Annotated in this window: 59 protein-coding genes (2 of these 59 cut by a window edge); 25 read left to right on the forward strand and 34 right to left on the reverse strand. The window is 54.4% G+C overall.

What is annotated here, in order from left to right:
- The 8 genes from glpD to glpK all read left to right on the forward strand — a co-directional run.
- Positions 1–1,482, forward strand: the 3' portion of a protein-coding gene (gene glpD, locus DS901_RS01520; protein WP_258546621.1) for a glycerol-3-phosphate dehydrogenase. Its footprint begins 108 nt before the window's first position; 1,482 of the gene's 1,590 nt are visible here — the last part of the coding sequence; its start codon lies off the left edge, out of view; the stop codon is at positions 1,480–1,482.
- A gap of 42 nt (positions 1,483–1,524) precedes the next feature.
- Positions 1,525–2,613 (forward strand): ABC transporter ATP-binding protein, encoded by a 1,089-nt coding sequence (locus DS901_RS01525; protein ID WP_113775157.1) that lies wholly within the window; start codon positions 1,525–1,527, stop codon positions 2,611–2,613.
- Between the two features lies 1 nt (position 2,614).
- Complete coding sequence (locus DS901_RS01530; protein ID WP_113775158.1) at positions 2,615–3,697, forward strand: ABC transporter ATP-binding protein; 1,083 nt, start codon at positions 2,615–2,617, stop codon at positions 3,695–3,697.
- Positions 3,697–4,569: a carbohydrate ABC transporter permease gene (locus DS901_RS01535; protein ID WP_113775159.1), complete on the forward strand. Its 873-nt coding sequence runs from the start codon at positions 3,697–3,699 to the stop codon at positions 4,567–4,569. Before DS901_RS01530 ends, DS901_RS01535 begins: the two co-directional genes overlap by 1 nt.
- Positions 4,569–5,396, forward strand: a complete 828-nt coding sequence (locus DS901_RS01540; RefSeq protein WP_113775160.1) for a carbohydrate ABC transporter permease — start codon at positions 4,569–4,571, stop codon at positions 5,394–5,396. Before DS901_RS01535 ends, DS901_RS01540 begins: the two co-directional genes overlap by 1 nt.
- Positions 5,397–5,411: 15 nt before the next feature.
- A complete protein-coding gene (locus DS901_RS01545) occupies positions 5,412–5,684 on the forward strand; it encodes a DUF2160 domain-containing protein (protein WP_113775161.1) in 273 nt (90 codons plus the stop codon).
- 78 nt (positions 5,685–5,762) lie between these two features.
- Positions 5,763–7,484, forward strand: a complete 1,722-nt coding sequence (locus DS901_RS01550; RefSeq protein WP_113775162.1) for an ABC transporter substrate-binding protein — start codon at positions 5,763–5,765, stop codon at positions 7,482–7,484.
- Positions 7,485–7,595: 111 nt separating this feature from the next.
- Positions 7,596–9,089, forward strand: a complete 1,494-nt coding sequence (gene glpK, locus DS901_RS01555; protein WP_113775163.1) for a glycerol kinase GlpK — start codon at positions 7,596–7,598, stop codon at positions 9,087–9,089.
- Here the strand turns inward: glpK and DS901_RS18630 are convergent.
- From DS901_RS18630 to DS901_RS01570, 4 genes are all read right to left on the reverse strand, one after another.
- Positions 9,079–9,228 carry a hypothetical protein gene (locus tag DS901_RS18630; protein ID WP_181820710.1) on the reverse strand — a complete coding sequence of 50 codons (150 nt, stop codon included), beginning with the start codon at positions 9,226–9,228 and terminating at the stop codon, positions 9,079–9,081. The two genes, glpK and DS901_RS18630, sit on opposite strands and share 11 nt — an antisense overlap.
- A 48-nt stretch (positions 9,229–9,276) precedes the next feature.
- Positions 9,277–10,014, reverse strand: coding sequence for a hypothetical protein (locus DS901_RS01560; protein ID WP_147249823.1), 738 nt, complete (start codon positions 10,012–10,014; stop codon positions 9,277–9,279).
- A gap of 12 nt (positions 10,015–10,026) precedes the next feature.
- Positions 10,027–10,113, reverse strand: a complete 87-nt coding sequence (locus DS901_RS19105; protein ID WP_113775165.1) for a dodecin domain-containing protein — start codon at positions 10,111–10,113, stop codon at positions 10,027–10,029.
- A 78-nt stretch (positions 10,114–10,191) separates the two neighbouring features.
- Positions 10,192–10,806, reverse strand: a complete 615-nt coding sequence (locus DS901_RS01570) for an exonuclease domain-containing protein (RefSeq protein WP_113775166.1) — start codon at positions 10,804–10,806, stop codon at positions 10,192–10,194.
- Positions 10,807–11,002: 196 nt separating this feature from the next.
- Between DS901_RS01570 and DS901_RS01575 the strand changes: the two genes are divergently transcribed.
- The gene (locus tag DS901_RS01575; RefSeq protein ID WP_113775338.1) at positions 11,003–12,214 is read left to right on the forward strand and encodes a GTP-binding protein; all 1,212 of its coding nucleotides are present in this window, start codon (positions 11,003–11,005) and stop codon (positions 12,212–12,214) included.
- The gene (locus DS901_RS01580; RefSeq protein ID WP_113775167.1) at positions 12,211–12,462 is read left to right on the forward strand and encodes a DUF6525 family protein; all 252 of its coding nucleotides are present in this window, start codon (positions 12,211–12,213) and stop codon (positions 12,460–12,462) included. The genes DS901_RS01575 and DS901_RS01580 overlap by 4 nt, the downstream gene beginning before the upstream one ends.
- A gap of 21 nt (positions 12,463–12,483) precedes the next feature.
- On the opposite strand, the gene DS901_RS01585 is transcribed toward DS901_RS01580, so the two are convergent.
- The 7 genes from DS901_RS01585 to DS901_RS01615 form a co-directional block, all read right to left on the reverse strand.
- On the reverse strand, positions 12,484–13,563 hold the full coding sequence (locus DS901_RS01585; RefSeq protein ID WP_113775168.1) for a Gfo/Idh/MocA family protein: 1,080 nt from the start codon (positions 13,561–13,563) through the stop codon (positions 12,484–12,486).
- Positions 13,564–13,636: 73 nt separating this feature from the next.
- Positions 13,637–14,599, reverse strand: a complete 963-nt coding sequence (locus DS901_RS01590; RefSeq protein ID WP_113775169.1) for a Bug family tripartite tricarboxylate transporter substrate binding protein — start codon at positions 14,597–14,599, stop codon at positions 13,637–13,639.
- Positions 14,600–14,659: 60 nt separating this feature from the next.
- On the reverse strand, positions 14,660–16,144 hold the full coding sequence (locus DS901_RS01595) for a tripartite tricarboxylate transporter permease (RefSeq protein ID WP_113775170.1): 1,485 nt from the start codon (positions 16,142–16,144) through the stop codon (positions 14,660–14,662).
- An 11-nt stretch (positions 16,145–16,155) separates the two neighbouring features.
- Positions 16,156–16,656 carry a tripartite tricarboxylate transporter TctB family protein gene (locus DS901_RS01600; protein ID WP_113775171.1) on the reverse strand — a complete coding sequence of 167 codons (501 nt, stop codon included), beginning with the start codon at positions 16,654–16,656 and terminating at the stop codon, positions 16,156–16,158.
- A 249-nt stretch (positions 16,657–16,905) separates the two neighbouring features.
- Positions 16,906–17,838 (reverse strand): LysR family transcriptional regulator, encoded by a 933-nt coding sequence (locus tag DS901_RS01605; protein WP_113775172.1) that lies wholly within the window; start codon positions 17,836–17,838, stop codon positions 16,906–16,908.
- Between the two features lie 111 nt (positions 17,839–17,949).
- Complete coding sequence (locus tag DS901_RS01610; RefSeq protein WP_113775173.1) at positions 17,950–18,756, reverse strand: alpha/beta fold hydrolase; 807 nt, start codon at positions 18,754–18,756, stop codon at positions 17,950–17,952.
- Positions 18,756–19,862 (reverse strand): LLM class flavin-dependent oxidoreductase, encoded by a 1,107-nt coding sequence (locus DS901_RS01615; RefSeq protein WP_113775174.1) that lies wholly within the window; start codon positions 19,860–19,862, stop codon positions 18,756–18,758. Before DS901_RS01615 ends, DS901_RS01610 begins: the two co-directional genes overlap by 1 nt.
- Before the next feature lie 252 nt (positions 19,863–20,114).
- Between DS901_RS01615 and DS901_RS01620 the strand changes: the two genes are divergently transcribed.
- The 4 genes from DS901_RS01620 to DS901_RS01635 all read left to right on the forward strand — a co-directional run bounded on the left by DS901_RS01620 (position 20,115) and on the right by DS901_RS01635 (position 23,432).
- Positions 20,115–21,122, forward strand: a complete 1,008-nt coding sequence (locus DS901_RS01620) for a Gfo/Idh/MocA family protein (protein ID WP_113775175.1) — start codon at positions 20,115–20,117, stop codon at positions 21,120–21,122.
- The gene (locus tag DS901_RS01625; RefSeq protein ID WP_220150199.1) at positions 21,123–21,902 is read left to right on the forward strand and encodes a 3-keto-5-aminohexanoate cleavage protein; all 780 of its coding nucleotides are present in this window, start codon (positions 21,123–21,125) and stop codon (positions 21,900–21,902) included.
- A gap of 10 nt (positions 21,903–21,912) precedes the next feature.
- Positions 21,913–22,812: an AEC family transporter gene (locus DS901_RS01630; RefSeq protein WP_113775176.1), complete on the forward strand. Its 900-nt coding sequence runs from the start codon at positions 21,913–21,915 to the stop codon at positions 22,810–22,812.
- A 113-nt stretch (positions 22,813–22,925) separates the two neighbouring features.
- Complete coding sequence (locus DS901_RS01635; RefSeq protein ID WP_113775177.1) at positions 22,926–23,432, forward strand: flavin reductase family protein; 507 nt, start codon at positions 22,926–22,928, stop codon at positions 23,430–23,432.
- A gap of 65 nt (positions 23,433–23,497) precedes the next feature.
- On the opposite strand, the gene DS901_RS01640 is transcribed toward DS901_RS01635, so the two are convergent.
- From DS901_RS01640 to DS901_RS01685, 10 genes are all read right to left on the reverse strand, one after another.
- Complete coding sequence (locus DS901_RS01640) at positions 23,498–24,076, reverse strand: cupin domain-containing protein (protein ID WP_113775178.1); 579 nt, start codon at positions 24,074–24,076, stop codon at positions 23,498–23,500.
- The gene (locus DS901_RS01645) at positions 24,073–25,914 is read right to left on the reverse strand and encodes a TRAP transporter permease (RefSeq protein ID WP_258546622.1); all 1,842 of its coding nucleotides are present in this window, start codon (positions 25,912–25,914) and stop codon (positions 24,073–24,075) included. The genes DS901_RS01640 and DS901_RS01645 overlap by 4 nt, the downstream gene beginning before the upstream one ends.
- A gap of 123 nt (positions 25,915–26,037) precedes the next feature.
- Complete coding sequence (locus DS901_RS01650) at positions 26,038–26,970, reverse strand: TAXI family TRAP transporter solute-binding subunit (RefSeq protein ID WP_113775180.1); 933 nt, start codon at positions 26,968–26,970, stop codon at positions 26,038–26,040.
- Between the two features lie 407 nt (positions 26,971–27,377).
- Complete coding sequence (locus tag DS901_RS01655) at positions 27,378–27,890, reverse strand: DUF3299 domain-containing protein (protein WP_113775181.1); 513 nt, start codon at positions 27,888–27,890, stop codon at positions 27,378–27,380.
- Positions 27,884–28,387 (reverse strand): DUF3299 domain-containing protein, encoded by a 504-nt coding sequence (locus tag DS901_RS01660; RefSeq protein ID WP_113775182.1) that lies wholly within the window; start codon positions 28,385–28,387, stop codon positions 27,884–27,886. Before DS901_RS01660 ends, DS901_RS01655 begins: the two co-directional genes overlap by 7 nt.
- 18 nt (positions 28,388–28,405) lie before the next feature.
- Entirely contained in the window at positions 28,406–29,656 is a 1,251-nt protein-coding gene (locus DS901_RS01665; RefSeq protein WP_113775183.1) for an ABC transporter permease, read from the reverse strand.
- On the reverse strand, positions 29,653–30,327 hold the full coding sequence (locus tag DS901_RS01670; protein WP_113775184.1) for an ABC transporter ATP-binding protein: 675 nt from the start codon (positions 30,325–30,327) through the stop codon (positions 29,653–29,655). The genes DS901_RS01665 and DS901_RS01670 overlap by 4 nt, the downstream gene beginning before the upstream one ends.
- Positions 30,328–30,366: 39 nt before the next feature.
- Positions 30,367–31,110 carry a zinc uptake protein ZrgA gene (gene zrgA, locus DS901_RS01675; protein WP_309472519.1) on the reverse strand — a complete coding sequence of 248 codons (744 nt, stop codon included), beginning with the start codon at positions 31,108–31,110 and terminating at the stop codon, positions 30,367–30,369.
- A 170-nt stretch (positions 31,111–31,280) separates the two neighbouring features.
- Positions 31,281–31,676 carry a VOC family protein gene (locus DS901_RS01680; protein ID WP_113775185.1) on the reverse strand — a complete coding sequence of 132 codons (396 nt, stop codon included), beginning with the start codon at positions 31,674–31,676 and terminating at the stop codon, positions 31,281–31,283.
- Between the two features lie 120 nt (positions 31,677–31,796).
- A complete protein-coding gene (locus DS901_RS01685) occupies positions 31,797–32,696 on the reverse strand; it encodes a LysR family transcriptional regulator (protein WP_113775186.1) in 900 nt (299 codons plus the stop codon).
- Between the two features lie 78 nt (positions 32,697–32,774).
- On the opposite strand from DS901_RS01685, the gene DS901_RS01690 reads away from it, so the two are divergent.
- Entirely contained in the window at positions 32,775–33,473 is a 699-nt protein-coding gene (locus tag DS901_RS01690; protein WP_181820712.1) for a DUF4386 domain-containing protein, read from the forward strand.
- Between the two features lie 12 nt (positions 33,474–33,485).
- Positions 33,486–34,460 (forward strand): NAD(P)-dependent alcohol dehydrogenase, encoded by a 975-nt coding sequence (locus tag DS901_RS01695; RefSeq protein WP_113775188.1) that lies wholly within the window; start codon positions 33,486–33,488, stop codon positions 34,458–34,460.
- Positions 34,461–34,469: 9 nt separating this feature from the next.
- On the opposite strand, the gene DS901_RS01700 is transcribed toward DS901_RS01695, so the two are convergent.
- On the reverse strand, positions 34,470–35,318 hold the full coding sequence (locus DS901_RS01700; protein WP_113775189.1) for a LysR family transcriptional regulator: 849 nt from the start codon (positions 35,316–35,318) through the stop codon (positions 34,470–34,472).
- Positions 35,319–35,502: 184 nt separating this feature from the next.
- On the opposite strand from DS901_RS01700, the gene DS901_RS01705 reads away from it, so the two are divergent.
- The 6 genes from DS901_RS01705 to DS901_RS01730 all read left to right on the forward strand — a co-directional run bounded on the left by DS901_RS01705 (position 35,503) and on the right by DS901_RS01730 (position 42,988).
- Positions 35,503–37,083, forward strand: a complete 1,581-nt coding sequence (locus DS901_RS01705) for a trimethylamine methyltransferase family protein (RefSeq protein WP_113775190.1) — start codon at positions 35,503–35,505, stop codon at positions 37,081–37,083.
- Between the two features lie 26 nt (positions 37,084–37,109).
- Positions 37,110–39,155, forward strand: a complete 2,046-nt coding sequence (locus DS901_RS01710) for an NADH:flavin oxidoreductase (protein WP_113775191.1) — start codon at positions 37,110–37,112, stop codon at positions 39,153–39,155.
- A 249-nt stretch (positions 39,156–39,404) separates the two neighbouring features.
- A complete protein-coding gene (locus tag DS901_RS01715) occupies positions 39,405–40,433 on the forward strand; it encodes a C4-dicarboxylate ABC transporter substrate-binding protein (protein ID WP_113775192.1) in 1,029 nt (342 codons plus the stop codon).
- 63 nt (positions 40,434–40,496) lie between these two features.
- Positions 40,497–41,132, forward strand: a complete 636-nt coding sequence (locus DS901_RS01720) for a TRAP transporter small permease subunit (protein ID WP_113775193.1) — start codon at positions 40,497–40,499, stop codon at positions 41,130–41,132.
- Complete coding sequence (locus tag DS901_RS01725; RefSeq protein ID WP_113775194.1) at positions 41,129–42,484, forward strand: TRAP transporter large permease; 1,356 nt, start codon at positions 41,129–41,131, stop codon at positions 42,482–42,484. Before DS901_RS01720 ends, DS901_RS01725 begins: the two co-directional genes overlap by 4 nt.
- A gap of 9 nt (positions 42,485–42,493) precedes the next feature.
- On the forward strand, positions 42,494–42,988 hold the full coding sequence (locus DS901_RS01730; RefSeq protein WP_113775195.1) for a GlcG/HbpS family heme-binding protein: 495 nt from the start codon (positions 42,494–42,496) through the stop codon (positions 42,986–42,988).
- Here the strand turns inward: DS901_RS01730 and DS901_RS01735 are convergent.
- Positions 42,985–43,536, reverse strand: coding sequence for a cupin domain-containing protein (locus DS901_RS01735; RefSeq protein ID WP_181820714.1), 552 nt, complete (start codon positions 43,534–43,536; stop codon positions 42,985–42,987). The genes DS901_RS01730 and DS901_RS01735 overlap by 4 nt on opposite strands.
- Positions 43,537–43,574: 38 nt before the next feature.
- Between DS901_RS01735 and DS901_RS01740 the strand changes: the two genes are divergently transcribed.
- Entirely contained in the window at positions 43,575–44,945 is a 1,371-nt protein-coding gene (locus DS901_RS01740; protein ID WP_113775197.1) for a hypothetical protein, read from the forward strand.
- A gap of 6 nt (positions 44,946–44,951) precedes the next feature.
- Here the strand turns inward: DS901_RS01740 and nagA are convergent, their stop codons facing one another.
- The 6 genes from nagA to DS901_RS01770 all read right to left on the reverse strand — a co-directional run bounded on the left by nagA (position 44,952) and on the right by DS901_RS01770 (position 50,152).
- On the reverse strand, positions 44,952–46,100 hold the full coding sequence (gene nagA, locus DS901_RS01745) for an N-acetylglucosamine-6-phosphate deacetylase (RefSeq protein WP_113775198.1): 1,149 nt from the start codon (positions 46,098–46,100) through the stop codon (positions 44,952–44,954).
- Positions 46,097–46,399 (reverse strand): hypothetical protein, encoded by a 303-nt coding sequence (locus tag DS901_RS01750; RefSeq protein WP_147249825.1) that lies wholly within the window; start codon positions 46,397–46,399, stop codon positions 46,097–46,099. Before DS901_RS01750 ends, nagA begins: the two co-directional genes overlap by 4 nt.
- A complete protein-coding gene (locus DS901_RS01755) occupies positions 46,332–46,985 on the reverse strand; it encodes a BadF/BadG/BcrA/BcrD ATPase family protein (protein ID WP_113775200.1) in 654 nt (217 codons plus the stop codon). Before DS901_RS01755 ends, DS901_RS01750 begins: the two co-directional genes overlap by 68 nt.
- Positions 46,986–47,070: 85 nt before the next feature.
- Positions 47,071–48,027: a hypothetical protein gene (locus tag DS901_RS01760; protein ID WP_113775201.1), complete on the reverse strand. Its 957-nt coding sequence runs from the start codon at positions 48,025–48,027 to the stop codon at positions 47,071–47,073.
- 3 nt (positions 48,028–48,030) lie between these two features.
- Positions 48,031–49,065 carry a glycosyltransferase family 2 protein gene (locus tag DS901_RS01765; protein ID WP_113775202.1) on the reverse strand — a complete coding sequence of 345 codons (1,035 nt, stop codon included), beginning with the start codon at positions 49,063–49,065 and terminating at the stop codon, positions 48,031–48,033.
- A 70-nt stretch (positions 49,066–49,135) separates the two neighbouring features.
- Complete coding sequence (locus DS901_RS01770) at positions 49,136–50,152, reverse strand: glycosyltransferase family 2 protein (RefSeq protein ID WP_113775203.1); 1,017 nt, start codon at positions 50,150–50,152, stop codon at positions 49,136–49,138.
- Between the two features lie 132 nt (positions 50,153–50,284).
- Here DS901_RS01770 and DS901_RS01775 point away from each other — a divergent pair, with 132 nt between their 5' ends.
- Both DS901_RS01775 and DS901_RS01780 read left to right on the forward strand, forming a co-directional pair.
- Entirely contained in the window at positions 50,285–51,148 is an 864-nt protein-coding gene (locus tag DS901_RS01775) for a hypothetical protein (protein ID WP_147249826.1), read from the forward strand.
- Position 51,149: 1 nt separating this feature from the next.
- The gene (locus DS901_RS01780) at positions 51,150–51,863 is read left to right on the forward strand and encodes a hypothetical protein (protein WP_113775205.1); all 714 of its coding nucleotides are present in this window, start codon (positions 51,150–51,152) and stop codon (positions 51,861–51,863) included.
- A 4-nt stretch (positions 51,864–51,867) separates the two neighbouring features.
- Here the strand turns inward: DS901_RS01780 and DS901_RS01785 are convergent, their stop codons facing one another.
- The 5 genes in view from DS901_RS01785 to DS901_RS01805 are tightly spaced (at most 53 nt apart) and all read right to left on the reverse strand, a layout consistent with a single transcriptional unit that may run on beyond the window.
- On the reverse strand, positions 51,868–52,884 hold the full coding sequence (locus DS901_RS01785; protein WP_113775206.1) for an ABC transporter ATP-binding protein: 1,017 nt from the start codon (positions 52,882–52,884) through the stop codon (positions 51,868–51,870).
- Positions 52,885–54,144 (reverse strand): MGH1-like glycoside hydrolase domain-containing protein, encoded by a 1,260-nt coding sequence (locus tag DS901_RS01790; RefSeq protein ID WP_181820716.1) that lies wholly within the window; start codon positions 54,142–54,144, stop codon positions 52,885–52,887.
- Positions 54,145–55,353, reverse strand: a complete 1,209-nt coding sequence (locus tag DS901_RS01795) for a carbohydrate ABC transporter permease (protein WP_113775207.1) — start codon at positions 55,351–55,353, stop codon at positions 54,145–54,147.
- Entirely contained in the window at positions 55,350–56,594 is a 1,245-nt protein-coding gene (locus DS901_RS01800; RefSeq protein ID WP_113775208.1) for a carbohydrate ABC transporter permease, read from the reverse strand. Before DS901_RS01800 ends, DS901_RS01795 begins: the two co-directional genes overlap by 4 nt.
- Positions 56,595–56,647: 53 nt before the next feature.
- Positions 56,648–56,986: the 3' end of an ABC transporter substrate-binding protein gene (locus tag DS901_RS01805; RefSeq protein WP_113775209.1), read on the reverse strand. The gene runs 1,014 nt beyond the window's last position; the window shows 339 of its 1,353 coding nt (coding positions 1,015–1,353); the start codon falls outside the window, past its right edge; it ends in the stop codon at positions 56,648–56,650.

The following is a 56,986-nucleotide window of genomic DNA, read 5'->3' on the forward strand; positions in this document are numbered from 1 at the left end:
ACGCTCGCAGAGATGTCCGATTTGGCCTCTGCAACATCGTCGGCTTCAACAAAATTATTTCATGGCGGGTTACGCTATCTCGAATATTTTGAAGTGCGATTGGTGCGCGAAGCCCTCATTGAACGCGAAACGCTGCTGCGTGCGATGCCGCATATTTCGTGGCCCATGCGGTTTGTTCTGCCCTACCACAAGGATATGCGGTTCGAAGGTAGCACCCCAACATCAAAGATCCTGAATGTGGTGATGCCTTGGTTACGCGGGCGGCGCCCCGCATGGCTAATCCGTCTTGGGCTTTTCTTGTACGACCACCTTGGCGGCCGTAAAATCCTGCCCGCGACATCAACAGTCGATTTACGCAGCGGACCTGAGGGCGCGCCGCTGAACGACAAATTCAGCAAGGCCTATGAATACTCGGACTGCTGGATCGAAGATTCCCGGCTTGTCGTGCTGAACGCGCGCGATGCTGTTGCACGCGGCGCAAAATTCATGACACGCACCAAGGTCACGCAGGCTGTCCGCGTTGATGACATTTGGGAAATCACCCTGCAAGAAAGCGAAAGCGATACGACCAAAACGGTGCGGGCACGTATGTTGATTAACGCTGCGGGCCCTTGGGTGGGCGATGTGATCCACCAAAAAATCGGCGTCAACAGCACCGAAAATGTGCGGCTTGTGCGTGGCAGCCATATCGTGACCCGCAAGCTTTATGATCACGACAAATGCTATTTTTTCCAAGGCACCGACGGGCGCATCATCTTTGCGATTCCCTATGAAAACGACTTTACGCTGATTGGGACCACCGACGCCGACCACAGCGATCCATCGGTGCAACCCGTATGCACTGACGACGAACGCGACTATCTGATCAGCTTTGCGAACGGCTATTTCAAATCCGCGATCTCAAGCGATGATGTGGTTTGGTCCTATTCTGGTGTGCGTCCGCTTTACGACGATGGTGCAACCTCTGCCACGGCGGCAACACGCGACTATACGTTGAAGGTCAACGATACCGGCGGTGCGCCCGTTTTGAATGTGTTCGGTGGAAAAATCACAACATATCGCCGATTGGCAGAAAGTGCTATGGACAAGGTGCAGGACTATTTTCCGAACCTTCCCGAAAAGTGGACGGCCGGGGTCGCATTACCGGGCGGCGATTTCGAAGTTAGTGATTTTGATAATTTGATATCAAAAATTATTAATAAATATGCTTTTTTGACAAAAAAGCATGCGCACCGTTTGGTACGCGCCTATGGAACCGATGCAACCGCCATTTTAGGTGGGGCCATCACGCTTGATGATTTGGGTCGTGATTTTGGCGCGCATTTGTACGAAGCCGAAGTGAATTGGCTTATAAAAAATGAATTTGCCTGCACCGCCGAGGACATTGTTTGGCGGCGCAGCAAACTGGGGCTGCGCCTGTCATCGGCGCAGATTTCGGAACTTGATACATGGATGCAGGATCGGAGATCCGCGACCGACTAATACGACGCGGCGAAATCGCCGCACCGGGGGGAGACATACGAGATGACGCTTAAGATGGAGGGAGTGTCAAAATCTGTAGATGGGAAAACTCATATTTTCCCAACGGATTTGACGCTGCAAAAAGGGACGATGAACGTGCTGCTGGGGCCGACTTCAGCGGGGAAAACCTCGCTTATGCGGTTGATGGCTGGGCTGGATGTGCCCGACACTGGCAAGATTTTCTGGGAGGGCACGGATGTCACCGGCATGCGGGTTCAAGACCGTAAGGTCGCGATGGTGTACCAGCAGTTCATCAACTACCCGTCGATGACGGTCTACGACAATATCGCCTCACCGATGCGCCTGCTTAAGCAATCCGCAAAACAGGTGGACGCCGCCGTGCGCGAAGCCGCTGATCTGATGCAATTAACCCCGATGCTGGATCGCAAACCCCTTGAATTGTCAGGCGGGCAACAGCAGCGCTGCGCCTTGGCACGTGCGTTGGTCAAGAAAGCCGGGTTGGTCTTACTCGACGAACCGCTTGCGAACCTTGATTACAAACTCCGCGAAGAACTCCGCGCGGAAATCCCACGTATCTTTGAAGAATCTGGCGCGATTTTCGTCTATGCGACGACCGAACCCGAAGAAGCGCTTTTGCTTGGCGGGAATACCGCAACACTTTGGGAAGGGCGGATCACACAGTTTGATCGCACCCCAGCTGTCTATCGTCGTCCGGTCAATGCCACAACCGCCCGCGTTTTTTCTGATCCGCCCATGAATTTTCTGATGGTCACTAAATCCGGCAACCAGATTTCGTTTGGGAACGGTCAACGGGCCGCTGCACCCGCGCATTTCACGGCACTTGCCGATGGAGCTTACATGGCGGGCTTTCGGCCAAATCACCTTGGGCTTACGCCCCAAGGCCCTCAGGCCATCGAGTTTGCGACAGACCTGACAGTGACCGAAATCACCGGGTCAGAAACATTTGTCCATCTTGATCACCACGGTGAACGCTGGGTCGGGCTGATCCACGGGGTGCGGGACCTGCCGATTGGCAAACCGCTCAAAACCTATCTTGATCCGGCCCATGCCTATATCTTTGCCCCTGACGGCGCATTGCTGTCAGCGGCCCCCTATGCGGAGGCTGCGTAAAATGGCTAAAATTACTCTTGATAACCTTGCGCATTCTTACCTGCCCAACCCGAGCGGCGAAGCAGATTATGCCCTGAAAGAATTGAACCATGATTGGGCGGACGGCGAAGCTTATGCGCTGCTTGGATCATCGGGGTGTGGGAAATCCACGCTGCTCAATATCATTTCGGGCCTGCTGCATCCCAGCCAAGGACGCATTCTATTTGACGACAAAGATGTGACCCAAGCGCCGACAGCCGCGCGCAACATCGCGCAGGTGTTTCAGTTCCCAGTGGTCTACGACACGATGACAGTGCGCGATAACCTTGCGTTTCCGCTGCGTAACCGCGGTGCGGACCCGGCATATATCGCACAACGTGTGAACCAAATCGCGGCAATGATCGGGATGGAAGACACATTGAACCAAAAGGCGCGTGGATTGACGGCGGATGCAAAACAAAAAATCTCGCTTGGCCGCGGCATGGTCCGCGAAGATGTGAATGCATTGCTGTTTGATGAGCCGTTGACCGTGATTGACCCCCATATGAAATGGGAATTGCGCACGCAGCTGAAGGCGTTGCACCATCAATTTGGGCACACGATGATCTATGTGACCCACGACCAAACAGAGGCGCTGACTTTCGCAGATAAAGTGGTGGTCATGTATGATGGGCGCGTTGTGCAGATCGGCACGCCGCAAGAATTGTTTGAACGCCCAGCCCATACATTTGTCGGCTATTTCATCGGATCACCGGGGATGAATCTGTTTGATGCGACGATCAATGGCGCGACGGCGACAATCGCGAATACGCCCGTCGATCTTGGCACCGGTTACGCGTCTGCGGGTCGTTTGCAAATTGGCGTGCGCCCTGAATTCATCCAGCTTTCGACAGATGGCACGGGCATCCCTGCGCAGATCAAACGGGTCGAAGACGTAGGCCGCCATAAAATAGTGCGGCTAGACGTGAACGGTCAAAAAATCGCGGCCATCGCGAATGAAGGCGCAAGCATTCCTGCCAACGCAAACCACATCACCTTTGATCCCAAAGGGATCAACGTCTACGCCAATGATTGGCGCGTCGCACCAGCCGGGGAGGCCGCGTAATGAACAAAACCGTCAATCAAAAAGCATGGTTTCTGGTCTTGCCAGTTCTGGTACTTGTCGCGTTTTCTGCGGTGATCCCACTGATGACCGTCGTGAACTATTCGGTGCAAGACACCTTTGGCAACAACCAGTTCTTCTGGGCGGGCCTCGAATGGTTCCGCGAAATGCTCGCATCTGAACGGATGTGGAACGCGCTGTCACGGCAGTTGGCCTTTTCGGTGATTATTCTTGCTATTGAAATTCCGCTGGGTATCTACATCGCGCTGAACATGCCGAAAAAGGGGTTCTGGGCGAGTTTGTGTTTGGTGTTGATGTCCCTGCCCTTGTTGATCCCTTGGAACGTCGTGGGCACGATCTGGCAAATCTTCGGGCGGGTGGATATCGGGCTTTTGGGCTATACGCTTGATAAAATCGGGGTGTCATACAACTACACACAAAATTTCTATGCAGCTTGGACCACATTGATTGTGATGGATGTTTGGCATTGGACGTCGCTGGTCGCGCTTCTTGCCTATGCCGGGCTGCAGTCGATCCCCGACGCCTATTATCAGGCCGCCAAAATCGATCAGGCCTCACGCTGGAAGGTATTTCGCTATATCGAGCTGCCCAAAATGACGGGCGTTTTGATGATCGCGATTTTGCTCCGGTTCATGGATAGTTTTATGATCTATACAGAACCGTTTGTTGTCACCGGCGGTGGCCCCGGCAACGCCACGACATTCTTGTCAATTGATCTTGTAAAAATGGCAATGGGTCAGTTTGACCTTGGACCTGCAGCGGCATTCTCGATCATGTATTTCCTTGTGATCCTTTTGATTTCATGGGCGTTTTACACCGTGATGACCAACCTCGACAAACGGGACGGTGTGTGATGACCATGACAACAACCAAAACCAGCCGGATCAATGGATCAGCCATTGTCATGGGCCTTTATCTGTTGTTCTTGCTGCTGCCGATCTATTGGCTGCTGAACATGAGCCTGAAAACCAACACCGAGATTTTAGGTGGGTTTTCGCTCTGGCCGCGTGAACTGACCTTTGCCAACTACGCAAAAATCCTGACCGACCCAAGCTGGTACATGGGCTACGTTAATTCGATGATCTATGTGGTCTTGAACATGGTGATCAGCCTGACAGTGGCGCTGCCCGCAGCTTACGCATTTTCGCGCTATTCATTTATGGGCGACAAACATTTGTTCTTTTGGCTGCTGACTAACCGGATGGCGCCACCTGCGGTTTTCGCACTGCCGTTCTTTCAGCTTTATAGCTCGGTCGGCCTGTTCGACACACATATCGCAGTCGCCTTGGCGCATTGCCTGTTTAACGTCCCGCTTGCGGTGTGGATCCTCGAAGGGTTCATGCGCGGCGTCCCCAAGGAAATTGACGAAACAGCCTATATCGACGGCTATAGCTTTGGCCGCTTTTTCACCCGTATCTTTATGCCGCTGATCGCCAGTGGGATCGGGGTCGCCGCGTTCTTTTGCTTTATGTTTTCGTGGGTGGAACTGTTGCTAAGCCGGACGTTGACATCTGTTGACGCCAAACCGATTGCCGCCACCATGACCAGGACAGTTTCCGCCTCAGGTATGGATTGGGGTGTCTTGGCCGCCGCAGGGGTTCTGACAATCCTGCCCGGTGCACTGGTGATCTATTTTGTTCGCAACTACATCGCCAAGGGCTTTGCCCTGGGCCGTGTATAAAGAAAGGGTCTGCACATGGCTTGGATGGCTTGGACAACACCGACGGCTATATTCTTTATCGTGATCGCGTCACTGCTTGTGACCTTTACACTGCTTGCAATTAAATTTCCCGAAACGCCGCGCACCGGTGTTTTGGGGTTCGAGACAACGCGCGGTGACCGTCTGTTCATCACGCTGTTGGGATCGGCCTTTATCAATTTGATTTGGCTTGGTCTTGAAACAGGCCCTCAGCCCTATGCGCTGTTGGTCTGCCTGATCTACGCCGGCGGGGTTTTTCGCTGGGTATGATCCACACGACATGCCGTGCGGCAACTTCAACTGCCGCATGGTCTTCACCAAAGTTCAATTCTCGGGAGGAGATACGATATGAACTTACCACTTAAATCAACGACAGCGATGGCGCTGACATTCGCAGTTCTGGGCAATATGGCCCATGCCGATATGGCTGCCGCCATCGATTTTCTAGACAGTACGATTGAACGGTCATCCATTGATCGCGCATCGCAAGAAGCCGAAATGCAATGGTTTGTTGATGCGGCTGAACCCTATGCAGGCATGGATATTCGCGTGGTCTCTGAAACCATCGCAACCCATGAATACGAAGCCAACGTATTGGCCCCAGCCTTTACCGCGATCACTGGCATCCAGATCACCCACGATCTGATCGGCGAAGGCGATGTTGTCGAAAAACTGCAAACCCAAATGCAATCAGGCCAGAATATCTATGACGCCTATGTCAACGACAGTGATCTGATCGGCACCCATTGGCGCTATCAGCAAGCACGTAACCTGACCGACTGGATGTCTGGTGACGGTGCTGCGGTGACAAGCCCCACTTTGAACCTTGCCGACTTTATTGGTCTCGACTTCACAACAGGCCCGGATGGCAAGCTGTACCAACTGCCGACACAACAGTTCGCGAACCTCTATTGGTTCCGCTACGACATGTTCACCGACGCAACGAACATGACCGATTTTGCCGCTGAATACGGCTATGATCTGGGTGTGCCTGTGAACTGGTCTGCTTACGCGGATATCGCGGCCTTCTTTACCAACCGTGACCTCAGCCACATGGGCATCGACACCGAAGTTTACGGCCATATGGATTACGGCAAGAAAGACCCGTCACTTGGCTGGCGCTTTACCGACGCGTGGATGTCCATGGCTGGTATGGGCGACAAGGGCGAACCAAACGGGTTGCCCGTCGATGAATGGGGCGTGCGTGTGAATGAAAACAGCCAACCCGTCGGGTCTTGCGTCGCACGTGGCGGTGCAACCAATTCACCTGCAGCGGTCTATGCGATCGAAAGCTACGTGGATTGGCTAACAAACTATGCCCCGCCTGCGGCCGCTGGGATGACGTTTTCTGAATCTGGTCCTGTGCCGTCTCAAGGTGGGATCGCGCAGCAGATGTTCTGGTACACCGCATTCACCGCCGACATGGTTGGCGAAGGCGCAGCAGCTGTGCTTGATGAAGACGGCATGCCGCTTTGGCGCATGGCCCCAAGCCCACACGGCGCATATTGGGAAGACGGCATGAAAGTCGGCTACCAAGATGCCGGATCGTGGACATTGATGGAATCGACACCGCTGGATCGCGCACAGGCCGCGTGGCTTTATGCGCAATTCGTCACGTCGATGACCGTGGATGTTGAAAAATCCCACGCGGGTCTGACATTTATCCGCGAATCCACAATCGATCATGAAAGCTTTACTGAGCGCGCCCCGCGTTTGGGTGGGCTGATCGAATTCTACCGCTCACCTGCGCGGGTCCAATGGTCGCCAACAGGCACCAACATCCCCGATTATCCAAAGCTGGCACAGCTTTGGTGGCAAAACATCGGCGATGCATCTTCGGGTGCAAAATCCGCGCAAGACGCGTTGGATAGTCTTTGTTCAGAGCAAGAACGCGTGTTGGAACGGCTCGAGCGCGCAGGCGTCCAAGGCGATCTGGGGCCTGTCATGAACGAGGAAATGGACGCGGATTACTGGCTCAGCCAGCCCGGTTCGCCCAAGGCCGCATTGGACACCACAGATGAAGAGCCGATCACGGTGTCTTATGATGAGCTGATCCAATCTTGGCAGTAAACGACACCCTTTGTCATGGGCGGCCTCCCTGCCCATGACCTCCACGGCGCGGCGGCGGTTTTACGGCCGTCGCGCTTTTCTATTTCACACGAATCCGGATAAGATCGTGACATGACACATATCCTTGCAATTGATCAGGGCACCACATCATCGCGCACGATCGTTTTCGATCGCAACATGAATATTGTGGCCTCAGCCCAAGAAGAATTCGAACAACATTTCCCGCAATCAGGGTGGGTCGAACACGCCGTCGATGATCTTTGGTCGACCGTCGCTGGCACAGCGCGATCCGCGATTGAACGTGCGGGTTTGCGTCCCGACGATATCGCCGCGATTGGGATTACCAATCAGCGTGAAACCACCGTCGTTTGGAACAAACACACAGGCCAAGCGATCCACAACGCAATCGTCTGGCAAGACCGCCGCACCGCTGCATATTGCCGTGAACTTGGCGATGCCGGCCACGCCAATATGATCACGGCCCGTACCGGTCTTTTACTGGACCCGTATTTTTCGGCGACCAAGCTCAAATGGATATTAGACAACACCCCCGGCGCGCGTGAAAGCGCGGCAAAGGGTGATCTGCTGTTTGGCACCGTCGACAGTTACCTGATTTGGAAAATGACCGATGGCGCGTCGCATGTCACCGACGCAACCAACGCTGCCCGGACCATGCTATATGACATCCACAAAGGCCGTTGGAGCACCACAATCTGCGCGCTGCTCGACATTGCGATGAACATGCTTCCCGAGGTCAAGGACTGCGCGGCAGATTTCGGAACTACACGCCCCGACCTATTTGGGCGCGCTGTCCCGATCACCGGGGTGGCGGGCGATCAGCAGGCCGCGACCGTTGGGCAGGCGTGTTTCGACCCGGGTATGCTAAAATCCACGTATGGCACGGGCTGCTTTGCGCTGCTCAATACCGGCGACACACCCGTGACCTCGCAGAACCGTCTCCTGACAACCATCGCCTATCAGCTTGATGGCAAACCGACCTATGCGCTTGAAGGGTCAATTTTTGTCGCAGGTGCTGTGGTGCAATGGTTACGTGACGGGCTGAAAATTATTCGTGATGCCGCAGAAACCCAACCGCTGGCACAAACGGCAGACGACAGCCAAGACGTGATCCTTGTACCTGCTTTCACCGGGCTTGGCGCGCCCTATTGGGACCCCGAATGTAGGGGCGCGATTTATGGGCTTACACGCAACACCGGGCCCGCTGAACTGGCCCGCGCGGCATTGGAAAGTGTGGGTTTTCAGACCCGCGACCTGATCGAAGCCATGCATGCCGACTGGCAAGGCGAAGGAGTGCAACCTACCCTGCGCGTTGATGGCGGGATGAGCGCATCTGACTGGGCTATGCAGTTCTTAGCAGATATCATTGGCGCGCCTGTAGATCGCCCCGAAGTGTTGGAAACAACAGCCCTTGGGGCTGCATGGCTGGCGGGACAACACGTGGGGTTGTATCCGAACAAAGACGAATTTGCGCTACGCTGGCGGTGTGAACAGACGTTTTCTTCCGGGATGGCAGAAGATGCGCGTGCGCGTAAATACGGCGCGTGGAAAAAGGCGGTGGCCGCGACAATGTCGATTACAGCATAGCAAAAGCTGGTGTCGAGGTGTACAGCGCCTGCCCCCATCCCCATGTGTTTTGCTCTCCACAGCACACTTCCGGTGCTGTGGGTTCATGCATATTCAGGATGCGTGCATTAAAATACACGCTACCGACAATCGTGCTCATTCACAGACCGCCTGACGGTCATCATCCTGTTTCGATAAAGCGCCAAGACTAGCCCCCTAAATCACAATCTTGGTTAGAAATCGCATCACGTAGATTGACCTGCGTGATTTCAATCCCATCATACAAAACAAGTATTTCTTCCGGATCACGAAAATTCGCCGAAACAGAGACAAACGTGGCGAAACCATTATTCACGTCATCTTTGTAATACCTAAGCATATCGCGTTCTAAAACAGGCACGCGGAGCATTTCAGTGTCGATTATTTCATACACGCGGTACGACTGAAAACCAGTGAGCCAATGTGGTTTAGTGTAACCGCTGTAAAACTGACGACCTAAGACAGAGCTTCGGTGAATACCCTGCACATCATCAATGTCATCTGGCGGATCATACAGGTTAGGGTGTATTGTGCCACTTTCGCCGAAACGCCAAATCTCACCGTCGTCTAAAACATTGATCCAGCCGTTAACGAACCAACCATAAACATAAACGCGCCCGCTATCTGGGTCGTAAGGGCCCAGACCAAAGATAAAGTCGCCTGTGGGCGACCACACCGCCTCAGTTTCAACGGCGCCGATATGCAGCTTTAACATTCCTTCGCTCGGAATGCTAATGTGTGGTTCCAGACCCTCAACCGATACCGCACGCCCATTGATCGCAAGTGGGGCATCGTTCCATTGTTCCGAAACAAGACATAGCTCCGAATAAGACACATCTTCGGCTAACGCGGGCGTGCTAGAGCCACATAGCGACACGGCCAAAGCCACTGATCTAAAAAAGGGCACCCTAATTCACGATCAATCATCAAGCACAAACGAGATTTTCATAACCACGCGATATTCTTGAATTTCGCCATCTTTGATCGTGACTTTTGCAATAGACATCGTATTTCCTTTTCAAAATAGATGTTTTGGTCAGGTGATAGTAATGAGCACAACCATAAGAGCAACCCACAACCAAGTTTAGAAATCAAACGCCAATTGCCGCGTCGCGTTCAGCAGGCCGATTTTGCGGCCCATCACGCCTTCGGCCGCTAAAACCACTTGCGCCGCTGCGCGCGCATCGTCGCCTGCGTCGTGGTGGCGAAATTGCAGCCCAAGCACTTGCTTGAGATGGCCCAACCCATGCCCGCCATTTCCGCGTAACTCTGGCCAAGCTTTGCGCGCGATCGCCACGCTGTCCGACCAGTCTGATTTCAACACGGGTAGGTCGGCATGGGCGCAGGCCGCATCAAACGCCTTTTCATCGAACCGGCTATGCTGCACCAGCGGATGCGTCTCCATGATGTGGCGCAAATCGGGCAAGATATCACAAAATAACGGGGCACCGCGCACTGTGCCTGCATCGATCCCATGCAGCCGGGTATTGCCCGCTGCAAACGTGACTTGTGGATCGACATAGGCACTATAGGTCGCAATCGCACCGTCAAAGCCAACGACAGCGAGGCCAATCTGGCAGATACTGGCCACATCATAAGCAGCCGTTTCGACATCAACGGCAATGAACCGGATTGCGGCGTTCAGGGGCCCTGTTTGCTCAAAGCAACTGGGCAATGTGAATGGTTCGAATTGCGACATGTCGTTTTGTGAATGACCTCTTAGCCTACGGACTCATGGCCATTATATCGCGCGGCAACCGTCAGGCAAAGCGCATAGCGAGAACAGTCTTTTGGCAGCGCCCACAAAAATAATTGCAATGATATAACATATCTATTACATCACATTCTCATCTCGATAAATTACCGGACTTGCAACGTAGCCGATGGAGCTAAAAATGTCAGACACACGCCTTCCCGTAACGGTTCTTTCTGGTTTCTTGGGTGCGGGCAAGACCACACTTTTGAACCGCGTCCTGAACAATCGCGAAGGCCGCAGGGTCGCGGTGATCGTCAACGATATGTCAGAGGTTAACATCGACGCCGATCTGGTGCGGGCGGACACTGAACTCAGCCGGACCGACGAAACGCTGGTTGAAATGTCAAATGGCTGCATCTGCTGTACGCTGCGCGATGACCTTTTGAACGAGGTCCGGCGGCTCGCAGCTGAAGGGCGCTTTGATTATTTGTTGATCGAATCCACAGGTATTTCTGAGCCGCTTCCCGTCGCCGCAACATTTGATTTTCGCGACGAATTTGGCGAAAGCCTCGCCGATGTGGCACGGCTTGATACGATGGTGACTGTCGTAGACGCCGTAAACCTGCTGCGAGATTATTCCAGCCATGACTTTCTAAGCGATCGGGGCGAAACAATGGGCGAAGAAGATGAACGTACGATCGTGCACCTTCTGACCGATCAAATCGAATTCGCCGATGTTGTCATCCTAAATAAAGTCACCGATGCAGGCCCTGACCGCGTGGACGCCGCCCGCAAAATCATTCGCAGCCTGAATGCGGATGCCAAGATCATAGAAGCGGATCATTCCGATGTTGCGAGCGGCGCAATTCTTGACACTGGGCTGTTCGATTTCGAAAAAGCCCATGAGCGCCCGATGTGGGCGAAAGAGCTTTATGGATTTTCCGTCCACACGCCCGAAACAGAAGAATACGGCGTTGCCTCCTACGTTTATCGCGCGCGGCAGCCGTTCATTCCTGAAAAGGTTCTTGCGGTTTTGAACGGTGAAATGCCGGGCGTCATTCGGGCCAAAGGGCATTTTTGGATTGCGACGCGCCCTGAATGGGTCGCTGAATTCTCGCTCGCGGGGGCGCTTTCCAGCGTGAAACCGCTTGGTACTTGGTGGGCTTCTGTGCCGCAAGAAAACTGGCCAGATCACGATAGCGCGCGGGACTATATGAAAGCCCATTGGCAAGAACCTTGGGGCGACCGCCGCCAAGAATTGGTGTTTATCGGTGCCGGGAGTGATTGGAGCGCGCTTAAGGCGCGGCTTGATAGCTGTCTCGTGCCAGAGGTCGTCGCGACAAGCCCAAACGCGCTGCCGGACTATCCTGATCCCTTCCCCGTTTGGCGACGCGCACCGGCGGCAGCATGAACCGGAACCTCGGCGATACGAGCCTGCGTCGAAAACGTCGCTCTGTCGATCCAATGCGCGCCTATGATGCCCTGCCCACGCCGTTGCGCAAATGGCTCTCGCAAGCGGCACTGCCTTGGTCGCCGACCTCTGCGCGCAAAATTTGGAAACGCGGACAGGCACAAGGTCTGAGCGCAGATGAAACGCTGAACTTACTATGCCAAGCGGAGACACGTACGCTCGCCCGCGACAAACACGCGCCCCCTTAGGTTTTAATCACGTCTGCGTCGCTAGGCTTCGTTTTTCTTTTTGAGGTCATCCAGAATGGCCAATGATTGATTGGACAACGGCAACTTTACCGGCTCATCGATTTCCGCCGAAATATCCGCCGCTGAATAGCTTTCCATGACCATACGCGCGTGATCCGGCGATACCATGACTTCGCGGTCGAGCAACACGGCTTCAAGAAAGTGAATAGTCTCTGGCCCCATCTGGCCTGCAAAAGCATGATCGACCTGTTCCCCTGGCATCGTCGACATTGGGTATTGGGTCCCGTCTTTGACCGTATTCAGCCAATTGTCACGGCTGGTGTCGTCAAGGATCAGCGATCCTTTGGTGCCGGTAATTTCGATCCATGTCCCGCAGTAATTTGGATAGCTTGGCGGCAGGTTCCAGCCGCCACCGACAACAACCAACGTGCCGTCATCCATGTTGACGGTGCTCCATTGGCAATCATAGGATCCGTTAAGATCCTTCATGTAACCATACGCACCTTGGGAATAGACCCGTTCAGGTTTCGCAGGGCCAAGCAGCCAGAACACAAAATCCAAATCATGCGTGCTTTCCATCGCGGCCGGCGAAAGCTTCACCCGGTTTGCGATTTTTTTGCCTAGGTTGCGCGACAGGTGGCGACTGACCATCACGTTTACGATTTTGCCCAATGTGCCATCTGCGATCGATTTTTTGGCATAGGCAATTTTCGGGTTGAACCGCTGAGAGTAACCAATGGTGAATTTCAGGCCCTTTTCCTTGGACAGCGCGATCAGCTCATCCGCTTGGGCCAGTTCCATCGCGATCGGCTTTTCCAGCAGCACGTGTTTTCCAGCGCGCAGGCAATCGCGGGCGATCGGATAATGCGTAGATTCCGGCGTCGTCGAGATATAGACAATCTCAATCGCAGGGTTCTTAATAATGTCTTGGTAATCGTCCGTCGCAGTGGCGGGATTGGTCAGCTCTTTGACCTCGGCCAACCGCTCTGGGCGGTTTTCACAGATATGCAATTTATCGACAAGTGCAGAGCGCGCCAGTGTTTCAGCGCGTATCCCGCCACACCAACCCGTTCCAATGACTGCAACTTCGACCTGTCTCATGTATTTTGCTTTCTGATTAAGAAGTACTAATTTTAGATTGTGGCGGCACATATTGCGCCGCCACGTTGTCGCGTTATTGACCTGTCAGCTCGTCGACAAGCGCCTTATAAGCGACGCCCTGTTCTTCACGCATGGCCTGATATGTCGGCCCATCAAGCAGTTCGATGGTTTCGTTCAAACGGCCCATCATACGTGTGAATGTTTGGTCTTCTACCAGCTGCTCGAATGCAACGGTCAGCGTTGCCACAACATCATCAGGTGTGCCCGCAGGGGCAACCAGAACGCGGTGCATAAAACCGATATCGCCTTCAACGCCAACTTCGGCAAAGGTTGGGACATCATCAAACATACGCTCCTCGCCTGCAGTCGCAAGAATACGCACATCACCAGCTTCGATTTGACCGCTCAGCGTGGATGGGAACCCCATCGTGACGTCTGCGTCACCTGACAACAGTGCTTGCAAAGCTGGACCGCCGCCTTGGTAAGGGACGAGGTTAAACTGGACGCCACGCGCTTGCATGATCTGGGCGGCAGGCACAAAAAACGCACCCCAGTTCCCAGAGTGTGACAGATCAATGCTACCAGGTTCAGCTTCCGCCGCTGCGATCAGATCTTCAAACGTTTCAAAGGGGCTATCAGCCCGCACAACCACACCCATTGGTGCATAGTTCACACGCGCGATCGGAATAAAATCTGTTAGCGGATCGTACGGCACGTTTTCAACATACTGCTGGAGCATGTCGACATAGTTATGCGTGAACAGCAGCGTGTAGCCGTCTGCTGGCGCATTTGCCACTTCTTGCGTACCCTTTTGCCCGCCTGCGCCCGGCGTCAGACGCACGATCATGGCTTGGTTCAAATACGTCGGAATGACCGACGTGATCACACGCGCGTTCAAGTCGTGCGACCCGCCTGCGCCAAATGGAATAACCATCGTGATCGGTTTCTCTGGGTATTCCGCATATGCGGCTGTCCCCATGGTCGCGACGGCCATCCCACCGGCCAACGCTACTTTCTTAAAAATCGATGCGAACATAAATTTTCCTCCCTTTATGCATCTTTCATTGAATGGAGGGGCGATGCGTCACCCACCATTTTAGTTTTCCGCAGGCAATGCGTTCAGGCGTCTCCACAGCATGAACCCAATGACAGGAATTGAAAGCAGTACACCTATTGCGCCCAAACGTTCTTGGAATAGGAACTGCATGACTTCGCCGTTGCCCATCGCCATCGTCTGGCCGAATGCGTATTCCATCGGCGGCCCAAGGATGAAGCCCATAACCATTGGCATGACATCAAACTTGCCGGCCCGTGCGACCAAACCAAAGACACCAAAAGCAACAAGCATGATCAGGTCAAAGTTATCGGATCGGAACACATAAGCCCCTGCGAATGCAAACATAATCACGACAGGCACCAGTACAGATGTTTTGATCTGCACGATCCGCGAAAAGAACGGAATCGACAGATACCCAATGATCAAGAACAACAGGTTGGCAAAGACCATAGCCACCAGAATGGCAAACACCGTCGCACCTTGCTCTTCGAACAATTGCGGTCCGGGACGCAGGCCTTGGGCCACGAATGCGCCCAGCAAGATCGCCGTGACGTTGTCACCTGGAATGCCCAGCGTCAAAAGCGGGACCATTGTTGGACCGTTGACCGCGTTGTTTGCAGCCTCGGCGGCGGCGATGCCTTCAAGTTCGCCCTCGCCGAATGTTTCGGGGTGATCTGAAGCATTCTTTGCGGCCGAATATCCCATCATCGCGGCAACAACCTGCCCCAACCCCGGAATGATCCCGATACCTGTACCGATCACTGTAGACCTACAAATGGTGCGAAAGCAGCGGCGGAATTCGGCAAAGGTCAGACGCTCGCCCATGACGGCGGCCAGCTTTTGTACCTTGTCCGACTTCATCACCACATTGGCGATTTCAGGGATCGCAAAGACACCGATCAGCATTGGCAATAAGGGGATGCCCGATTTCAGATCGAAAATACCAAAGGTAAACCGCTCAACCCCACCCAACGGGTCCGTCCCGATAAACGACAGCCACAGACCGAACAGCATCATCACCAACGCCTTGAGCGGATTTTTCCCCGAAGTGGCCGCGATAATCACCAAGCTTAGCAGCAGCACCGCAAACAGTTCAGGTGGACCAAATTGCATCACAAGAAATGCGATTGGGAAAATCATCACCATGGTGAACATGTCGCTCATGGTGTCCCCAAAAACCGAAGAACACAGCGCCATATCCAGCGCCTTGCGCGACTTTCCTTGCTTGGTCAGCGAGTATCCGTCGCGGGACGTGGCAACCGCCGCACCCGTGCCCGGCATGGACACAAGGATCGCAGGGATAGAACCTCCAAAAATGCCGCCTTTATAGACACCTAGAAGGAACGGAATACCGACAATAGGTTCCAAGAAAAACGAGATAGGCAACAAAATCGCCATCGCCAAAAGCGTCGTGAATCCGGGCAAAGCGCCCACAAGCATACCCCCAAACAGACCAGCGGCCATCAGCGCAAAGGTATCGACCCGAAACGCCATACCAAAGCCAGTAATGAATTGTTCTAACATCCGCGTTTTCCTTAGAGGCCGAGTTGCTGCGCGTAGAACAGCTCGATTGTATTGAGTTCAGGGAGCGATACGGCCAAGACCCGCGTTGCCACTAAGTAAAGTGCCACAGGGCCAATCACGGCGATCGCAATAATTTGCAGGGCAGATCGGTTTCCCGAAAGCACGGACACCATGATGATCGTGAGCGCGGACGAGACGAAGAAACCAAATGGCACCATCGCCAAGGCGTAAAACAGCATAAAACCGAACAGCATCGCGCCGCGCGCAATGGATTGCCAATCGGTGCTTGCGTCCTCTGACGTGTCTACTTCATCGACATTTGAAAAATACAAAACGATGCCAGAAAGCACCGCCATAACTCCAAGAACCAAAGTTGGAAATAGGCTCGGCGTAATTGCGGTAAGCATGCGCCCCATCAGAACTTTTGGCGCGGCAACAAGCTGCCCCATGCACACGATGGCCAGCACTGAAAGCGCGACAAACGCTAAGAGAACCCACCTCTCAGCGGACATTTTTATATTTGCAATCACATCACCCTCCCCGGTGCGGACTTGGTCACGCTCCTTAAACAGCGCGCCGCTCTCCCATCTGCCGTCATGAAACTCCCATTCATTCCGGCGTCTTTTTAAGATCGTAACCAAAGCTGCAGTAGAAAAACAACGTGTGGTTACTTATGGTCGGAATCAGAAAAAATGATGGGTCTGAACCTGCTGTTTTATCCCTTTGAATCAAACAAAACCCTTGGGTGTTTTTGCGTCCAACTACGCAACCGGGAAGCGTTCACGCACATCGGCGCAACTCTTTCTAATCATGTGACAAAGTAGCTCTCCGAACGCAGAAGTCGCGGTTGATTTTGCGCGCGTTTCAGGTTCAATCAGCAGGTAATCCACGGTCAACACCGGGTCCCGAATTGGGGATAACTTCGCCTTTGGATCATCAAATTTTGAGATGCACAAACAGCCTGGCAAAATTGACGCGTAATTGCCGCGCTCCAGCAGGTCAAAAGTCGTCATCATACTGTCCAACTGCAAGATCGCATGCTTCGACTGACATGTATTTTCAAGGTATTGATCGATCCCTTTGCGGCGGGCGTTACCTGTCCCTGGAAGTACGAGGTTCAATGGTGGGGCCGTCGCGAGATGGGTAAAGCCGTCGGTGGCTTTGCCGTCCAAATTGCTTTCCACAAGCAGTTCCAGATCAGTGTCTACATGCGAACTGCGGATGCCTACAGGCAAGGGGCCTGCTGGCACAACCGCGAAATCAAGTTCTTCGTCGGCCACGCGCCGTGTTAGCGTTTCGCTATAGCCTTCGCTGATTTGCACATCCACATAGGGGTATTTTTCAGAAAATTCCATCAATGTAGGCCCAAGAACAGACCGCGCAAAGGTCGGCATAATGCCAGCACGCACACTTCCAACCAGATGCCCACGATGGGCCGACACGTCGTTTTGCAATTCATCCATTTCGCGCAGCACACGTATCGCACGACGGTAGACCAAATCGCCCATTTTGGTCGGCACAACACCTGCTGAATTACGCTCGAACAGCGGCACGCCCACACGATCTTCGAATTCGCGGATCTGCATGCTGACACCCGATTGGGTCGCGTTCACTTGGTGCGCTGCCGCCGTGATCGAACCGACGTTATACACGGCAACGAAGTAACGCAGTTGTTGGGTCTTGATATTTCGCATGTTGGAAAAGCCCCTAGTGCTGACGCTGAATGCGCCGCGTTAAACTAGCTGGAACCGCGCATTCCATCAATGGCTTACGGCGGCGGGCCGTTAGACAGGCCCGCCCCGGGATTAGCAGCCTAAAAAGGCGCATATCTCATTTTTGAACGCTTGCGGCTGTTCGAGGTTCGACAGATGCGCCGCATCCGCGATGACCTTGAATGTGCCATTGGGTGTGGCGTCAGCCATTGCTTGCATAACAGCGACGGGTGCCGCAACGTCCTGAGCGCCCGTCATGAACAACGCGTCATGCGTAAGCCCTGACAATGACGGCAATACGTTCAATGACTGCAAGCAGCGCGCCGTCCCTTCATACCCTATGGAGGCCGTGGCGTTGAACATAGCACGTACGACATCCAGTTTGGACTTATTCGCCGCATCCGCAAGGAAACCTTCAGTAAACCAGCGGGTTAACGTCGGCTCACAAAGCGCTGCCAGATTTTCACTATGCAATTTCGCAATATTACCGACCCAGATCGCTTTATACGGGTCGGGCGCATCTGCGCGGGCATCACAACAAATAATCCGGTTCACCCGGTCCGGGTGCTGTGCCGCCAATGCCAATGCCGTCATTCCACCAAGCGAGACACCAAGAACATCAGCTTTTGCGATACCCTCATGATCCATCAACGCAATCAGATCACCGACCAACTGCGGGAAACTGTAGGGTGAAGCACTCGCGCCGCTTTGCCCGTGACCACGTGTGTCGTAACGCAAAACGCGGAAGGTTTTTGCCAAATATGACGCTTCATAGTCAAACAAGCGCATATCGGTCGCCAGCGAATTGGAACAGATGATCCAATCACCATTGGCAGGGCCGTCAATTTGATAGGCCAGCTTAACGCCGTCAGATAGCTCTAGGAAATTCAAGTTGGCCATCAGTTATTTTCCAACGTCAAAGCGCCAAGCGCTGCATTAACCTTTGGCAGCACTTTTTCCGCCGTCAGGATCATAGAGCGACGACCCAATTCGCGGTCTGCCCAGTCGTGACCTGCATAGACAAGCTTGCCAAAGTGGCCAACTTCCTCATGGAATTCCAACACCTGATCAGCAACACTTTCAGGATCACCGTAGATCACTAAACGATCCATCACGTAATCCAATGTCACATCATCGTCGGGCATGTTTTGATCTTCTTTGAACAGGTTCAAACGCCCGCCCGCCCGCATTTTCGTCAATAGCTGACTATAGTAAAACACATAAGGGCTATCAGGATCACGCGCATAGGCTTTGGCAGTCGCCATATCTTCGGCAACACAAATGTTCTTAGCGACGCTCCAGTTATTGAAATCAGCCTTCCGGCCACCCTGTTCGCAGCCTTCTACATAGTTGGGCCAATGGGTTTTCACCCATTTAGGCAGCAAGAAATTCGCAGAAATGGGCTCCCACCCGCGCGCGGCCATCGCTGTCACCCCTTTTGAAAACGGGGCGACGACGGTCCCAACGATGGGGGGATGTGGATCCTGATAGGGCTTGATCACAGTGCCTTGCCCGATCTCGGGGATCATTGTCTTTTCAGTCGAAACCTCAAAAAATTCACCCTTTAGATTATAAGGCGCTTCGCCTTCCCAGATCTGAAGCACCATATTGATGCATTCGATGAACATCTTGTTGCGGTCATTATCAAGGTTGCCGAAAATTTCTGCGTCTGACATCAGCCCGCCGGGCGAGATACCGAAATTCATCCGGCCTTTGGTCATGTGGTCAAGCATCGCCACTTCGGCGGCGACCCGCGCAGGGTGCGAATTTGGCAGGTTCACGGTTCCCGTGCCAAGCCGAATATTTTTCGTCTCATAGGCAAGGCTCGCCATAAATGCGACGGTGGACGTAATCACCTCTGCAAGATCGGTCGTATGCTCACCGCAATAACCTTCGACGAACCCAAGCTCATCCGCGAGAATAAAAGCTTCGCGGTCTTCTTGCAGGCTTTGTGAAATCGATTTCCCAACCGGGTGTATCGGCATCGTGAAAAAAGAAAGCTCCATCTGTCCCTCCCAAGGATGTCAAGCAATGTTGGCGGCTAGATTGACCGTCTCGGGGCAACAGGGAAAACGATGCTTTGTTATAGCTGCAATCAGAAAATCTGATTGCCATCGCGGGTTAAATGCATTGGCATAGGTCAGAGTGAGCAATCAGATTTTCTACTTGCCCCTATAAGTTTTGATGAGTTGCAAGGCCTTGCCGTTCGCCATCTATTCGGTTTGGTATGCTGTCGTATCACAAGGGGGGAGCCTAGGATGTCTGACAAATTTACGGTTGCGATTGCCGGTTTTGGATGGTGGGGGCGCCATATGGTGAAACGGCTCGCGACTTCGCCAGACATTGATGTTCTTGCGGTGATCGAACCAAATACGGCTAATCATGCCGATATCATCGCCGCCGGTGTTGATGCTTGCGCCGATTTCGAAACCGTACTTGCCCGCCCCGATATCGATGCCGTGATCCTGACGACCCCGAACCCTGTCCACGAAGAGCAAGTAACCATGTGCGCCGCCGCCGGAAAGCACGTCTTTTGCGAAAAGCCACTTGGGCTAACGGGCCCCAGCGCAAAACGGTCCGTGCAAGCCTGTATTGACGCTGGCGTGACCTTGGGCATTGGCCACGAACGCCGGTTTGAGCCGGGATTAGAGGCGCTGAAAGCTGAAATCGACAAAGGCGGGCTTGGTACGATCATGCATGCCGAAGCCGCATTCAGCCACGATAAGCTGATCAATGTACCCGCGGGCGATTGGCGGACCTCCAAAGCCGTGAGCCCCGCCGGCGGCATGACCGCGATGGGCATCCATCTGACTGATTTGCTCATCTCATTCTTTGGCCCGGTCGAAACTGTACAAGCGATGACGGCGGATCGGTCGCTAGGCTGGGAAACCGGGGATTTGGTCACTGTGCAGCTTGGCTTCAAAGCCGGGATGACAGCAACCCTAAGCGCGGTTTTACATACGCCCCACTTCATCCGCATGCATGTGTTCGGGACCGAAAAATGGATCGAAGTCCGCAACGATTCGCACCCAGACACCCCCGGCGGCAAGGTCAGCTATGTCGAAGCGGCCACTGGCCAACCGCACCGTGAACAGGTTTTTGAATGGACCGATGCCGTCGTTGACAATCTGAACGCATTTCGCGAGGCATGTCAGGGCACAGCACCTTATCGTTTTAGCCATGAAGAAATGATTCACAACATCGAAGTTTTAGATGCGATCGCCCAGTCTGCAGAGACCCGCGAAACCATCCATATGGGATCTTAAATGCTCAACCTGCCGAAAATTATGGTCGCCCCAAACGGCGCACGCCGCACGCAAGCCGACCACCCTAAGCTGCCGGTCACGATTGACGAAACCGTCGAGACCTGTATCGCCTGTGCTGGTGAGGGGGCGACTGGCGCGCATTTGCACGTGCGCGACGACGCTGGCATCCATTCGTTGGACGCCGACCGTTATGCCCGTTTGCTAGAAAAGATAGACACTGCCCTGCCCGACTTCTTTGCGCAAATCACGAGTGAAAGCGCAGGGCTGTATACCGCCGCAGATCAGCGCGACCTTATTCAAGCGTTAAAGCCGCGTTCAATTTCTGTCGCCCTGCGCGAATTCCTGCCCGACGAGGCAACGCAAGCGGCTGCAACGGATTGCTATCATTGGGCGTATGAAAACGGCGTTAAGATTCAACATATTTGCTATAGCCGCGATGAGCTTGATCGGCTTATCGGATTTATGAACGACGGTATCATTCCGGGTACACACCACCATGTGCAGCTTGTTTTGGGGTCCTATGACGGGACCAAGATCAGCCGCCTTGAAGACATCGCAAGTTTTGCGGCACCACTTATCACGCCTACGGATGGGGCATCCTTTGACTGGATGATGTGCGCTTTTGGGACTGCCGAAACCGACTGCCTTTTGCGGACTTTTGAATTAGGTGGGAAAGCCCGTATCGGGTTCGAAAACTCGCTTTGGAATGCCGATGGATCCGGTGCAAAAAACAATGCAGAACGTGTCCGTGAATTGGTCGCGCGGATGACCGCAAACTAAAAGGGCAAACATGGACCTGATCCAACTCAAGGCGCTGGCAGAAGTCCTTGCCCCGATCTGTTTCATCATCACGATTGGGTTTTTCTTACAAAGATCATCGGCAAAGGTCGATGTCACAAGTATCAGCCGCCTCATTATGCTGGTCGGGACGCCCGCCTTGGTGTTTTCCACACTCACGACAACCGATCTTCCGACGCAAATTTTGATGGACGTCTCGCTTGCTGCGCTTTGCACCTGCGGGTTAGCGATCATTTTCGCGCTGATTTGCCTCAAGCTTATTGGCAAACCAATAAATACCTATCTGCCACCGTTAACGATGCCGAATTCCGGTAACCTTGGACTGCCGCTTGTTCTGCTGGCCTTTGGTGCTGATGGGTTAGCTATTGGTGTGGCGTTCTATTTTGTCGTGGCCATCATCCAGTACACTTTGATGCCAATTGTCGTTGCAGGGGCATTTTCGCCTAAAAGCCTTGTAAAGGAACCACTCATCTGGGCTGTTATTGCGGCTTTGACTGTAAAATTCACGGGTGCAATGGTCCCCTTGGTTATCGCTGACACCACCGAAATTTTGGGCGGCATGATGATCCCTGTCATGCTCATCCTATTGGGGGCTGCGATCGCTGGTCTTGGGGTATCTGATCTGAAAACTGCGGCCTCGTTGGCGCTTTTACGTCTATCTATTGGATTAGCCGCCGGTCTTTGCACGATCTATTTCCTTGGTGCGACGGGCATCGCTGCGGGGGCGATTTTTATTCTCTCATCAATGCCATCAGCGGTGGTCACCTATGTCATTGCAGCACGCTACGACCAAGGCCCCAAACGCGTTGCAGGGCTTGTGGTCATGTCAACTTTGTTGACCCTGATATGCCTGCCCCTATTGCTTTGGATTTCATTGCAATTGGCCGCCTAAGCCCATCATCGTTTCTTATAGGCCGCATAAGCAACGATGTCTTTTTTCGTGCAAGCGGCCACATTACGGTCATCCCATCGCAGCACTACTGCAGCAGACTAGGAGTGAACCCAATGCAAACCGATGTCATGGAAAAAGCCCCGTCGATAGACCCCAAGGCCTTACGGGATACGTTGTCTTGCTTTCCAACGGGGGTTGCAATTGCGACGACGTCAGCGCGTGAGGGTACACCGATTGGCGTCACGATCAGTTCTTTCAATTCCGTGTCGATGGACCCGCCGCTTGTCTTGTGGAGCCTTGCAAGCAACGCGGGCAGCCTGCCCGAATACATTGCGCACAAAGGCTTTGCGATCAATATTTTGTCCGGCGATCAAGTCGCATTGTGCAAGTTATTCTCAGGCCAAGAACGCGACCGTTTTGAGTCATTGAACTGGACCCGAGGCTTGCATGGGCTCCCCATTCTTGCCGGTTGCGCCGCGACGTTGGAATGCACCACCCATGCCGTGGTTGAAGGCGGGGATCATAAAATCATGATCGGTCGCGTCGAACAGCACGCATCTTTTGATCGGACGCCATTGGTGTTTGGAAAAGGTCAGCTTGGCGCTTTTACGACTGCATAAAGCGTAAAAAAATTGCGCGGTCGCAATGCCGCGCAATTTCTTTAGATGAACCGTTTAAGGCCAGCCTAGCGTGGCAGCCCCTTGCCTTTACCTGCCTCCATAACGCCATCAACAAGCACAAACATAATCGTGCATGGTTCGGTGCCGCGGTTAGCCCATGCGTGGTTCGTGCCGCGCTGTACAACAACATCACCCGCTTTTAGCAGCACGTCATCTTCTTCATTGTCCATCAGCATCCAAATTTCACCGTTCATGACAATGCCATAATCGACGGAATCTGTGCGGTGCATCCATGGATGACGGCCACCTTGCACGATGTTTGCACCGGCGCCCATTTCGGCAAATGCCGCAGCGCCATCTTCGCTGGACAGACGGGCCATCACTTCGGGGTCTTCTGGCATGAATTCCACACAGCGAAACACTGTGCCGTTTTGCGGCGGGTGCAGAATGAAATCGCCAGTGCAGGTTTCCGTTGGCCCGTCGTATTCGGCCGGGGTCTGATCCGTCATCCAGAAATTCGTCAGCCGTACACCCGGACGGTTTGGGCGTTCTAGCTGTTGCGTCGCAATCTGGTCGCTTTCAATGATTGCGGTGCCTTCGGCGTTATGTCCGGTGACAACGCGGCGGTAATCTTTATGTTTCATGACGTAGCTTTCGAAGTTTGGTGAGAGGATCGGTCGAGAACCGCGACCGCAACAAAAAGACCAAGACCGATAGCCGCGCTGATCAACCCTTGGAACAAGAGACACAAGCCCGCTGCCGCCGCGATCAATCGCACCATTGGCGAGAGCGGGCCGTTCAGAGTGCCAATAATCGCAACCGCGATTGCAAATGTGCCCAACGCGGCGGTCACAACAGCAAGTATGTTTTCAACGATTGTACCGCCCATCAGCAGGCCGGGGCCGTAGACAAACGCAAACGGTAGAACAAAGGATGTCGCCGCATAGCTTGCGGCTGTCCAACCAACCTTGTTGACATTCGCACCTGCAATGCCGCCCGCCACATAGGACGCAAGCGCCACAGGCGGAGTGATCGTCGAAATACAGCCGTAGTAGAAGACAAAGAAATGCGCGGTCAATTCAGGTACGCCCAATTTAGCCAAGGCAGGTGCGACAACAGTCGCCAAAATTAGATAGGCCGCTGTGGTCGGCAACCCCATACCCAAAATGATCGACGTGACCATTGTAAAGAACAAGGCGATAAACAGATAGCCGCCTGACGCGACATCAATCAGTGTGGCAACCTTTGATCCAAGGCCAGTCACACCAAGAACGCCCGCAATAATCCCCGCAGCCGCACAAGCCGCTGAAATCGTGACAATAGACCGTGCGCCTTCTGAAACAGAGCGCAGAATTTTTTCAACGAATTCCTTATTGATGGATCTGCGAAAAATCACATCACATGCAAGCAGTGCGCCCATTGCCCAAAGCGATGATTTGAATGGCGAATAGCCCATCAGCATCATCGTGATCAACGTGCCAAAGGCCGCAATAAACGGAGCCCCGTTAAACAGCACTTTACCAAGTGGTTCCTCGCTGGTTGTGGTCCCTGCATTTGGCATGATTCCGGATTTCACGGCCTGCAAATGCACAACCATAAATGCCGATCCAAAAAACAACAAAGCCGGGATAATCGCCGCGGCCATGACAGCCGTGTAGGGGACACCGACGATTTCAGCCATGATGAATGCTGCAGCGCCCATGACAGGTGGCATGATCTGTCCCCCCGTGGATGCAACCGCTTCAATTGCGGCAGCTTGGTGGGGGGCATAGCCTTCGCGTTTCATAATCGGGATTGTGACCGTGCCTGTGACAGCCACATTGCCTGCGGCTGATCCGCTCACCATGCCAATCAATGTTGAAAACAACACTGCCGATTTGGCGGAAGCCGCACGCAAGCCACGTGTGCAACGCATGGACAATTCAAAAAAGAAGTCACCGGCGCCGAAATTCGACAAAAGCGCGCCGAAAATGGTGAACACAATGATGTATTTGGAAGCGACGTAAATCGGAATGCCATAGATCCCTTGGGTGTCTGTTGTCAGGACAGTGACGATCCGACTAAGCGATGCCCCACGCCCCCCCAGAACACCGGGCAGGTAAGGCGCCAAAAACGGGTAGATAAAGAAAACAAAGGTGATCCCGGCCAAGACAAGACCGATACCGCGGCGCGCGGCCTCAAACACCACGACAAGTATGATGATCCCAGCGTAGAAATCCCCAGAAGAGGTGATACCGCCACTAAAGGCGATTGTTTTCCAACGGGTTAAGATCCAGATACTTGCGCCAACTGTTGCGAAAATCAACGAAAGCGATATCGCTCGGTTGACCATGGTTCCTTCCAGTTTGGCGCTGGCGGGCTTGATCACAAAAAGCAATGACAAGGCCAGCATCACGTGGGTGACGCGCATCGGCGTCGTCGAAATCACGAAAAGTCCGGACACTTCCATCAAGTGGTATGCCCCAAGTACGAGTCCTGCCATAAAAATAGCGGTCTGCGCGGTTAAAAACCGACTGATGGATGCCATAACAATTTCCCTGGTTTTACGATGCGGTCGGGACATCGCTGGGATGCCCCGACCAAAAGCGACAAAGTGGTCGCCGAATTATTGAGAGTCGAAATAAGCCTGTGCACCTGGGTGCAATGGGATCGCAAGGTTCAAGGACATTGCTGGATCAATCTGGCGCGCATTGGCATTTTCAGCCTGAAGTTCTTCGAGATTCTCAAAGATTGCGGCAGTAACAGCCTGAACTGTTGCTGCATCCATGCTGTTGGGTGCGATCAACATGTTGTTCACACCGATCACGGTGCCAGCTGTTTCGGTATCATAGACATCCGCAGCCACTTCGACAGCCACATATGCGCCATTTGCCTCAAGTGCTTTTTCCAACATCCCATCTGAGAAGCTGATAAAGCGCAAATCGGCACCTGCAGTCGCCTGCATCACAGCACCCGCTGGGTAACCAGATAGGGCCAGAGCCGCGTCAACCGTTCCGTCAGTCAGTTGGCTGAAACCATCTGAATACGACACAAAGCTTGGAGTGATATCTTCGACGCTCATGTCATGCAAAGGCAACAAGAAGTTTACAAAACCCAGTGTACCGCCGCCTGCGGGGCCAACCGCGACGCGCTTGCCTGCAAGGTCTTCGATTGTTTGGATGTCGCTATCGGCCAAAACCATCATGTGCAAAACAGAAGGATGCAACGCGGCAACCGCGCCAACGTCAATCGGACCTGTATTGCTATACGGGCCAACACCTTTGGTCGCCAATACTGCAAGGTTATTATTTGTAATCGCGATTTCAACTTCACCGCTAGCGATCAAATTTGGGTTTTGAACCGACCCGCCCGTCACGATTGGCACCATAGTGATACCTTCGCCAGCGTGCGCATTCACAACGTTCGAAATACTCTGTCCCATAGGATAAAACGCGCCACCCAACGACGCAGTACCAATACGTAGCTCCTCGGCCGATGAGGCCGTGCCAAGAATAGCCAATACAGCGGCCCCGGCAAGGTTCTTGAATGCAATAGACATGGAATCCTCCTTAACATGCACGCACAAGCTAGCGTTCTGAGGTTGGAAAGCAATAAAAAATCTATATTTTTGGTAAAATAGAAAATAAATAGATATTTATAGTGAAAAGTCCCGCGCATGAATGCATCGAAGCTAGCGCATAATTCGTAACAGTACGACATCATTACACATTTAAAGTGTCGCTATATATCGGCAAATTTAGGCCTATATACTGTATCCTATCGTGACGCGTCGCCAAATACGGTCGCTAGGCCACCCAATTATCAGCCAATGATTGCGCGACGTCCAGTATAGATATGGGATTGCCAAACGCCGAATCTACGTAAATATCAATATTGTCCAAAAAACACGCATACTTCGCGCAGGTGGCGAGCCCAGTTTCAGTATAATAAGAGCCGTATTTGCTTTTAACCCTGATACGGTGCGATCACATCTGCGCTCAGAGCATAAGCGATATCCGCAAGCTGCGTTGACGTTGACGCAGTGCCGAACATGCCAGTCACGGTGACAGGCTCAAACAGGCCGGCGCTTTCGTAGGGCGTCGCCGTTGTGACAAACACAAGTTGGTTTGCGGGCGGTGGCGGCACATGGACGCAGGCCCCTACGTAAGGCACCAAAATGAACGCTGTTACGCCTGAACCGGCATAATCGATAGGCACGATAAACCCCGGCAAGCTGACAACCGCGCCATTCCAATCAGTCCGCACTCCCGTAGACTGCGGTTGCACGCCCGAAGGAATGGCGGTTTCGTCATGTTCAAACAGGCTTTGAAGCGCGGGTGAAATTGCAGATCCGCTATCAGGCAACAAATCTTGCCATTCGAGGTCAATAACGTCTTCGGCAAAGGCGGCATGTGGGGCCAACGCAAGTGCACCAAAGCCAGTCAACACACGTCGACGGTTTGCAAACAGCTTCACCATACGTAAATCTCCATAAGCTCCGCTTCGAGCACGTAACCGGTCTGTGCGACTTCAGTCGTTTGCAGCTCGTGTTGCATCTGGCCGGTCACCCAAACCGCGTCCCATAGGTTATCGGACGGCCATGGCGTGACCGCATTCACGAAAACCAGCTGATTGGGCGGCGGTGGTGGCGTGTGAATGCAGGCCCCCACATAGGGAACCAAAATAAAACTGGTGACCCCTGCAGCCGTTTGCTCCATCGGGATGATGAACCCCGGCATCTTGATATAGGCCCCGTCGAGTGTGGGGTTCAGCTTGGTCGCATTGCCATCAAAGACGGGCAACCAGATGTCATTTACTTCGTCCATCACCCCTTCACCGATGATTTCTGAATATGGGACACCCGGTGGGATCAGATCATCCCAGGTTATCTCGGTCGCAGGGTTTGCTGCAGCAACACGCGGAATCGCAACCCCCGCCGCCGCAATCGCGAGCATTTGTCTACGTGAAACCTTCATCTATTGACCCCCTAAGGTCTAAATCTTGACTATCATACCATCGGCAAGGGACAATCTGTAAGCCCTGATTGCGGGTACCATGCTCACAATTGCGCCAGCGAAAATAACGGTAATCAACACCCAGACCTCGCGCATGCTGGGGGCTTCGATTGGAATCCACAGGCCAAAGGCATTGTCGATCATGGGCTGCGCCACCCAAAGCCCCAGATACAACAGCACCAGCCCAAGCAACGCGCCAAGCGCTGCCATCAAAGCCGCCTCAAGCACCAAAAGGCTCAGAATGATCCGGGGCCGCGCGCCCATCGCCCTGAATATCGCCATTTCCCGGCGACGTTCATTGAGGCTTGAGAAAATAGTCGCCATCATACCGATCATCGCCGTGACAATCACCATCGCAGACACAGCGACCAACGCGGTTTCGGCAATCCCAACAATCTGCCACAGTTCTTGCAGCGCCACGCCGGGCAAGATCGCCAACAGCGGTTCTTGCGGGTATTCATTGATCGCCCTTTGTAGGCCAAAGATTTGCAGGCGACTTTTGACGCCGACCAAGGCGGCGGTCACGGCTTGGGGTTGCAGATCCATCTGGCGGATTTCATCTGCTGGGGTCGATTGACCGGGGATTTGCGCGCCGCTTTGCCAATCCACATGGATCGCTTCAATCGCTTCAAGGCTGACAATCACCGTGCGATCAACAGGTGTGCCAGTTTTGGCCAAGATACCTGAAACACGAAATGGCTGGTCCTTATGTTCAGCAAAAGAGGCCAGCCCGTGTGCCACCACAATCGGATCACCCACCGCGTAGCCCAAGGTCTGCGCAACATCTGCCCCAATGGTGGCGTCAAACAGATCATCCATCACCGCGCCGTCTTGGATGGATAGCGATTGCCCGGAGCGATATTTGTAGCGGTCAAAAAATTCCGCAGTCGTCCCCATCACCCGGAACTGACGATGACTATCGCCAAGCGAGATCGGAACAACCCATTCGACTTCGGGCCGGTCTACGATGTCTTGGTAGCTTTCCCATGTCAGGTTGTTCGTCGCATTACCGATGCGGAACACCGAATACAAAAGCAGTTGGACAGATCCTGACCTCGCCCCAATAATCAGGTCAGTACCTGAAATCGTGTCAGCAAAGCTTGCCTTCGCACCCGTACGCACCTTTTCGACACCTAGAAACAGCGTCACCGACAGGGCAATCGCGAGAATGGTCATCGCGACTGTCAATGCGCGCGCCAAAAGCGATGCAAAGGCGAGACGCAATATCATGCCGCTTCCCTTGTCGTTTGGGCGATATCCGTCATGTGGATCACCCGGTCGAAATGATCAGCCAACCGCGCATCATGGCTGACCATTAAAACCGTAGTGCCATGTGCCTCAGATTGGGCAAACAAGAGGTCAAGGAAGGTGGCTTGCGTGGCCGCATCCAAAGATGATGTCGGTTCATCCGCGACAATCAAGGGCGGCGTGCCGATCAATGCGCGCGCCGCCGCGATGCGTTGTTGCTGGCCAACGCTCAATGCTCCCGCCTTGGTGTGCATGATATCATCTGGCAATCCAAGGTCGCGACAAAGGCGCGAGGCCTCAGCCTTGGGCATAGGAACGCGTTCCGCCCGACCTGACGCAAACCGAAGCGGGAGCAGGATGTTGTCACGCACGCTTGCAAAAGGCAGCAGGTTAAACTGTTGAAATATTAGCCCGACCTGTTCGGCCCGAAACCTGTCGCGTTTTCCGGCGGATAGTAACGCAATATCTGTATCCGCGACGCAAACCGTACCGGATTGAGCCAATATCGTGCCGCAGATCAAAGACAATAACGTCGATTTCCCCGATCCGCTTTCACCCAGTAAAAGCACAGTTTCGGCGGGTGCCAGTCGGAATTCAGGGATCTTCAATGCGAACGATGCCCGCCCCGGCCAGCGGTAGCAAACATCGTTCATTTCCAGAATGTGATCTCGATTGTCCACAAGATGCCTTGGTTAATTCAGGTCGCTCAAATCTAGCACTGGCGCGTCGCGTTCAATTTCAAACGCAGTTGCACCTGCATCGGATACGATTTGGACCTCAACTTCAAGCGCATTGGGGAAGGCCGCGAAATAAGCGAAAGATATCTCGTTTAGCTCAAAAACATGATCGCAGTTTAACAAATACTCCGCATGAAACTCGGTGTGGGCCGCTTCATCTTCGTGATCATCATGGTCATCCTCCGCATGTTCATCATGATCATGGTCGTCATGGTCGTCGTGCCCCTCATCTTCATGGTCGTCATGATCCATGTGACCCTCTTCGCTTTCGAGCGCTGCATGCGCGTCGACAACGCTACAATGCGCGGCCTCAGGTACAACAAACAAATCCAGCGGTTGTTCCAACACTGTCAAAGCTGTTTCAATCTTAGCGAGGTCTTCTGCGCTTTCGGCGACATATTCAAACCCGATAATATCCGCACCGGGGGCATGCAGTTCCATCGCGATTTGCGTGCCATCAAAGGCAATATCAAGCTGGCCGACACCATGTTCATGGCTGTCCAAGTGCCGCGTTTCTTCTGCAAAAGCGGGGGTAGCAACAAGAGTAGACAATACGAGAAATGATGAGATTTTCATATATAGTTTCCATCGTTTAAGGGAATAGTGGTCAGCCTGCACGGCTTTGCCACGCGCGTAAAAAGGGACCACAGCCGACACCGCCAGATCGTTTCTTGCGAGGATCGATGCTTGTTCGCGCATTGTATACAGACCTCCATCGGACACAGTTTTGTTATATTATAAAATAACACTCAACAAGCGCGAATGCACGCTAATTGCAAAACAGTCAAAGACGCACGCGACAATGCCTTGCGGCACTATCGCCTAGCCATGGTTTTATGGTTGTCGTCGTCGCCTCGCCCCTGATTTATCTATTGATAACGCCCGAGCCTTTGCATCACCTCGATTTCGTACCCATCGGGATCTTGAACAAAGAAAAACCGAGCGAGCGTTTTTCCTTCATGTGCAAAATCAACCAGCTTGCGGGGGGCGAGCCCGGCTTCCTCAAACCGTTGATGTTCTGCATCGACGTCATCGACAACAAATGCCGTGTGGCCATACCCGTTCCCAAGGTCATATGGCGCGCTTTGGTTTTTGTTGATTGTTAGCTCCAACTCAAAGGTATTTTCCGCGTTGGAAAGGTAAACCAGTGTAAAGCCGTCAAAGTCCAAACGTTCTGCAACCTTCAACCCAAATGCTTGGTCGTAAAATGAAACGGATTTGCTTTCGTCCAGAACGCGTATCATCGCGTGTACAAACTTTGCCAATGTGTATCTCCTTAGGCTTTGCAGTCTGTTGACCCCTAATACATTTAGTTTGGGGCGGGTATGAACCAAGTACGACCATGCATGAACCTATAGGGACGGAATGGCTAGAACGTTGCGGCGTCAGCGTTTCAGTTCCGCAACAAGGAAATCGTAAACGCGGCGGATCCGGCGGCTGGTCGAAAGTTCGCGGTGCGCGACGAGCCATATTGGAAACCTGAGCGGCTCTAGGTCTGGCAAGACCCGCACCACAGCAGGTTCTGCGTCGCCAATATAAGCGTCCAACACCCCAATACCGGCACCCTGTTTGACCAATTCCCACATAACCAGATAGCTTTCGGTCAAAAGCGGAAAATTAGCTTCGGTAAGCCCAAGGCCAAGGCTGTTGAGCCCCTTCAGCATCATCCCCGAATGGTCCAAGTTGATGAAATCGGCGTGCCGCAAATCATAGGGCACCGTCAGGCTCCCCAGCTTTTCAACATAGCTGGGTGCCGCATAGAGGATCGCATCCGCCATCCCGATTTTCTTGGCAATTAAATCAGGTTCGGTCGGGCGGAAATTGCGCACGGCGATGTCGGCCTCGCGGCGGCGCAAATCACTGGCGCGGTTTGAGACGACAATCTCAACCTGAATACCCGGCTCTTCACGGCGCAGTTTGGCAATGATCGGAGGAAGCAAAACCGCGGCGTAGGTTTCGCTCGCGGCGATCGAAATAGACCCTTCCAGCGTCTGCGATTGACCATGCGCCGTGAGAGACACGCGTTGTGCCGCTTCACCCATCGCGCGCACATGTTCAAGCAGTTCCACCCCACTTGGGGTCAAGCTCAGGCCGCGGCCCACCCGTTCAAACAGCACCACGCCGAGTTCTTGTTCAAGCCCATCGACTTGGCGTCCAAGGGTCGGTTGCGCCATGCCCAATTCACGCGCAGCGGCCGACAAAGACCCTTCCTCTGCTGTCACAAGAAATGCCCGTGCTTTGTTCCAGTCAAATTTTACCGCACGCCAATTCATACGAATATGCATATCAAAATTAGAAAATTGGTCAATTCGCATAGATCGGCACAGATATTAGACCTACGCCAACACAGAAAGGAAACGCAGATGACACCTATCTCACACAATAATTGGGACCCGCAGGCGGCACGTATGGCTGGCGCGCTTTATCTCTCCATTGCAGTCTGCGGCGGGTTTAGCATTGGCTATGTGCCGACGCAGATCGTCGCAAGTGATGCCGCGTCATCCAGCGCCAATCTGATGGCAAATATCGGGCTGCTTAAGCTTGGGGTTTTGGCCGATAGTGCAGTGATCCTGTTCAAACTCGCTATCACGGCGATACTTTTCCAAATGTTCCGCTATGTCGGACCGACCATGTCGATGATCGCGCTGATCTCGCGGGCGGGTATGATCACGGTGATGGGGATCAACCTGTTGCTTTGGGTGATGCCCTATCTTTTGCTGCGCAGCGATGCAGGCCCAACCCTGCTTATTCAGTTCTGTTTTGAGGCCCACGCGATGGGCGTCTTTGTCTGGCAGCTTTTCTTTGGCGTGCATCTATTGGCGCTTGGCTGGCTGATTCTCAAATCCAACGTCGTGCCACATCTGCTGGGGCGCGGGTTGTTTGTGGGCGCGTTTGGCTATCTTATCCAAGGGGTCGCCGCGCTGGCGTTCATCGATATCGCGCTGATCAACTACGCCGCCATCGGCCTGCTTGTGATCGTCACAATTTCAGAGGTCAGCTTTGGCCTATGGTTGTTGATTTGGGGCAGTCGCTTGTCCCCAACACAAACCGTAACAGCATAAAGGAGACCACCGATGCTTGCCTATTCATATTCACGCTATGGCTCCCCCGACGTGTTGGAACAAGTCACCCTGCCCACACCAACGCCACAACCGAACGAAGTGCTGGTCAAAATACACGCGACGACCGTCAGCGCAGGCGACTGGCGCGCCCGTAGCCTCACAATGCCAAAGGGGCTTGGGTTTATGGGGCGGCTTGTATTTGGGATAACAGGGCCACGCAAACCGATCCTCGGGACTGAATTTTCGGGTGAAGTTGCCGCCGTCGGGCCAAAAGTCACCAATTTCCTGCCGGGTGACAAAGTGATCGGATTTCCCGGAGCCAGCTTTGGCGCACACGCGGAATTTATCACGATGCCATCGGACGGCAAGCTCGTACGAAAGCCAGATAACATCAGCTTCGAACAAGCCGCAGCCATCCCATTTGGCGGCACGACGGCTTATGATTTTCTGGTCAACAAGGCAAAGTTGCAGCCGGGCGCAAAGGTGTTGATCAACGGCGCATCAGGGTCTGTCGGGTCCGCCTGTATCCAAATCGCAAAACATTTAGGCGCGCATGTGACGGCTGTTTGTAGCGCCAAAAACGCGCAGATGGTCACAGGCTTGGGTGCAGATCAAGTGATCGATTACCAGACCCAAGACGTCATCACTGACGGCGTGTTGTATGATGCTGTTGTCGATGCAGTTGGCACACTTCCTTGGGCGCAAGCGCGCCACGCGTTACGCCCCGGCGGGCAGATGGTTCTGATCGCCGGCAAAACATCGGATATGCTGCTTGGGTCGCTTAAGGCGCGGCTCGCGGGCAAGCGGTTGATTGGCGGCGTCGCCTCTGAACGTCGTGAAATCATTGAAGCGGTGACCCAGCTTGCGGCGCGGGGCATCTTCCAACCGGTAATCGATCGCAACTATCCGTTCGATGAAATGAAGGCAGCCCATGCGCATGTCGATACCGGGCGTAAGTGCGGGAATGTGGTGGTTTCTGTGACTTAGCGCGGGCGATCAAGCCCCTGCCAACCAATCGTAGACAAGGCGCGCCTTGCCAGAGGCACGCGGGTGCAGTTTAACATAAAAACCTTTGGGTGATGCGACCCCGCTGGGCAACAGCTTTACCAATTTTCCGGTTGTAACTAATGCGTCCGACAGCCCATCCCACCCCAAAACGGCCCCCATATCGTCTTGGGCGGCCTGCAATGCGATGACGTAATTATTCACTTGGTGTGTATTTTGCAGCGGCCCATGATAGCCCAGCGCGCCGCACCATTCCTGCCAGTTGGTCCAGCGCGTGTCTGGCGCATCCAGATGGATCAACGGGATTTTCGCCATATCTGTGACGCTCTCGATCTTGTGCTTAGTGGCAAAGCCGGGGCTACCGAATGCCATGATCTGATCGTGAAAAAGCGCCCGGCATATGCCCGTTTCTTGTGTGATATCGCCATAGTGGATGCTCAGATCGCAATCGGATTGGGTTTGATCCGTGTCGCTGACAATCTGTGCTACCGAAATATTGCCGTGCGCGCGCCAAAATTGCGCTAGCCGCGGTGTCAGCCAAAGCGAACTGACCGCCGTCGTTGCCCGGATCGTGACTGCGGCCTTGGGCGCACGGGCGCGCAGCTGGCCGATTGCATCATCAATTCCTTCAAACCCACGCTGGATCGCAACCATCAGATAAGCCCCAGTTTCAGTCAGCTCAACACCGCGGTGGTGGCGGTCAAATAGGGGGCGCTGCAAGTCCGCCTCAAGTGATTTGACCTGATGGCTGATTGCCGCGGCGGTCACGTTCAGCTCTGCGGCTGCGTTCTTGAAACTGACATGGCGCGCAGCGGCCTCAAAGCTCACCAGCGCAGTCATTGAGGGTAGATTATAGGGGCGTTGCGACAATTTATCTATCCAGATAACCAGAATCTACACTTATATACATGCGACATATCACAATTTGGCTTAATTATTCTAAGCCAGACAAAATTTTTTTGCAATTGTCCCCGATAGTATTTGGGCAGAGCCTGCCTGTAGCCCCTCCCGAAAGGACTTGCAGATGAATATTGAGGTAAAGCCGCTCAAGGCACGCCGATCACGGCGTGGCGGTGATCGGGCACGGTCATCAGCGCCGGGGCAAAACCCACATCTTGCGGCGCCTTTCATTACGCGCAAAATCAAACCCTATGAAATTCTAGACGAAGATCAGCTTGATCAAATCGAAGCAACCGCCGACCGGATCATGTCCGAGATCGGGATCGAGTTTCGTGATGATCCAGAGGTGGTCGATCTGTTTCGCGCGCGCGGCGTCGCTGTTGAGAATGTCACCGGCTCTGCTGGCGATCCTGCATGGCGGCTGCGGTTTGAACCTGGGCTCGCGCGTGACATCTTGCGCACCGCCCCTGAACGGTTCACGCAACATGCACGCAATCCGGAAAAATCGATTGAAATTGGCACGGATGCTTCGGTATTTTTGCCCTCTTACGGCAGCCCGTTCATCTTGGAAATGGATGGCACCCGACGCTACGCCACTCTGGACGATTTTGAAAACCTCGTGAAGCTTGCGCAGTCAACACCGTGGCTGCACCATTCAGGCGGCACCATCTGCGAACCCACGGATATTCCAGTCAACAAACGGCATTTTGATATGATCTATGCGCATATGCGCTATTCGGATCGACCGTTCTTGGGGTCAGTCACTGCCCCCGAACGCGCCGAAGATTCCATCGAGATGTGCCGCATCTTATTTGGCGCAGAGTATGTTGATCAGCACTGCGTGATTATGGGTAATTTCAACACCACATCGCCACTGGTCATTGATGGGATCACAAGCAAAGGGATTCGCGCCTATGCGCGCGCCGGGCAAGGGTCGATCCACTTGCCGTTTTTGCTGGGTGGCGCAGTCGCGCCATTGACCATGGCCGGACAGGTTGCCCAAAATTTGGCTGAAACATTGGTCAGCGCTGCGATTACACAGCTTGAACGACCCGGTGCGCCCGCGGTGATCGCAAGTTTTATGAATTCGCTTGCCATGCGGTCGGGATCACCGACGTTTGGCACGCCTGAGCCAGCCGCGGCCAGCCTGATTATGGGACAATTTGCGCGCCGCTATAAATTGCCTTTGCGCTGCGCGGGGAATTTCACCACCTCTAAACTGCCTGACGGGCAAGCCATGCAACAAAGCATGATGTCCGCCCTGTCAGCCGTCCAGTCCGGCGCAAATTTCATCATGCATATGGCCGGATACCTTGATGGGCTTTTATCCATGTCCTACGAAAAAATGATGATGGACATTGACGTTTGCGCAGCGCTTCATGCTTACTTGCGTGGGGTTGATGTGAACGAAGACACGCTTGCCTTTGACGCGTTGGCCGAAGGCGGGCCGGGCCAACATATGTTCGGCTGCCAACATACATTACGCCACTATGAAACCGCATATTGGGATAGCGCGCTGGATGATAATACACCTTGGGAAACTTGGGATGAAAACGGGCGGGTTGACATGGCCACACGGGCAAACCAACGCTGGAAAGCGCAACTGGCACAATATGAGCCACCTCCGCTTGATACGGATAAGGACGCGGCGTTGAAAGCATTTATTGCGCGCAAAAAAGAAGCAATGCCAGATATGTGGCACTAGCGCGAGGGCGCACGAAAGGAAAACCCATGTCGAACGATCCGCTGTTGCAGCCCTATCAGCTCAAACATCTCACGCTCAAGAACCGGATCATGACGACCAGCCATGAACCCGCCTATCCCGAAGATGGGATGCCAAAGGATCGCTATGCCGCCTATCATGCCGAACGGGCCAAGGCAGGTGTTGCATTGACGATGACCGCAGGATCAGCGGCAGTGTCCAAGGATAGCCCGCCTGTTTTCAACAATATCTTGGCGTACCGCGATGATGTGGTACCATGGATCCAGCGGCTGACGGACGCCTGCCACGAACATGGTACGGCGGTCATGATCCAGCTCACCCATCTTGGGCGACGGACGAATTGGAACAAAGGCGATTGGCTGCCCTCTGTCAGCTCATCCAAACACCGCGAACCCGCCCATCGGGCCTTTCCTAAATTGGTCGAAGATTGGGATATAGAACGCATTATCAACGATTTCGCAGATGCCGCCGAACGCATGAAAGCAGGCGGCATGGATGGGATTGAATTGCAGGTCTACGGGCATTTGCTGGATCAGTTCTGGTCGCCCCTGACCAATGATCTGAGCGGCCCCTACGGCGCCGATAGTTTACAAACTCGTCTGCAATTCCCGCTTGATGTCCTCGGCGCAATTCGCAAACGCGTCGGCGAAGATTTCATCGTTGGGTTTCGGTACACCTCCGATGAGGCCCAAAAGGGTGGCATCACCGAAGACGAAGGGATCGAAATATCTAAAACGCTGGCCGAGACCGGGCAGCTTGATTTTCTTAATCTGATCCGTGGCCGTATCCATACGGACCCTGCAATGACCGATGTGATCCCGGTCCAAGGCATGCCCAGCGCACCGCATCTTGATTTTGCGGGCCGCGTCAAAGCGGCCACAGGTATGCCAACTTTCCATGCCGCGCGTATTCCTGACGTCGCGACTGCGCGCCACGCTATATCTGCGGGGCTTTTGGATATGGTCGGCATGACCCGCGCACATATGGCTGATCCGCACGTTGTACAAAAGATCATCGAAAATCGCGAAGACGACATCCGCCCTTGTGTTGGAGCAACGTATTGTCTGGATCGCATTTATCAAGCGGGTGATGCGCTGTGCATTCATAACGCGGCAACGGGACGTGAATTGACGATGCCGCATGTCGTCCCCCCTGCCCCAAAGGCGAAAAACGTCGTGATCGTTGGCGCAGGCCCAGCCGGGCTTGAAGCGGCACGGGTCGCCGCAGAACGCGGGCACCGTGTGACAGTATTCGAAGCACAGCCAGAACCCGGCGGTCAAATCCGGCTGGCCACACAATCGGCCCGACGACGTGACATGATCGGCATCATTGATTGGCGTATGGCGCAATGCGCTGCGCGCGACGTGACATTTCATTTTAACACATGGGCCGAGGCAGATGATGTCACCACATTAAACCCCGATGTGGTGATCATCGCCACCGGCGGGTTGCCCAACACCGAACTGTTTGAAAGCGGCGTTGAACAAGGGCGCGCCGTGACCAGCTGGGATATCATCGCAGGCGATGTGAAGCCCGGACAAAACGTGCTGATCTACGACGAAAGCGGTGATCATCCGGGGCTGCAAGCCGCCGAAGTCGCTGCCAATGCTGGTGCCACTGTTGAGGTGATGACCCCTGATCGTGTCTTTGCACCGGATATTATGGCCATGAATTTGGTTCCATACATGCGGGCATTGCAAGATAAGGATGTCACGTTCACTGTCACCCGCAGGCTGCTAGATATCGCCCCAGTGGGCAATCTGTTGAAGGCAACGATAGGCACGGATTACAGCGATTTCACCGCTGAGAAGACCTATGATCAAGTGGTGATCAACTACGGCACATTGCCGATGGATGATCTCTACTTCGACCTGCGCCCGGCCTCATCGAACCTTGGTGAAGTGGATTACGAAGACCTCATCGCGGGCCGCCCGCAGGTACAAAATCGCAATCCAGATGGGGCGTTCCAATTGTTCCGCATCGGCGACGCGGTGTCAGCGCGCAACACACATGCAGCCATTTATGACGCTTTGCGCTTGGTCAAGGACATCTAGTTGGGGTTTTGAGCGCATGACGCCCCTTCTAACGATTTAAACTAATATATTGCAATAATATCGATATTATGCCAGCTTCACTATCCAGAGACGGGGGGAGCCGCAGTGAAGCACAATAATATGGTTACCGATCATATGATCGGCCAGATGACACGCACCCTCCCAACTTACGACCCGGCGCATAAAAGCAACCGCGCCGCGTGATCGCATACCGCGAGACAAACCGCCGTAACCATCTGGGAGGATGACATGAAACATACTTTACGCGTAGCCCTGACGGGTCTTTTGCTGGGTTCAACAGCCGTATCAGCGCAAACGGTTGAAGGCCCCGAAGTCAATTGGAGCTTTTCAATGTGGGGCAACCCACGTGCGCTATCCGCAGGGATGGAGGCCATCGCAGAGGAAGTGGCCACGCAAACGGGCGGCAACTTTAACATCGAAATATTCTACGGCGGGCAATTGTCTGGCGCTCGCGAGAACCTTGATGGGCTCCAGCTGAACGCATTTGAAGGCGCCGCAATCTGCAATTTCTACCACCCCGGCAAAAACCCGGCTTGGATGGTGTTTTCGCTACCGTTCTTGCCACTTGGTGACCCGGCTGTAGACCAATATGTACGCGCCAAATTGTTTGAACATCCTGCCATCGTCGCAGACATGGAAGCATGGAATGCGATGCCGTATATGTCCGGGCTGCTGCCACAGTACGAGATCCTTGGCAAAGGTGATGCACCAACCGAGCTGAGCGGCTGGGAAGGCTTGCGGGTACGCGCGGGCGGCGGGCTTGGCAGCGCGATGGAAGCGCTTGGCGCGACCAAGCAGACCCTGCCTGCAGGTGAAACATCAACCGCATTCCAACGTGGCGCGCTTGATGCTGCCGCGTTCCCCTACACATATGCGCACGTCAGCTTTGGCATCGCAGAAGAAGCCGATTGGTACACCTCCAACCTTGCCCCCGGCACATCAGAATGCGGATGGGTCTTTAACAAGACAGCCTATGACGCGCTCCCCGAACAGTATCAGACCCTGTTGATGGATCTGCGCGGCATGGGCATGGAGGTCGAACAAGCGGCCTACGCGGCCCAAGACGAAATCAACCTGCCTATCTTCCAAGATACGATGCAGGAAATCGTCTATTCCGACGCCCAAATCGCTGAATTCCGCGAAGTTGCAGGGCAGCCCGTCTGGGACGCGTGGATCGCAGACAATAGCGAAAAATTCGATGCCCAAGGCCTGTTTGACGCCGTTTGGACCTACGCTGAAGAAGCACAAAACCAATAGGTTTTCCTCGGTCGGCCCCATGATCGCGGCCGACCGTCACCCATGATCAAATAGAGACAACACATGCCAGACGAAACATCGGCAGACCGCAGTCTGCTTGCCCGGCTCGACCGCGGGTTCATCCCCATCGAGGATTTAGCCAATTTATTAGCAGCTTTTGCAATTATGGCGCTGATGATCTTAGGCGTGCTGCAAATTGTTCTGCGCACCGTCTTTAATACCCCTATCGGCGGCTATATCGATCTGGTCGAACTTTCGATGGCCAGCATGGCATTCCTTGGCGCCGCGTATACCCAACGGATCGGGAGCCATGTGCGTATGGAGTTGCTCGTCGGAGCCGTGCGTGGTCGTGCGCTTTGGCTTGTCGAAGCATTTGGCGCGGCTGTCGCGCTATTTATCATCGGCGTGTTGATTTATTATAGCTACGGGCATTTCATGCGCGCTTACACATTGGGCGACACGACTATCGACGCCGAGTATGTGACATGGCCATCCAAACTTTTGGTTCCAATTGCATTCTCTATCTGGTGGGTGCGGCTTGCGCTGCAATTCATCGGTGCGGTGCGGCTTGCCATCTACCCGCATGCGACACCAATTGCCGTTGTCATCACCAAAGATGCGGCCGAGCAGGCCCAAGACGAAATTCACGAAGTTATGGGCGATGATGTCGACTTCTCTAATCCTGAGGATAAATCATGATTATTGGTATCGGCATGTCCGACCCGTTCTTGGTCGGCGTTATCACCTTGTGCCTTTTGCTCGGGCTTATCTTGATGGGCGTGCGCGTGGTCTTTGCCGCCGCTGTTGTTGGGTTGCTTGGCCTTGTTGAATTGCGCGGTTGGGGCCCTGCGGCTGGAATTGTCGGCACCATACCACATGCAAAATCATCGACATACGCGTTGTCTGTTTTGCCAATGTTCATCTTTATCGGGTTCTTGGCATTTCACGCAGGCATGACCCAACAACTGTTTGACGCAGCGCGCAAATGGCTGGGCTGGTTGCCCGGTGGTTTGGCGATTGCGACAGTATTTGCCACCGCGGGGTTTGCCGCCGTATCAGGTGCGTCCACCGCGACCGCAGCGGTGTTTAGCCGGGTCGCGATCCCTGAGATGCTCAAATACGGGTATAACAGACGCATGGCGGCGGGTGTTGTAGCTTCGGCTGGCACGCTCGCTACGTTGATCCCACCTTCTGCGATCCTTGTGATCTATGCGATTATTGTTGAGCAATCCGTCGGCAAACTGTTGCTAGCGGGCTTCCTGCCCGGCATTTTTTCGGCCATCGTTTATGCGGGCATCATTATCGTTTGGGCGATGCTCAAACCCGAAGCCGCGCCATCCGTGACCGGTTTCACATGGGGCGACCGGATGCGCACCCTGCCCGGCATTTCACCGATTATCATTGTTGTCGTGATCATCATGACCTCGATCTACAGTGGCTGGGCAACCCCAACCGAAGCTGGCGCGCTTGGTGCGTTTGTGGTCTTTGTTTTGGCATTGGTTCGGGGCACGCCACTCAGCTCGATCAAAGCGTCTTTGATGGAATCGGCCAAACTGACCGTGATGATCTTCTCGTTGATTTGGGGCGTTTTGATCTTTGTGCGGTTCCTTGGGTTTTCGGGTATTCCCGGCGCATTCACAGAATGGGTTGTGAACCTGCCCTATAGTCCGATGACGATCATGATCTGCATCTTGTTGGCCTACGCGGTTTTGGGCATGTTCATGGATGCAATCGGAATGCTTCTACTCACATTGCCAGTGGTATACCCAGCTGTAATCGCGCTTGGGTTTGATCCAATTTGGTTTGGTATTATCGCCGTCAAAATGGCCGAGATTTGCCTGATCACGCCTCCCATTGGATTGAACTGCTTTGTCGTCAACGGCGTCCGTCCTGACATTCCACTTGGCGAAGTGTTCCGCGGCGTTGCATTGTTCTTTATAGCCGATGTTATCACCATTGCGGCGCTCTTGATGTTTCCAGAAATTGTCACTTGGCTTCCGAACTTTGACTTTGCCGCATGGTGGTCAGGGTTGGGGGCAGCAGCTAACTAAGGACAGAAAATGCGCTTACACACCAGCCTGCCGCTTACAAAAGCCAACACAATCATTACCGAGGCGCTGCGCCTCGGGCGCGCGGCCAACCTGTTGCCACTCACCGTTGTCGTGCTTGACGCAGGCGGCAAGATGGTCGCGATGCAATGCGAGGACGGATCAGGTGTGATCCGGTTCGATGTGGCCTTTGGCAAAGCCTACGGCGCACTTGGCATGGGGATTTCAAGCCGTCTTATTCGGGACCGGCTGAGCGAACGACCAACGTTTCAATCTGCCCTCGCCACCGCATCTGACGGGCGGCTTATTCCGGTACCAGGTGGCGTTTTGATCGAAGACGCAGGCGTGACCATCGGCGCGGTCGGCATCAGCGGCGATACATCCGACAAGGATGAATACTGCGCGATTGAGGCGATCAAAGCCACAGGTTACATGTCGGAACCCAGCGACCCCAATCCAGATTGGCGCACGTCATCCCTGTCGGATCATTATCCGGCGTCGACCTAAAGCGGTAGATCAATATGACGGTGGGTTACCTGCAAGCGCGGCAATGCGGCATCAGCCGGATCCACCAAGGCAAAGGTGGATTTGCCTGCAAAAGACGCGGGGATCACCATAGCCCGGACAAAACTTGTGACGCCGATGCCCTGCAAGGCAACAGCGCGCACCGGGGATGTGATCGGTTCAAACCAGCTGTCGCCCTCGCTGACGATTTGGGTATGACCCTCCGCCGCGATCCGCAGCGCCCCGCGCACAAGATGCCGCAGGCCAGCGCCGCTATGCGTGTGCCGATGCGCAACGGCCCCGACTGGAAAACAAACCTCATCCACGCGCAACAGTTTAGCGCTGTCGGGAATATCACATTCATGGCTGCTCAGAACCCCGTCCCCGGCGGGTGCCGCTTCGGACAAAACAAACGTCAGGCCCGTACGCGGCAATTGATCGACAACTGTGGCTATACCCGCGGGGTCCAGCCCGGCGGTATCGTCGCGCGGCGTCCAAGAGATAGCGGCCGCAAGATCGACCTGCGCATCCGCGCCGCGTATCAGGCTCATAAACATTCTAAATCCCCCTGTTCTGGACAACCTAGCTGATGCGCGCGCTGCTTGCCATTGTGCTGATCGCCGATTCTGCGGCCGTTTTGGCCGCCAACACATTTGGCGGGGATTTTGCGCATACCGCCGCACGCGTATTATTTGTCGCCCTTTGTTTGCTTGGGATGCGAACAAGCTCTTTGCGCGAAGTCCTGTTGTTTCTGGCTTCGCTGATCCTCGCTGCAATCTTGTGGCAAGACCCGGAGCACCACGCAGCCTTGTTCATCGCGATAGACCTCGCCGCCTATTTCGCCGCCTTTATCGCCCTGCTCACCGCGCTCAAACTCGCAGCCGAAAACTCGCAATCGGTATTGGCTGTCGGGCGGTATCTGACCCAGCAAGCCACAGGGCGCAGATTTGTCGCGACAGCCACGGGCGGGCATATTTTGGGAGTGTTTCTCAATTTCGCAGCTGTGAGCCTGATGGCGCCATTGATCCAATCAACCACGAGACATAGCGACGGCAGCATCGACCACGACCTTGAACGCCGTCAGATGTCAGCCCTTTTGCGGGGGTTTGCGTGGATTTTGCTCTGGGCACCCACTACGCTAGGACAGGCCGTGCTTTTGACGTTGTTCACAGATATCGATCATATCAAAATCATCTGCGTTGGCATTGCAACATCCCTGTTGATGATGGGAATCGGCTTGGCCTATGATCGGTTTGAATGGCGCAATTACACGCCCCCCAGAACAGAAGATGCGCCGCCCAAGTGGCCAAGCACCGCGCTTGTGCGGTTGGGCTGTGTCTGTGCTACGCTGATTGGTGCAACGGCCGTGCTTCAGATCACAATGGGGTTCAGTACCGCGCTTTCGCTGATGTTTGTGGCCCCGTTAGTGACAATGGTGTGGTTCACATGGCAAAAACCCAAAGACCTGCCGCTAACCCGGCAGTTGACGTCGTTTTGGGAGGCGCTCAAGGCGGATGCGGCGGGTTTGACGCGGTCCGCCATTGCTCTCGGGCTTTCTGGTTTCATCGGGCGTGCCGTGGCAGAGGTGCTACCACTTGCCGAGATGAGCCAACACATCGACCTCGCGGCGATACCCGGCTGGCTATTTTTGGCGGTTTTGCCGATCTTGATCACGCTCGGTGGGCAAATCGCGCTGAGCCCGATCATCCTTGTCGTGTTCATAGGGCAGGTGGTGCAAACTTTTCCGACATTGCCCGCCGATCCAACGCATATTGTTTTCGCGCTCAGCGCCGGGTGGGCGATTTCAATGTTTGCATCCCCCAATGCAACGGCCACATTGCTGATCGCGGCGGCCTCCAAGATCCCGCCCACAACACTGACATGGCGCTGGAATCTGCGCTACGGCGCGATCTGCTATGTTGTGCTTGTCGGCATTTTTGCGCTGCTCGAAGCCGCATAGGGGAAGCTAGCCAATCACCTGCACCGCGAACTGACCCGTTGTCGCGTCGCGCTTGCGATAAAGCGCGGTTCCCTTATGCCCCAAAATCCTGCCCGCGGTGCCGGGTTCGCGCAACAACTGGGCCGCGGTAGATGTCGCCCGCGCAAACGCTTTGCAAATATCATCGCCTACCTGTTCAACCATCACATCAATCGCGCGCGGCATGGCAAGGTCGGCGCCCGCAAGTGTTCCGTCATCCAATGTCAGCCGGCCGTCATGGCGAAACACATCGCGCCCGTTAAGGCTGAAGTTTTGGATATCTGATCCGGCAGTAGCCATGGCATCGGTTACCAAAAACACGCGCTCTGACTGCGGCTTTGCCGCCAAGGCAATCCGCATCGTCGTTGGGTGAACATGGATCGCATCCGCAATCAGCCCGGCATAGACATCGTCCCGCGCTAAGGCCGCGCCGACCAGCCCGGGCGCGCGGCTACCCAATTGGCTCATGGCGTTAAACAGATGCGTCACACAGCGCGCACCCGCATCAAATGCAGCGTGACAGGTATCAACATCCGCGTCCGTGTGCCCCAATGAAACCGTGATTCCGGCGTCAGATAACTGACTAATTTGGCTAGGTGTCACGTTTTCGGGGGCAAGGGTGACCATCACATTGGCCAATCGATCAGCGGCGTTCAGCAACACACGTAAATCTGTCTCATTCATCCGGCGGATCAAGCTTGGATCATGCGCGCCCTTGCGTGCCAAACTAAGATGCGGCCCCTCAAGGTGAATACCGACAATCCCCGCGACCTTTTGCGCAATAGCCACTTCAACCGCGTCAATGGCGGCGGCGGTCCGCGCGGGCGTATCGGTGATCAGCGTCGGAAGTATCGCCCCGGTCCCTGTCGTTGCATGCGCTTGCGCAATCACGCGCAATGCTGCGACGGATTGATCATCGTTGAACATGACACCGCCGCCGCCGTTGACCTGTAGATCAACAAAGCGCGGGGCAATCACGCCACCCGCCAAATGCGTGATCGGGCACCCCTCAGGCAAAGCCTGACGCGGCACGACAGACAGGTTACCATCGCCGCCCACAACCAAAGCATGGTCATCATGCAGGGTTTGCCCATCAAAGATCTGCGCGCCCAAATAGGCCTTTGCTACTCCGCTCATATCGACCCGCATTGGTGCTCCGCCCGTGCCAGCGCAAAGGCACCGTCCAATGCGCTGCCTTTCGCATCCATTTTTCCGGCGAGATATGCAGGGGGCAGATATCCTGCGTAATGCGGCCCTAGCCCGCCAAGCAAACAAAGCGGATCCCCGGGCTGAAACCCCAATTGCGTAAGGCCGCGCGCCATGTCATCCGCGCCGCGTTGCAAGATAGATTGCGCCCATGTATCGCCATCAATCGCGCCCGCAATGACCGCAAGGGGCCAAGGTGCCGTAATCGCCTGGCGTGGCGGTGGTTGCAAAGCCTACAACCGCGCTGGGATCATTCCCATATTGCGCAAAAAGCGTGACGGACAGTTCTGACCACTCCGCCAGCCCATCATAGCACAGCAATACATGTTCGAGCGCCGCACGCCCCAACCAAGCCCCCGAGCCTTGGTCCGAAATTTGCAGCCCCCATCCGCCGACGGATCGCACAGCCCCTCCCTTGTTTGTAGCGACAATCGTGCAGGTCCCAACGGCTAGCAAGTACCCCTCTTGCCCTGCAAATGCGCCTGCCAATGTCGTGGCGCGGTCATCTGTAACGGTGACTTGCGCAAATGGCAGCGCCCCCGCGATACGCGATCTTTGGGTTGCAGTGATCGCTCCGGCCAACCCCAAATGCGCAGTGCCTGATGCAAACGCGCTAGGCGCGATGCCCGCGTTTTTTGCGGCGGCATCAATCGCAGCAATAACGTTGGTGATAGCACAATCGATATCAGTGGTAACATTGGCGCGACCGCCCTCGGCCTGCGCCAGCACACCCGCTTCGACCGTACCAATCGCAACCCGGCAACCCGTGCCCCCGCCATCGACGCCGATAATCACATTGCTTTGCAATTCGTCCATATGGGTATCGTTATAATACCTCTTTGACGAATGATAGAATGCAGGGATCGGCGCCGCAGGAAATCACAAGAAAGAACTGCACCGATTATGGATTAACGGCCCGCTTCGCGACCGCCTGCAAAAGCACCTGCACGATGGCGCGCTGTTCGTCGGTAAACGACGACATTGCGATGTCGGGCTCGGGCCCGTCTAGATCGCTCACATCAAACAATGTAGCCTCATCTGGAAAAAACTGCGCCCGAAGCGCTTCGTTATCCTCTGCAAATTTCGCAAGCAGCGCCTTAGCTGTCGCGTTGTCCATGACGCCCCCTGAAAACCGAGGGAGCTCTTGCTGCGGCAACGACCGGAAAACACGCCGGATGTGCACTTCGGGGACATTTTTCACCAGTTGCATCAGGTCTAAGACGTCTATTGAAGGCGTCGCATTCGCAGCGGACTGCGGCGTCGGGAATCCGTCAGCTTGCGTATCAATCCCAAGCACCTGCAAGAAATCACGGACGACATCGCCTTGCGGAAATGTTGTGGGATCAAACCTGCGAAACAAAAATTCAGCTTCAGGCCACGCGGTCTGCCAGGCAGTAACAATCCGACGATATTCCCCGCCGCCAGTGCCAAACTTAGCGATGAAATTCTCGAATCCGAGCCGCGTCTTTGCCGTTTTCAGTTTTTGTTTGTAGGCGTTCGCGAGGTATTTATCTTGCCGCCGGAAATACCCAACAATCTTGACGTCCATTGGCTCTGGCAACGCAAGAACGTCGCGTAGGGCCGCCGGGTTTGCGCCCGAAAACATTTCAGAGGTCAGTACAAAATTTTGCGACGGGCTTTTGCTGATCAAATTGCGCACAACTGCTCCAATCTCGACGGCGCGGTCGTGGTTGCCGCTGCGCAACGCGACGCTCAGATCATTGTAAGACCCGCTGCGGTGCCGCGTAAGAAAATCAAAGCCAAGGGGATTGAGGTAATCTTTATTGTCGCGCGTGAAACGCTGAATAGCCGTCGACCCTGTTTTGGGCGTGCCAATATGTATCCAAAGTATACGCATGTATTATTGGCTTTCTTGCGGGGCTTGCGCCGCAAATTTGCGCCTGATCGCCCGTCTTGGCTGCCCTGTGTGTTGATAGGTCATTGTGATGAAATCGGCCCAATCTTCGCGCGCTTTGATGTCAATGATTTTGGCCCGGTGCCATGCGACGGCATCTGCGTGTAGGCCCCGCAGCACTTTGTCGGAACGCAGTTTTACCAGTTCTTGCAACATGCCAGGCACATGTTTTAGCATCGAATAATCGCGCGTATAATTTGTGTTCATCGCGTCAAAGTATTCCTGGCCTTGATCCATATTCACATGGTTTGTCCGACCACGGTCACGCTTGACCAAAAAGCTATCCGCGCTGCGGATCGCATAGTGATGCAGCCGCGCGAAGTCATGAGAAAAGCCTTTCCAGGTCCGCCAAGACACTGTTTTCGCATCTACCGCATTGCCGCCTGCATCGCGCCACGTGATATCATCATAAGGCGATGGGGCATCCGCTGCGGCATTGGCATCCACCTTCATGAACGGTCTGTGCACGCCCATCCGGTGAAACGTGCCATTGTTGCGATACAGCGTTTTGATCCCGGCCCCGCGATAATTCGTAAAGATACCTTCAGGCGCGCAATGAAAGAACTGTTCGGTCAGCGGCAGGTCCTCGTAGTGGCGGCGCATCCCATTACCGAACAGTTTCCAACTGAGCGAGATCGCATCCGCCGGGCCGCTTTTGTCGATCAAGTCAGGCAACCCCATACCGCAACGCAGGTTCAAAAATTCGTCAGCATCGGCGCAAATCACCCAATCGGCGGCTTTGTAATGATCGGTCTTTGGTGCCAGTCGCAATGCGGCACGCTGCGGCGAAAGTTCACGCCCCTTCCGGCCGATTTTGCGGTCATTATTATCGACGTGCCCAGCAAGCCCCAATTCTTGCAGGCGTTGCGCGATCGCATCGGTGCCGTCGGCGCAGTCATTCGTGTAAATCAAGAAGTCGTCGAACCCAATCGCACGGTTAAACGCAATCCATTCAAGCACAAACGGGGCTTCGTTTTTCATTGTCGTCACAATGAGAAAGCGCTCTTTTTCCAACTTACACCTACACGTTTACCACTGTCGAGGCTGGCCTTTAGACCAACCCAAGTTTTGCCGCGATATCCGGCATTTCTGCTATTACGGCCTGACGGGCAGTATCAAGTTTTTCGCGGTGCCATTCAAGGCTTTGGGCGTGTAAACGCGCCAGATGCGGATGCGCGGCTTTGATATCGTCAATACGTGCTTGCAAGGCGGGCACATGGCGCTGGATGCTCGCCTCACGCACATCATTGGCATTAAAGGTTTCAAAATAGGAAAAATCAATCCGCTCTTGGTCCGCGCTATTTGCGGTGCCGCGGTAGCGTTTCATCAAAAATGCTTCGGATGATTTGATCATATAGTGGTTCATGCTAACCAGATCACGGCCCAAGCTGGCCTCAAATGACCGCCATCCTTGCTTCAAATAGCGCTCTGGCATCGGTTGACCAGAACCGTTGACCCAATTGACCGGATGGCTACCATCCTGAAATCGCGGCTTCAGGCGCGGGCGATGAATGGCCGGTTTGCGCACAAAACGCGGGCGAAACATGGTTTTGAACGCGGTGTAGCGTTGGATGTTATGGGTGCCTGCCGGGGCCGCTTGGTCAAATTGCGCGATGACGGGCACGTCTTTGAACCCAACAATACCGCCATTGCCAAACACCCGCCATGTGGCAGAGATCATATCAGCGCGCTGGGGTGATATTCCAGCAAGTGCTGCAAAAAGGGCGTCAATGGTCCCGTCCCCCACGTGGATGTTCAAAAATTCATCCGCGTCCGCCACCAGTATCCAATCTGACGCCGTGATCGCCGGATCTGCCCAAAACCTCTCGTAGGCGCGGTTTTGCGGGTCTTCGCTAGTGCCTTTTGGCTGGCCACTGTTTTCCAGATGGGTAATTTCGTCAACCGTGTCGAGATAATCCAACATCTGCCGGGTGCCATCACTGCAGTCATTCGATGCAATCGCGATCCGATCAAAACCAATCAGCTTGTAGTAGTAAATCCATTCAAGCAGATAGGGGCCTTCGTCCTTGACCGTTCCGACAAGCGTGCATGATTGGCGATCAGCCATTGCGACATCCTTTTTGCATCTGTGATCCTGCGTAACGCCAAGCCCCTTTCATGCCAAGGATGGATGTTGCGGGGCAGCCCGCCATCAGATAGAAATTACCGCGACAAGAACCCAGATTTGAAGGTATTGACGATGGCCGTGCTTCCCCCAATTGGTGCCCTTTGGATTGGTGGGTCTTTGACATGGCTGGAACAACTTTGCCTGAAATCCTTTGTCGATCAGGGGCACCCGATGATCTTGTACACATATGGCAAGGTGAAGGGCGTGCCTGAAGGCGTCGAAATCCGTGACGGCAACGATATTTTGGCCACCGACCGGTTTATCACCCATGACCGGACTGGATCAGTCGCGCTTTTTTCAGATTTGTTCCGGTTCCATCTGATCGCGAAAGAACCTGAAATCATCTATATCGACACCGATGTCTATTCGGTGCGCCCCTTCCCCGGCGGCGAAAGCCATATCTTTGGCTATGAGTTCTATAACGAAGAGCGTCAAAAGGGGCAGGTCAACGGCGCCATTTTGCGGATGCCGCAAGATAGCCCTGCGTTACAGGCGTTGCTTGACTTTACCGCCGACGAATACCCTATCCCAGAATGGCTGCCCCGCCGTCATCTTGACCCGATCAAAGCACGCGCCGCAGCAGGCGACCCAATGCATGTCTCCGAGATGCCATGGGGGATTTGGGGACCACTGGGCGTGACGGCATATCTGATACAGAGCGGCGAAATCGAACACGCGCGTACGACGGATGTCTACTATCCAGTCCACTTTGCGGATCGTCGAATCTTTACAAAACGTCCGATGCTCACGCGGAGGCATTTTACGGATGAAACCCGCTGTCTGCACATCTGGGCCCCAATCAAGAATTTCTGCGCCAAGCGTTTTGGCGGGGTTCCCCCTGAAAACAGTTTCCTTGATGAACGGCTCAAACATCACGGGATCGATCCGCACGCGGCCCCGATCATCCCGCAAAGTGACCGGTCAGTGGTCGCATAAGGTGGCGCAGGTTGCACCCCAGCCATTTTGCACATCAGACCGGGTCAAGGCGACCTATATCACCGGGCGCGAACCCCGGCTGGTGGTGTCCTTCACGGGGGTCGGCAAACCAGATACGCGAACCCAAGACGAAGAATTCGTCGGATATGGATCACAAGACGGACGTAACCATGTGTTGTTTGTCGCGGACACATTGCGCAGTTGGTACAACGATCCCGGCATTTATGACGAGATCGTAGACGCGGTTACGCGGTATAAATCAAAACATGGCATCACCGACACGGTCACATTTGGAAATTCAATGGGCGGCAATGGGGCCGTGATTTTTGCGGGCGCAATTGGTGCAACCCGCTGCTTGTCGTTGTCGGCGCAATACTCTGCGGACCCTACAATCGTGCCCGAAGAAACACGTTGGCGCGAATACCGCGATAAGATCGCCGAATTCACACGCCCGCCATTAGAGACAACCATCACCCCGGATTGTCAGTATTTCATCCTACACGGCGGTGGCGATGTCGAACGCCGGCATTGGTCGCGGTTCCCCAAAGGGGAAAACATCCATCACTATCTGGTGGGCGCAGCCGGGCATGGCGTTGGGCGGCGTCTCAAGTCATCGGGCCTGATCAAACCCGCAACGCATTTCGCCATTGCGGGACGCCCACGCGCGTTTCGCATGGCGCTTAAGGACGGGTTGCGGTTGCACCGTCCAAAATGATCGCTCAGCGCACTGCCGTGCCGCCACCGTCAAAGTAATGCGTCCGGTCTGGGTTAAACTGCACCGATACTTTATCCCCCGGCGTCAGCTCTGAATCGCCCAAGACCCGCACGGTGACCTGACCAGCAGCACCGCAATCGAGCACAACAAACGTGTCTGCGCCAAGATATTCAAGCACATCAACTGTACCTTCGAGCTGCCCCGCGCCTGGCGCAGCAAGCAAAGCGTGTTCAGGGCGCAGCCCAACATGGGTTACACCATCTGGCGCAGCTATCCCTGATACCGCAGACGCGGGCATCACGTTCATTTTGGGCGACCCGATGAACTGCGCAACAAACAAGTTTGCGGGTTTTTCATACAGTTCGCGCGGGGTGCCCACTTGGGCGATATAGCCGCCATCCAGCACCACGATACGGTCAGCCAACGTCATCGCTTCGACCTGATCATGGGTTACATAGATCATCGTGGACTTTAGAGTCTGATGCAGCTTGGCGATTTCATAGCGCATTTCGACGCGCAAGGACGCATCAAGGTTTGATAGGGGTTCATCAAACAAAAACGCTGTCGGATCGCGCACGATAGACCGACCAATTGCGACACGTTGCCTCTGGCCGCCAGATAGATCTTTGGGGCGCCGATCCAAATAGGCATCGAGTTTGAGAACCCGTGCGGCCTCGTCCACTTTGGCGGCAACTTCGTCGGCAGGCATGCCCGCAGATTTCAGCGGAAAGCCAACATTGTCGCGCACCGACATATGCGGATAAAGCGCGTAAGACTGGAACACCATTGCCAGCCCGCGTTTGGCAGGCGGTTCTGCCGTTGCATCGCGATCATCAATGACGATTTGACCGCGACTGGTTTCTTCAAGCCCTGCAATCATCCGCAAAAGGGTCGATTTCCCGCAACCCGACGGACCAACAAAGATGATGAATTCCCCTTCTGCAATATCAAGATCAATACCCTTGATGACCTGAACCTTGCCGAACCATTTTTCAACGGAATTGAGCGCGATAGACCCCATTTAGAACCTCCCCTTTGCGTGCGGTGACGCCCATGTCAGCCAGATTGCCGCCGTCCAACTAAAGTTGTCACCACCTTCGGGCGTGCCGATGTAAGGATCAAAATATTCAAAGAACCCATGTTCCGCGATTAGGTTTTGCGTTGCTTTGCGCAGCTGCTCTGCCTTGGTAATGTGGTGCATTTCAGCAAGCCCAATGGCGATCAGCGCATTGACATTCGACCATGTCGGACCGCGCCAATAGCGTTTGGGGTTGAATGTCGCTGCGGCCGGGTCATTGGACGGCACGCCAAATGGCACCGTGTCCATAATCCGCTCGTAATGCGCAAGCATCTGCGGGTGATCCACTCCTGCATACCAGCAGAGGAACGACCCTGTGCTCAGCGAATTCGCAAATTTTCCTGTGCGCAGGTCGATACTGTCGTAGTGACCGCATTCGGCATTCCAATGACGCTCGACACCGCCTTTCAGCGTGGTGATCCAGCCCTGAATTTCGTCGGTTTCATGGTCCAATTCCAGCGCGAGGTGCAGCAGGTCGCGACACGCGCGCAAGAATAGGAAGGTCATCCCAACATCGGCGACGCGGAACGGTGCGTTCTTGGCGATCTCGATCTCGTCCCAACCGCAATCACGCGAAAAATAGAGCATGGTCAGGTAGCGATCATAATCTTCTTTCTTGGGGCGCATTTCTGGGTCGATATGGGCGGTATCGCGGCGGGTATATTCGCCAACATTTGATCCATCCACGTTGGCCATCGCGCCGTCCCAATCGACCGCATTGTCGCGGCCGGATTCCCACGGGTGGGTGATTGCAACCATCCCGTCATGCAGACGGTATTTCACGAACCAGCGGTGCCATGACACTAACCGCCCATAAAGCAGCTCCATATGGACACGGCCGTAGTGTTTGTCTTGCTCATACACGCTGCGCGCCATTGTCGCCGCAATGGGCGGTTGCGTGATGCCAGATGTGTGCGGCACGCGCGGCACGTCCCACACATCAGGCCCCGGGAAATACCCGATTGCCTGCTTGTGGAACACAATATGCGGCACCATGCCGTTGTCCCATTGGCCTGTAAAAAGCGTCTCTATCTCGGCCCAAGCACGGCGCACGTCATATGTTGCAATACCCCATGCGCAAAACGCGCTGTCCCAGTTCCACTGATAGGGGTACAGCCCTTTGGTCGGCACCGTATAAAGCCCCCGGTCGTTGACCTGTAAAATTTTGCGCGCGCGTTTATCAAGTTTATCGTAATTCATCATCTATCCTTTGACCGACCCGGCGGTCAGTCCTTTTGTCATGAAGCGTTCCAAACCCAAGAACAGCGCCATGATCGGCACAGTCGCGATCACAGATCCAGCCATCAGGTGTTGGCGCGGAATTTCGGAAGAATTGAGGCTGGCGATCCCACGGGTCAGCGTAAATTTTGATGGATCATCCAACAGCATGAACGCGAGCAGGAATTCATTCCACGCGATCATGAAAACATAAAGCGAAACAGAGGCCATCGCAGGCAACGACAGCGGCAGCGTGATCTTCCAGATGACCTTCAAGCGGCTCAGCCCGTCCATCAGCCCGGCTTCTTCGATCTCTGCGGGTAGCCCGCGGAAGTAGCCCTGCAACATATAGAGCGCCACAGGGATCGTCGTGACCGGGTAGATCATGACAATCCCACCCAAAGAATTGCGCAGCCCCAGCATCGAAAAGGCAATGTAGATTGGCAGCGCCAAAACAATCATCGGCACCATGTAGATCAGCAGGATCGAGCGTGAGAACGCCGCCCGCCCCCTAAAACGCAATCGCGCCACTGCATAGGCACCCGGCACGGCAAACAGCAGCGTGATGAACACCGTCAGAACAGAAATGATAAATGAGTTGAACAGGTAGATGCCAAAATCAAACTGGCGGAACAACTCATCGTAAGACCGGAACAGGTCCCATCCTTTGGACAGATCGATCGAGAAATCGAGCGGATTTTGGATCAGCTCGGCTTGGTTCTTCAGGCTTGTCAAAACCATCACATAGAATGGGATCAGCACGATCGCTGTAAAAAAGATGTAGCCGAACCCGGTGAGGAATTTGATCAACGCAGCCTCAGAAACATGCCGGTTGATCGCGCCAAAATTCACGTCATCAAGTATGATCCACAGCCCCAGTGCAGCAAATCCAGCGGTAGCCCCCGCGCCCAGCACCGATGATAGTGCCGATACGCCTTGTCCGATCACGATAGGGCCAAAACCAAACAATGCTACGGAGGCAGCGAGGATTGCCGCGACAATTGGCTTCCACTGCGGACCCGGCAGGCAAGCCAACCCAAGCCCTGCGCCCCAGATCAACGCGCCAAGCCCCGATGGGCGAAACGCAGACCCGGTTGCGAAACTCATGGTGATCGCCACAGTCAGAGCAATCACAAAGGTCCATAAGGCCCCCAATAGCGGCGCAGTGACATATCCAAACCGCAGGTATTTCATAGCCCTTCCTCCTGCGAGATGAACCGGAAAAAGAAAAATGAGAACGCCAGAAGGCAGCCAAAGATCACGACGGCAACGGCCGCCCCTGCCCCAATATTGGACACTGCAAAGGCTTGTTCGTAGACATTCACGGTCAAAGTTCGCGTGCCCGCATTTCCGCCAGTCAGCAAGAAAATATCGTCAAATTTGTTGAAGGTCCAAATGAAGCGCAGCAGGAATAGAACGGATAAGATGCCCAGCAACTGCGGCATGCTCAGGTACCAAAACTGTTGGAACGGCGATGCCCCATCCATGTCAGCGGCCTCATACATGTCGGTGTCAATCGACTGCATCCGCGCAAGGATGAACAGGAACGACAGCGGGAAATAGCGCCAGATTTCAAACAGCGTGACCATGATCAGCGCAAGCGGGCGCTGCCCAAAGAAGTTGATCGCCTCTTGGGTGACCCCCATCTGGATCAGCAACGCATTGGCAGAGCCTGAAAACGGATCGAACAGCAAGATCCAAGCAAAGGCGACCGCAATTACAGGCGACACATAAGGAAACAGATAAAGCCCGCGCAGGATACCTTGGCCTTTGAAGGATTTATTCAGCAGCAGCGCCGCAAACAGCCCGAACAGTAACGCGCCAATGGTGCCAAAAACAGTGTAGAACAGCGTTACCCAAAGCACGGACCAGAATTCATCACCGTCAAAGACGCGTTTGAAATTATCAAGCGTAAAGGTCCCGTTTGTCAGCATGCTTGACGCGCGGCCCGTCGTTTTTGCCGCGCTGTCTTGCGGGCGGAGTGCGTTGTCCAGATAGGCCTGTTCGACGGTGACGGGGATCATCAGGTTTTCGCGAAATCCGCCGTCCCAATCGCCCATATCGCAAAACAAATCGCGGCCATTTAAGGTGCAGCGCGGATCGACCTCGGAAACGACCAAACCCGCAGGAATAGTATCTGTTATCGTCACCCCACGAATGGGCTGGTCTTGGGATGAATTGCGCAAGCGGTAGCGGATGGATGCCGCGTCGCCCGCGGCCTCGTCATCGCCGCGAATGTCTTCGCGAATGACAACTTCGGGCGCGCGCAAATCGGACAGGGACACAGGTTTCACGCTGATCCAAAAGATCGCCAAAAGCGGCAGGATAACCACCAATGCCACGGCACTGATCGTCGGGGCAAGCAGGCCCCATGCCAAACGCGCCTCAAGCCGCGCGAGCGGGCCGGTGCCTTTGGGGGGTGAAACGTCTGACATGGGGCGTGCTCCGAAAATGGGGTGCAAGGCGGCGTACCGCCTTGCAAGGTGGTTTACTCGACGCCAGCGATGGCTTCGTTCATCGCGGCAACGGTCGCCGCAGCGTCACGTTCGCCATCAATGAATTCGCGCACATAGCGGTTGATCACTTGGCTGTTGATGATCTTGGATGCGGTCGCAAGCTGGCCATCGGCCACGCCCCAACGTTGGGCCACATCCAAGCCCCCCACGATTTCCGCAATCATGTCAGGCTCGTACAGATCACCAAGCGGCGCTTTGCGGTCAACACCAACGTCCAGCGTCGCCCAAAGATCGGCGAACTGTGTTGGGTTGTCAGCGGTGCCACGACGCACAGGGAACTTGCCTTCGGGTGCAATGGCAAGAATTTCCTC

The organism is Loktanella sp. D2R18 (genome assembly GCF_003318235.1).
Lineage (GTDB): Bacteria > Pseudomonadota > Alphaproteobacteria > Rhodobacterales > Rhodobacteraceae > Yoonia.

What these genes read in the sequence shown, in the direction of transcription:
- DS901_RS01615 (WP_113775174.1), bottom strand. Translation starts at nt 19,862, where the DNA reads ATGGAGCTTTCTTTTTTCACGATGCCGATACACCCGGTTGGGAAATCG.
- DS901_RS01580 (WP_113775167.1), top strand. Translation starts at nt 12,211, where the DNA reads ATGAACCGGAACCTCGGCGATACGAGCCTGCGTCGAAAACGTCGCTCT.
- DS901_RS01610 (WP_113775173.1), bottom strand. Translation starts at nt 18,756, where the DNA reads ATGGCCAACTTGAATTTCCTAGAGCTATCTGACGGCGTTAAGCTGGCC.
- DS901_RS19105 (WP_113775165.1), bottom strand. Translation starts at nt 10,113, where the DNA reads ATGTCTATTGCAAAAGTCACGATCAAAGATGGCGAAATTCAAGAATAT.
- zrgA (WP_309472519.1), bottom strand. Translation starts at nt 31,110, where the DNA reads ATGCGCGAACAAGCATCGATCCTCGCAAGAAACGATCTGGCGGTGTCG.
- DS901_RS01775 (WP_147249826.1), top strand. Translation starts at nt 50,285, where the DNA reads ATGGCCGTGCTTCCCCCAATTGGTGCCCTTTGGATTGGTGGGTCTTTG.
- nagA (WP_113775198.1), bottom strand. Translation starts at nt 46,100, where the DNA reads ATGAGCGGAGTAGCAAAGGCCTATTTGGGCGCGCAGATCTTTGATGGG.
- DS901_RS01695 (WP_113775188.1), top strand. Translation starts at nt 33,486, where the DNA reads ATGCTTGCCTATTCATATTCACGCTATGGCTCCCCCGACGTGTTGGAA.
- DS901_RS01605 (WP_113775172.1), bottom strand. Translation starts at nt 17,838, where the DNA reads ATGCGAAATATCAAGACCCAACAACTGCGTTACTTCGTTGCCGTGTAT.
- DS901_RS01765 (WP_113775202.1), bottom strand. Translation starts at nt 49,065, where the DNA reads ATGAAAAACGAAGCCCCGTTTGTGCTTGAATGGATTGCGTTTAACCGT.
- DS901_RS01590 (WP_113775169.1), bottom strand. Translation starts at nt 14,599, where the DNA reads ATGTTCGCATCGATTTTTAAGAAAGTAGCGTTGGCCGGTGGGATGGCC.
- DS901_RS01540 (WP_113775160.1), top strand. Translation starts at nt 4,569, where the DNA reads ATGACCATGACAACAACCAAAACCAGCCGGATCAATGGATCAGCCATT.
- glpK (WP_113775163.1), top strand. Translation starts at nt 7,596, where the DNA reads ATGACACATATCCTTGCAATTGATCAGGGCACCACATCATCGCGCACG.
- DS901_RS01670 (WP_113775184.1), bottom strand. Translation starts at nt 30,327, where the DNA reads ATGAACGATGTTTGCTACCGCTGGCCGGGGCGGGCATCGTTCGCATTG.
- DS901_RS01720 (WP_113775193.1), top strand. Translation starts at nt 40,497, where the DNA reads ATGCCAGACGAAACATCGGCAGACCGCAGTCTGCTTGCCCGGCTCGAC.
- DS901_RS01525 (WP_113775157.1), top strand. Translation starts at nt 1,525, where the DNA reads ATGACGCTTAAGATGGAGGGAGTGTCAAAATCTGTAGATGGGAAAACT.
- DS901_RS01785 (WP_113775206.1), bottom strand. Translation starts at nt 52,884, where the DNA reads ATGGGGTCTATCGCGCTCAATTCCGTTGAAAAATGGTTCGGCAAGGTT.
- DS901_RS01705 (WP_113775190.1), top strand. Translation starts at nt 35,503, where the DNA reads ATGAATATTGAGGTAAAGCCGCTCAAGGCACGCCGATCACGGCGTGGC.
- DS901_RS01660 (WP_113775182.1), bottom strand. Translation starts at nt 28,387, where the DNA reads ATGAAGGTTTCACGTAGACAAATGCTCGCGATTGCGGCGGCGGGGGTT.
- DS901_RS01630 (WP_113775176.1), top strand. Translation starts at nt 21,913, where the DNA reads ATGGACCTGATCCAACTCAAGGCGCTGGCAGAAGTCCTTGCCCCGATC.
- DS901_RS01740 (WP_113775197.1), top strand. Translation starts at nt 43,575, where the DNA reads ATGCGCGCGCTGCTTGCCATTGTGCTGATCGCCGATTCTGCGGCCGTT.
- DS901_RS01535 (WP_113775159.1), top strand. Translation starts at nt 3,697, where the DNA reads ATGAACAAAACCGTCAATCAAAAAGCATGGTTTCTGGTCTTGCCAGTT.
- DS901_RS01530 (WP_113775158.1), top strand. Translation starts at nt 2,615, where the DNA reads ATGGCTAAAATTACTCTTGATAACCTTGCGCATTCTTACCTGCCCAAC.
- DS901_RS01735 (WP_181820714.1), bottom strand. Translation starts at nt 43,536, where the DNA reads ATGAGCCTGATACGCGGCGCGGATGCGCAGGTCGATCTTGCGGCCGCT.
- DS901_RS01665 (WP_113775183.1), bottom strand. Translation starts at nt 29,656, where the DNA reads ATGATATTGCGTCTCGCCTTTGCATCGCTTTTGGCGCGCGCATTGACA.
- DS901_RS01650 (WP_113775180.1), bottom strand. Translation starts at nt 26,970, where the DNA reads ATGTCTATTGCATTCAAGAACCTTGCCGGGGCCGCTGTATTGGCTATT.
- DS901_RS01700 (WP_113775189.1), bottom strand. Translation starts at nt 35,318, where the DNA reads ATGACTGCGCTGGTGAGCTTTGAGGCCGCTGCGCGCCATGTCAGTTTC.
- DS901_RS01770 (WP_113775203.1), bottom strand. Translation starts at nt 50,152, where the DNA reads ATGGCTGATCGCCAATCATGCACGCTTGTCGGAACGGTCAAGGACGAA.
- DS901_RS01550 (WP_113775162.1), top strand. Translation starts at nt 5,763, where the DNA reads ATGAACTTACCACTTAAATCAACGACAGCGATGGCGCTGACATTCGCA.
- DS901_RS01655 (WP_113775181.1), bottom strand. Translation starts at nt 27,890, where the DNA reads ATGGTGAAGCTGTTTGCAAACCGTCGACGTGTGTTGACTGGCTTTGGT.
- DS901_RS01600 (WP_113775171.1), bottom strand. Translation starts at nt 16,656, where the DNA reads ATGTCCGCTGAGAGGTGGGTTCTCTTAGCGTTTGTCGCGCTTTCAGTG.
- DS901_RS01755 (WP_113775200.1), bottom strand. Translation starts at nt 46,985, where the DNA reads ATGGACGAATTGCAAAGCAATGTGATTATCGGCGTCGATGGCGGGGGC.
- DS901_RS01795 (WP_113775207.1), bottom strand. Translation starts at nt 55,353, where the DNA reads ATGAAATACCTGCGGTTTGGATATGTCACTGCGCCGCTATTGGGGGCC.
- DS901_RS01790 (WP_181820716.1), bottom strand. Translation starts at nt 54,144, where the DNA reads ATGATGAATTACGATAAACTTGATAAACGCGCGCGCAAAATTTTACAG.
- DS901_RS01635 (WP_113775177.1), top strand. Translation starts at nt 22,926, where the DNA reads ATGCAAACCGATGTCATGGAAAAAGCCCCGTCGATAGACCCCAAGGCC.
- DS901_RS01760 (WP_113775201.1), bottom strand. Translation starts at nt 48,027, where the DNA reads ATGCGTATACTTTGGATACATATTGGCACGCCCAAAACAGGGTCGACG.
- DS901_RS01595 (WP_113775170.1), bottom strand. Translation starts at nt 16,144, where the DNA reads ATGTTAGAACAATTCATTACTGGCTTTGGTATGGCGTTTCGGGTCGAT.
- DS901_RS01570 (WP_113775166.1), bottom strand. Translation starts at nt 10,806, where the DNA reads ATGTCGCAATTCGAACCATTCACATTGCCCAGTTGCTTTGAGCAAACA.
- DS901_RS01575 (WP_113775338.1), top strand. Translation starts at nt 11,003, where the DNA reads ATGTCAGACACACGCCTTCCCGTAACGGTTCTTTCTGGTTTCTTGGGT.
- DS901_RS01545 (WP_113775161.1), top strand. Translation starts at nt 5,412, where the DNA reads ATGGCTTGGATGGCTTGGACAACACCGACGGCTATATTCTTTATCGTG.
- DS901_RS18630 (WP_181820710.1), bottom strand. Translation starts at nt 9,228, where the DNA reads ATGAGCACGATTGTCGGTAGCGTGTATTTTAATGCACGCATCCTGAAT.
- DS901_RS01800 (WP_113775208.1), bottom strand. Translation starts at nt 56,594, where the DNA reads ATGTCAGACGTTTCACCCCCCAAAGGCACCGGCCCGCTCGCGCGGCTT.
- DS901_RS01730 (WP_113775195.1), top strand. Translation starts at nt 42,494, where the DNA reads ATGCGCTTACACACCAGCCTGCCGCTTACAAAAGCCAACACAATCATT.
- DS901_RS01685 (WP_113775186.1), bottom strand. Translation starts at nt 32,696, where the DNA reads ATGCATATTCGTATGAATTGGCGTGCGGTAAAATTTGACTGGAACAAA.
- DS901_RS01690 (WP_181820712.1), top strand. Translation starts at nt 32,775, where the DNA reads ATGACACCTATCTCACACAATAATTGGGACCCGCAGGCGGCACGTATG.
- DS901_RS01710 (WP_113775191.1), top strand. Translation starts at nt 37,110, where the DNA reads ATGTCGAACGATCCGCTGTTGCAGCCCTATCAGCTCAAACATCTCACG.
- DS901_RS01625 (WP_220150199.1), top strand. Translation starts at nt 21,123, where the DNA reads ATGCTCAACCTGCCGAAAATTATGGTCGCCCCAAACGGCGCACGCCGC.
- DS901_RS01640 (WP_113775178.1), bottom strand. Translation starts at nt 24,076, where the DNA reads ATGAAACATAAAGATTACCGCCGCGTTGTCACCGGACATAACGCCGAA.
- DS901_RS01645 (WP_258546622.1), bottom strand. Translation starts at nt 25,914, where the DNA reads ATGGCAGGACTCGTACTTGGGGCATACCACTTGATGGAAGTGTCCGGA.
- DS901_RS01715 (WP_113775192.1), top strand. Translation starts at nt 39,405, where the DNA reads ATGAAACATACTTTACGCGTAGCCCTGACGGGTCTTTTGCTGGGTTCA.
- DS901_RS01620 (WP_113775175.1), top strand. Translation starts at nt 20,115, where the DNA reads ATGTCTGACAAATTTACGGTTGCGATTGCCGGTTTTGGATGGTGGGGG.
- DS901_RS01585 (WP_113775168.1), bottom strand. Translation starts at nt 13,563, where the DNA reads ATGAGACAGGTCGAAGTTGCAGTCATTGGAACGGGTTGGTGTGGCGGG.
- DS901_RS01725 (WP_113775194.1), top strand. Translation starts at nt 41,129, where the DNA reads ATGATTATTGGTATCGGCATGTCCGACCCGTTCTTGGTCGGCGTTATC.